Origin of the sequence: Ghiorsea bivora, from assembly GCF_000744415.1 — a bacterium.
GTDB classification, from domain to species: domain Bacteria; phylum Pseudomonadota; class Zetaproteobacteria; order Mariprofundales; family Mariprofundaceae; genus Ghiorsea; species Ghiorsea bivora.
Genome location: NZ_JQLW01000011.1, coordinates 57,672 through 114,208, shown reverse-complemented (window position 1 = coordinate 114,208; position 56,537 = coordinate 57,672). Strand labels below are relative to the sequence as shown.

Here is a 56,537-nt window from a genome sequence, read left to right as displayed (position 1 = left end):
GAACCTGTGGCAGACATTCGCGTGAAGTCCACCACCTTGCAGGGCATGAAGGTAAACCCACAAGATATTCCTGATGCCATTGATGAGTTCCCTGTATTGTTTGTGGCAGCAGCATTGTCAAAAGGTACCTTTGTGTTGGATGAAGCCGAAGAATTGCGAGTGAAAGAGTCCGATAGAATCGCAACTATGGTTGCAGCCTTGCAAGCTTGTGGAGCAGATATTGAAGAAAAAGAGGATGGCGCAGTTATTCATGGAAAACCAAACCTCAAAGGTGGGGTAACTGTAGATGCCCACGGTGACCATAGAATTGCCATGGCGATGGTTGTTGCGGCACAGAAAATGGACAAAGAAATTCGCATTGAAAATGCAGCTGCCATTGCGACATCATTTCCAAGTTTTGTTGATTTGGCACAAAATATTGGCATGAATGTGCGTTGGGATGATGTATGAGTAGATGGTTGGTGAATCAAGGTTTACAAATTGCTATTGATGGCCCTTCTGGTTCAGGTAAAGGTACGATTGCTGCACTGATCGGTGAGGAACTGGCTTTGCCAGTGTTGGATACAGGGCTTTTGTACCGCTATGTGGGTTGGCGTGCTGAAGAAGAATCGGTGTCGCTGGATGATGAAAATGCAGTGTTATCTATGCTTGATGCGGCGATAACTTCTATGGTTTGGAAGGCTGAAGGTATTTTCTTAAAAGAGGCAGATGCTGAAAAGGATTGCACTTCGCGGCTTCGTGATGAGAATGCAGGCGCCCGTGCATCCAAAGTCGCTGCTATGCCTCAAGTTCGGACAGCATTATTGGATGTGCAGCGAGATATTGCCAAGTTGGGTTGCGTGATGGATGGACGTGATATTGGCACGGTTGTTTTACCTGATGCGCAAGCAAAGTTTTATTTGACAGCATCCCAGCGTGAACGGGCAAGAAGACGTTGGAGCCAGCTTAAAGCCAAAGGTGAAGATGCTGACTTGGAGCGTATTGCAGCAGAGTTAAGAGCGCGTGATGAACGGGATACAGATAGGGATTGTGCACCATTGGAAAAAGCAATGGATGCCATTCATATTGATTCAACAACCATGGCAATGGATGATGTTGTTGATAGAATATTAAATGTTTTAGAACGAAGAAAGTTGATTAATAAAAAATGAGTGAGTTAAACATGAACACTGAAGCCAAACCTGATGATACTATTGAACAAAAAGTTCAACCAACTGAGCCAACAGAGGCCATTGCCAACGAAGAAGAATCGTTTGCAGCCCTTTTTGAAGCTTCGCTAGAAGAGCAACCCAAGCTTTCGCGTGGCGAATATGTGACGGGTGTTGTTGTAGCCATAGATGCTGAAGTGGTAACTGTTGACCTTAAAGGTAACAGCGAGGGTGTGATTAAGTTGGCAGAATTTGCTTCTATTGGTGAAGATGTGCCAAGTATTGGTGATGAAATATCGGCATTGATGGTTGGTAAGGGCCGCTTGGGTGTGGAATTATCTGTTTTACAAGCCAAACGTCGTAAGCTGATGGATGTTGTTGTTGCAGCCAAAGAAGCAGGCGAAACAATTTCGGGCAAAGTTGTAAAAGAAGTCAAAGGTGGTTTCCGCGTTGATTTGGGCGGTTTGGAAGCATTTTTACCACGCTCAGAGGCAGACACTGGTTTTGTAAATGCTGGTGAGTTGTTAAACCAAACATTTGATTTGGCGATTATCGAAGTGCAACACCGTCCTGAAAATGTGGTGGTTTCACGCAAGCAGCCTTTGGCAGAACAAGAAGCTGTACTTCGCGAAGCATTTTTTGCCAGCCATGAGTTGGGCAGTAAAGTTACAGGCACAGTGAAACGTTTAACAAATTTTGGTGCCTTTGTTGACCTTGGTGGCCTTGATGCACTTTTGCATGTTTCAGATATTGCTTGGAAACATATCAATAACCCTGCTGAAATGTTAAGTGTGGGTCAGAGTGTGACTGCCGAAATCATCAAGTTGGATGCTGATACAGCCAAAGTTTCTATTTCAACGAAAAACTTGATTGAAGATCCATGGAAAAAAGTGTCTGAAACTTACGAAAGTGGTATGCAAGTTACAGGTACTGTGCGCAAACTCATCAAAGCAGGCGCTATTGTTGAGCTAGAACCTGGTGTGGATGGTTTGATTCATCGTTCGGAAATGAGTTGGACGCGTAAAGATGTTGAGCCTGCAAAAGTATTGTCTGAAGGTGATGTGGTTGATGTTGCAGTGATTGACTTTGATGCAGAAGACAGACGCTTACGTTTAAGTTTAAAAGCAGTCAGTGACAACCCTTGGCAAGTGTGGATGGCAGAGCACCCTGCAGGTTCAAAAATCACGGGTAAAATAAAAAACATTTCAGAATTTGGTTTCTTTGTAGGTCTGACTGATGAGTTGGATGGTTTGGTACATATAGGCAATATTTCTTGGGATAAACAAGGTGATGAAGCCATTCAAGATTATCAAAAAGGTCAAGAAGTTGAATGTGCTGTGATTGGTGTTGATGTAGAACGTGGTCGCATTGCTTTAGGTATTAAGCAACTCACTGAAAATCCTTTTGATACATTTATCAATGGTTCAAAACGTGGTACGGCAGTGAATGGTAAAGTGGTTGAAGTTTTACCCAATGCTTATTTGGTAGAAGTTGCTGATGGTATCGTAGCGCGTTTGGCGCAACGTGAAATACCACGTGAGCAAGGCGCGTTGTCTGTTGGGGATGAAGTCGAAGCAAAAATTACAGATGTGGATCGTCGCCGCCAACGTGTGGAATTGTCTGTACGTCAATTATTGCGTGATGAAGAACGTGATTCGATTAAACATTATGCTAAACAAGTGCAACAAGAAAGTGCGCCATCGGCATTGGCACTTGAGCTTCAACGGAAGTTTTTGGACAAACAATAAGCCTGGCTTACTTGCGTTTTTTGATAGGGTCGTTTACTTTGACCCTATATCATTTTAAAGTGTATGGGTTTGAAGAGGGAGTAGAGCATGACAAAATCTGAACTTATTGATGCGGTATCAGCTGCAAATCAAGATATTACTCGGAAAGAAGCTGAAGTTGTGGTGAGTACTGTTTTTTCTGCGATTTCTGAGGAGTTATCGCGAGGAGGACGCGTTGAGTTGCGTGGTTTTGGTAGCTTTAGCATCAAAAATCGTGATTCTCGCACAGGTCGCAATCCTAAAACTGGAGAGTCTGTATTTGTGCCAGCGAAAGCAGTGCCACATTTCAAGCCAGGAAAAGAATTAAGGGAACGTGTTGATCATAAGTAGTTTGACTTTTCAAGAGGAAAGTTGAGATGAATTGGATTAATATTAGCGTCAGTATTGGGCTGGCGCTTTTTACAGTGACATTTGCCTTTGAAAATATGATGCCGGTGCATTTGTCATTCCTGAACTTCAAATCAGATGAAATGCCCTTGTTTTTACCCGTTGTGATGTCCTTTTTATTGGGTTTTGCCAGTGGTTTGCTAGCGCTTAGTTTTTCACGTCGTAAACATAAAAAAGAAATTAAATACCTTCGTAAAGAGAATGCTTTGTTGAATCAAGAAGTTGAGAATTTGCGCAATATCCCTTTGCAAGATGACTTATGAGCAGTTTTTTACTGATTATCATTGCAGTTGCAGGTTTGGTTGCAGCAGCCTTATTATGGAAAAAAAAAGATGACTTGGATTTTTCGGATCCAACTTTAGAACATGAGCTCGAAGATACGCGTGTCACGCCACTACTGCGTGGTATAAACTACTTACTATCAGATAAACCAGACCAAGCCCTACAAGAAATGGTGCAAGTTGCCAAAATTCGCTCGGAGTCGGCTGAAGTGTATATGGCATTGGGCGAAATGTTTCGTACCCAAGGTGAATATGGGCGGGCAGTACGCATCCATCAGAATTTATTGGCTAGACCCGAAGTTTCTTTAGAGTTTCAGTTTCAAGCTTATGTATCTCTTGGGCGAGACTTTCAAGCTGGTGGTTTATTGGATCGAGCATTGAAACATTATGCCAAAGCCTTGGCTATACAACCTGACCACCTTGAGTCACTTCATGCTTGTTTGCGTATTCGTGAGCAAAGTAATGAATGGGATGAGGCAGAATGGTTGGTGAGCCGTTTGGAGCAAGTTGAAAATCAATCATACCATGAACACCGAGCTTACCTCAAAGTTGAAATGGCGAATGATGCATTGGTAAAACATGATATTGTTTTGGCTGAAGCGTTATTGGATGAAGCACTTAAATTATCGATAGGCTGTTCTCATGCTCATTTATTACGCATTGAATTATTACAAAAAGACAATAATTTTGAGCAAGCGGTCAAACAAACAGAATCCTTTTTATCGGATGTTAAACAAGAGCATCACGTATTATTACCCAAAGTATTGTTACAAAATTTAACGTTTTACGAACAATATGCGAAACCATTTTTATTGAACTACTGGCAAACGAACAAAAACATGGAACTTGGTGTGGCTTGGGTTGAACAAATAGCCAAAGCCATCGATTTGCCAGTAGCTATATCGTTACAAAAAGAACTGAACCTATCGGATTTAAGCCTGCGTCATGAGTTGCGTCTGATGGCATTGCAAGATGGCTCAGACAATTTGCATAAACAAGCAAGAGAATGGCGCTTATTAAGTAAAATGTTTGCTTGTAAACAATGTGGTGTACAAGTGCATGATATGCGTTGGCATTGTCCGAAATGTCATCACTGGGGCACGATGGAACCATTGCAGGGTGCCTATGCCTTTGGAGAAGAACAGCATGCACAATAAAATTATGGTGGCATTGGATGTCACGAATAAAGCACAAGCACTGGCGATGCGTGAAACATTGGGTGAAAGTGTTGGTTGGTTAAAGGTTGGTTTACGTTTGTTTGTGGCTGAGGGTCCAGCATTGATTGCTGATTTGACGCAAACGCATAAAGTGTTTTTAGACCTTAAATTCCATGATATTCCAAACACTGTCGCACAAGCGATTGAAAGTGCAGGTGCTTTGGGTGTACAAATGGTGAATGTGCATGCAGGTGGTGGGAAACCCATGTTAGAAGCTGCGGCAAAGGCTGCCAAAGCTTTTCCTGATATGTTGCTTATCGCTGTAACCGTTTTAACCAGTGATACCATGCCCAAAGAACAGGCTTTAAAGGTTGCACTGGAGCGTGCTAAACTGGCGAAAGATGCAGGTTTGGATGGCGTGGTATGCAGCGTACATGAAGCAGCACAAATCAAGGAAGTATGTGGTGCTGAATTTATCACGGTCACGCCAGGTATTCGCTGGGGCAATCAATCTACCCAAGATCAACAACGGGTTGCAGACCCTAAAATGGCAGTAGAACACGGCTCTGATTATTTGGTGATTGGTCGCCCGATTTTGCAAGCTGAAAACCCTGCGGAAGCTGCAAATGAAGCGGTTAGGATGATGCAAGGTGCAAGTAAGGCATGAAGGTTGGGGTTTTATTGCTGGCTGCAGGTAGTGGTAAACGATTTGGAAGCGCAATCCCCAAACAATACCTTGAAGTTGCTGGAAAACCTCTAATTATTCACACCTTGGAAAGTTTGAATCAATCCAAACATATTGTTGTGGTACAGCCAGTGATTGGCGATAGAGATTTATGGTATCGCGATGCGGTTGCAGGGTATCAGTGGGGTTTTACTTTGCTCGAACCAGTTGTTGGTGGTGCAGAGCGCTCTATATCCATGCAGCGCGGTTTGGCTGCGTTACCCGATGATATTGATATGGTGGCTGTGCATGATGCTGCTCGCGCTTTACCTTCGCAAATGTTGTTAGATGATGTGTTTCAGGCAGCTGATCAACATGGTGCAGCTGTGCCTGGGTTGCCTGTACATGATACCATTAAACGTATTGATGCGGATGGAAAAGTATTGGAAACACCCGATAGAAATCGTTTGATGGCAGTGCAAACGCCGCAAGTAGCAAGGCGAACATGGTTTGAATCTGCCTTAGTCAAAGAAAAAGACAGGCTTCATTTACACACAGATGATGCATCAGTGCTGGAAGCGGCGGGTTTTGATGTTTATATCAGCCAAGGTGATGTGAACAATCGAAAAGTTACCACACCCCAAGATATGTTATGGTTGGAGAAACATTTGCAAGGAGTAGCACCGTGAATATACGTGTGGGGCAGGGTTTTGATGTGCATGCGTTTGCAGAAAATCGCAAACTTATGCTCGGTGGCGTGGATATTCCATATCATTTGGGGCTTGCAGGGCATTCGGATGCTGATGTATTGATTCATGCGTTATGTGATGCGCTGCTGGGTGCAGCTTGTTTGGGTGATATTGGACATCACTTTCCTGATACTGACCCAGCCTTGGAAGGTGTGGATAGCACACTTTTATTGGCTAAGGTTTTAGAAAGTATTGAAGCGTTGGGCTATCATATTGGTAATATTGATGTGACTGTGATTGCGCAAAAACCCAAATTGGCAACATATATTGAACCCATGCGTGTACGATTGGCAGAAGTATTAAAGTTAGATGTTACCGCTATCAATATCAAAGCTACAACCACCGAAAAATTAGGGTTTACGGGGCGAGGTGAAGGTATTGCTGCCCAAGCTGTGGTGTTGTTAAACAAATCATAAAAAAGTCTCCGTATAGAGACTTTTTTTATGACTTATGATGTTTTAAAATTCCAAATAGGCATGAACCCCTAATACTGATGTAGCATCAAATTTCTGGTATTCCGCAGCAACTTTTAGCCCAGGGTTCAGCTCATATTCTGCACCAAGACCCAATGTGATGCTTGTTGATGTTGATGATGTGTTTGTGGTGATGCCACCAGAAGTGACAGAGGCTGATGATGATGTGTATGTTAATCCTGCCAGCCCATATGCATTAAAATCTTCAAGCTCTATCCTTGCCTTGTATAACCCTGAAATTAAGAAGTCGATACCTTCTGAGCCCGTCGTTCCAACAGCTAGCCCTTGAATATCTGCATTTGTACCCGTTCCGATACGGACTTGTGCGGAGGATAAAATGTCACCTGCATAAATATCCAAATCTTTTTCAGCAATACCATAAAACAAAGAGGCATTGGATAAGTTTTTGGTGTTGTTAATACCTATACCTACACCAAACTGTAAATCACGGGTTAAATCTCCAATAGCATTGCCAATATCATCCACTGTGTCGGCATAAGATGGTGTGATATTGAGTAATAATGCAGCAGTAGAAGCCATAATTATTTTTTTCATTATATATCTCCTTATCATAGACGAGGTTATTTTATGTATCGGTGGTGCGAAGCACAAGTTTGGCTGTGTCAAAACAACTCATCTTAGCTTTAATGCCTGAAACACTTCATCGGCATGGAATGATGAGCGCACCAATGGTCCTGATGCCACCATACCAAAGCCTTTTTTCTCAGCGATATATTTTAAGTCATCAAACTCTTCGGGTGTCCAGTATTTCATCACGGGGTGATGTGCTTGGCTTGGGCGTAGATATTGACCGATGGTAAGAATATCGATGCCAGCTTCACGCATATCATCAAGTACTTGCAATACTTCATCTTTTTCCTCACCAAGCCCAACCATGATACCCGACTTGGTGACTACATTCGGGTCAATTTCTTTGGCACGTTGTAATAAACGCAAAGAAGTGAAATAACGCGCACCAGGGCGAATAGACCGATAAAGGCGAGGTACAGTTTCAAGGTTGTGGTTAAAGATATCAGGTTTGGAATCCATGATGGTATCTAAACATGAATCGAGTTTGCGCTGGAAATCAGGGGTTAGAATTTCAATGGTGACTTCAGGTTGCCGTGTTTTAAGCTCACGAATCACGGTGGCATAATGCCCAGCACCACCATCTTTGAGATCATCCCTATCCACGGATGTGATAACAACATGTTTTAAGCCGATTTTAGCCACGGCTTTGGCAAGATTGATGGCTTCATTGGGGTCAACTTCATCGGGTTTTCCTGTTGCGACATCACAAAATGCACATGTACGGGTACATACTTTGCCTAAAATCATAAATGTTGCTGAACCTTGTTTCCAACAGTCACCAATATTGGGGCAGGAAGCTTCTTCACATACGGTGTTAAGCTTCAAATCACGCATCATTTTCGTAATATTTTGATACTCTTTGGACATGGGTGCGCGAACCTTTAGCCACTTGGGTTTACCTGCCATAGGTTGTTCTTGTTGGGTTGTTGAACCTACAACTTGGATGGGGATAACTTTTCTACTCATACTTGTGTTGCTTCCTTTTGATTTTCTTCTGGGTTGATGTCAGGGCCTAATAATATGGCAATCCACTGAGTTTTGGGGTTGGCTTCACAGGCGAGTTTAACAATCATGGTTAGGGGTACAGATAAAAGCATGCCCACAGGACCTAAAATCCAGCCCCAAACCACCAGTGATAAAAAGACGACCAGTGTAGAAAGACCTACACCTTTGCCCATATAACGGGGTTCAATCACATTACCCATGATAACATTAACAATAATATAACCCAACGCTGTATATGCAGCGCTATCTAAACCCAATTGTACAGTTGCCAGCATCATGGCGGGCACTGCAGCAATAATCGAACCGATATTGGGTACAAAATTGAATAAAAATGCCATTAAACCCCATAATACAGGATAATCGACACCTAAAAAACTCAACCAAATGGTGATGAATATGCCCGTGGCAATACTTACCATGCTTTTAATGACCAAATAACGATGCACGGTTTTTAAAAATTGTTTAAATGCATCCGTTGAAGGGGCATGGCTATTCATAGCAGCCCACTTGTGAGGAAGTGCGACAGCTTCAAATAAAACGAATATCACGATAAGAAGTAATAAGAACACATTGGTCAGCGCATTGCCTAAGCCGCTTAACAAGCTGCCGACAAATTTCATCACAGCAGATGGGTCAAAGGATTCGAGTAGGTTGCCTGCGGGTATTTCTACACCTATTTTAGTGAGTAAGGCTATAAGTTGTGCTGTTTGCCCTTGTATGCGTTCTTGATAAAAGGGTAAGTTCCTTGAGAAATCTGCAATAGCTGAGCCTGCAAATAAAGATACCAATAAACCAATCAGAATTAACGAGCCCACCACGATAAATACGGCTATGGATACATTTACACCTTTGTTGAGTAAGAAATAAAGCGGTGGCAGGCAAATAATCGCAACAAATGCGGATAATAGTAAGGTCACCATTAAGGGTGCCGCCAGCTTTAACCCAACCACAATAATAATGAGGCAGGCTGTAATCAGCAGAATATGTTCGCCGCGGCTGACTGGGGTAGGTTGTGCCACTATTCGAAGTCCTTCAAACGAGGGTCATCCAATGCCAATTCATTTTCACCTGAGGCAAAAGATAGTTTGAGCCAAGGTGTGCATCCTTCACAGTCCATGCCAGCGCCTGCTGCCATAGCAGCTTCAATTGAGCCCAACTCTTTAAGTTCGGCAAAGGTTTTGTGCATACATTCGCAGCGGTTTACAATTTCATCACTCATAAAGCTGTTTCCTTGGTTGTTGGTTTATCTTTTTGGGCATACATACCACCCGATTGGGTAAACGGTAGCTTGAGCATCCACAAAAGGGAAGATGTGGGCGTATTGCCTTGGTATTGCTGTAAACCTATGGTCATTTTATCGTGTCCCAAGTCGGGCTGGGCATGGTAGCTGCCAAATATTTTATCCCAAATAGACAAGTTGAAGCCATAATTGCTATTGGTTTCATGTTTGAAAATCGAATGATGTACGCGGTGCATATCGGGTGTGACAAACAGTAAACGAATCAAACTATCCAAAGCTTTGGGCATACGAATATTACCATGGTTAAACATTGCCATGCCATTGAGAATCACTTCAAATAAAACCACGGCAGCTGCCGGCGCACCAAGGGTTATCACTGCAACAAATTTAATCAACATGGACAATATAATTTCAATGGGGTGAAAACGTAAACCTGTACTTACATCAATATCACGATCGGCATGATGCACTTGATGCAAGCGCCAGAACATGGGCACCACATGGAATAAACGATGTTGCCAATAGATAATCATATCCAAGATAATCACGGTAACAACTGTTGCTGCAAGCGGTGAGATATCGATGTTATTGAGCAGGCCATAACCATTGTTTTCTGCCCACAGTGCCACGCCAAACGCACCTGCTGGTAAGAGTAGTTTGACCACAACGGTATCCACAGCAATTAAACCAAAATTGTTGAGCCAACGTTTGAATTTACGCTGCTTTAATGGGCGTTTGTTTGCTATGAACTCCCACAGAATCACAAAGCTAATAATGCTGATAAAAGCATAAGTGCGTAGTTCTTGGTCAGTCATTCGTGTGTAAAACCTCTTCAATGATAACTTTTCTTAGCGCTTGCATGCCTTCATTTTTAAGGCTGGATGTTAATATCGGCTCAAGCATGCCACCCAAAGCATCAATCATTTCTTGTTTGCGTTTGCGTTTGGCATTGCCTTTGAGTTTATCTGATTTGGTTGCCACGGGCTGCCAACGAATGCCTGATTCATTGAGCCAATCAATGAGTTGTAAGTCGCTTTCTTTAGGGCCGTGCCTAAAGTCTAAAAGCACTAACACAAGCTGGGCGACCTTGGGGCTTTTGAGGTAGTTTTCAATTAAACCCGCCCATTTGTATTTTTCGACCTTAGAAGCGCGGGCATAACCATAACCCGGTAAATCTACGACCAAGATTTTTTCATCCACTTCAAACAGGTTTAAAAGGCGGGTGCAACCAGGGTTTTTAGAGGTTTTTACCAGACCTTTTCGCCCAAATAAGGTGTTTAATAATGAGGATTTACCTACGTTAGAGTGCCCTGCAACAGCCACTTGGGGTAAGTGGGTGTCAGGGAATTGTTTTGCATCAGCCACAGAGAGCTGAAAATTGGTGTTTTGCCAGTGTACAGAAGTAGTCATGCGGCATAAGCTGCATGGCTTAGCTACAATGTTCAAATTGTATTATCGACAAAGGTCGTTGGAAAGCCTATTGTTGCCCAAAATTTAGGCAAAGCCTTCTTTTTCATCATACTTTAGTAAGAGAGATTCATGACGTTACAAGTTCAACCCCAGTCAGCCCAAACTCAGCATACGCAAGCCAAACAGCTACAAGCCGTATTACCTGGCTTTAAGTTGGGAGATTTTGAGATAAACCCACCCATTGCTTTGGCACCCATGGCAGGCATCACCGATTTACCCTTTCGCCGCATTTGCAGGCGTTTTGGTATTGGGCTAACCGTCACTGAAATGATTGCTTCCCGCGCCGTAGAGCAGGGCAGAGAGCGCACCGAGCGCATGGCTGAGTTGGATAAAGATGAAAGCCCCGTTTCGATTCAAATTGCAGGCTCTGATTCTAAGTTTGTGGTCGATGCTGCCAAGTGGGCTGTGGATCACGGCGCAGATTTTGTGGACATCAATATGGGGTGTCCTGTAAAAAAAGTGGTCAAACAAGTGGCAGGTTCTGCCATGTTGCGCGATGAGGCTTTGGTGGCTCGTGTGATTGATGCGGTTGTCAAGGCTGTGGATATTCCCGTTACCCTAAAAATTCGTACAGGTTGGGATAATGAGAGCAAAAATGTAGAAAATATTGCACGTATTGCTGAAGATAATGGTATTCAAATGTTGACGGTGCATGGGCGCACAAGAGCGCAAATGTTTAATGGTAAAGCATCATGGGAAGATATAGGGTTGGCAAAAGCTGCGGTGTCGATTCCTGTGATTGGTAATGGTGATATTATTGATGGTGAATCAGCTTTAGAGATGATTCGTCAGAGTGGGTGCGATGGGGTGATGATTGGGCGCGCTGTGCAAGGTAATCCTTGGGTGCTGGCGGAAGTGCATGCCGCGATTATGGGCTTGCCCAAACCTGAAAAACCAAATGCCGAAGAAGTGTGGGCTGTGGTGCATGAACATATGTTGCATTTGGCAGATTTTCATGGTGTCAAACGCGCATCCAAGTTGGTGCGTAAACATGTGCCTTGGTATTCCAAAGGACACAGAGGTTCTGCTGAATTTCGTTCATCATTCCAAAAGATATTTGAATGGGAACAACAAATTGAGACAGCAAAAGCTTATTTTTTATCCAATATTCACGCTGAAGAAGCAACACATACGGTGAATGGCATTGCAGCCTGATGCTGAAGTGACAGTTCTTTTTTCAGACTTGCCTGTATCTTGTTTGCTGCTGGATAGGGAAGGCAATATTCTAAGTGCTAACTTATTGGCACAAGAGCACTTAAATGTTTCTGAAAAACGTATGTTGCATAAAAACTTGGCAACATTTATTGCGCCTGAAGATGAGTTGCAGCGTTTATTGACGCATGCTACCAATGCAGAGACGGTATCTTCGGATGCATTTTATACCGTGGCGGGTCATAAACCTTATACTTTATACTTTTCACAACAAGCTGATGGTTATATTTCCGTGGTGATGATTGCAGAAGGCAATAGGCTTGAAGCTGAAATGCAAAATCGGCGACATGAAGTGGCAGAAGCTGTCTCTCGCATTGCTTTGGAGCGGGCACATGAGATTAAAAACCCATTGGCAGCACTTCGCGGGGCAACCCAGCTATTGAGTGAGCAAGTCGAAGGTGATGCTTTAGAAATCGTGGAGCATATGCTTGCCGATGTGGATAGAATCAAAGAGCGGGTGGATAGTTTTTTACAAGTAGGGCCAAGAGCCAATGTAGAGATGACATTGGTTAATATTCATGTGTTGATTGATGAAGTGAGTAAAAGTGATGTGGCTGTGAAATTACAGCGTTCGTTTGACCCCAGTATTCCGCCGATTATGTGTCATGCGCGTAGATTTCGCCAAGCCATTGAAAATTTATGGAGCAATGCGGTAGAAGCAGGCTCTGATTTGGTGATTTGGGAAACACGCATTGAACATGGTGTGGTGCTTACAGGGCATAAAGGCACAGTGTTATCGATTAAAATTATCAGTAATGGTGCAGAAATCCCTGCGCATATTCGTGATAAAATGTTTGAGCCTTATGTTACAGGCAAAGCGCGGGGCAATGGTTTGGGTTTAAGCATTGTGCAGCAGGTGGTGCAGGAACACGGGGGTAAGGTTGTGGTGCAAAGTGAATTGATGCGCACTTCATTTACCATGTATCTGCCATTAAAAGTGGCTTAGGGAGATATGATGCAAAAGGCATTGATTGTAGATGATGATGACGGCATTCGCTGGGTATTGAGCAGGGTGCTCAAAGAGCAAGGTTTTGACGTGGTGGAAGCACCTGATTTGGCAACCGCACACCAAGCCATCGCTGAGCATACATTTGCCATTATCTTTTTGGATGTATTTTTGCCCGATGGTAATGGGATGCAGGTATTGGAATCGGGAGTGTTTGATGCACCAGTGATTATGCTAACAGCAGAAACGACTTTTGATCATGCCGTGGAAGCTTACCGTGCGGGTGCGATGGAGTATTTACCCAAACCTTTTGATTTGGATGAAGTGCGCGAGCTTATCGAGCGGGTTAAACCCAAAGCAAGTGTGAAAAAAAGAAGTAAAAAACAACATCAAGACGAAAATTCAGAGCAAATAACACAACATCAGCCCCAAGCCCATCAACCCATCCTAGGCAAAAGCCCTGCCATGCAGCAGTTGTTCCGCATGATTGGTCGGGTTGCCGCATCGGACATGACAGTACTCATCACAGGTGAGTCGGGTACAGGCAAAGAATTGGTAGCACAAGAGTTGCACAGGCAAAGCCCCAGAGCCAATCAAGCCTTTATTGCGATCAATACCGCAGCTATTCCTGCTGAATTATTGGAAGCTGAATTGTTTGGTCATGAAAAAGGCGCATTTACGGGTGCAGATAAAGCTAGAGCAGGGCATTTTGAAGAAGCCGATGGCGGCACATTGTTTCTCGATGAAATTGGTGATATGCCGCTGGCTTTGCAGGCGAAAATGTTGCGCGTATTGGAGACGGGTGAAGTGCAGCGGGTAGGCAGCACCAAAACCAAGCGGGTGAATGTGCGTTTATTGGCTGCCACGCATCAATTTTTGCAGGATAAAATTCAAAAAGGTCAGTTCCGTGAGGATTTGTATTACCGTTTAAATGTGATTCCCGTACACATCCCACCACTTCGCGAGCGTAGGGATGATATTCCAGAGCTTGCTGCGGCACTATTGGCATCAGCTGCGGAAGAATTACATATTACAGCACCGATTTTGATGGATGATGCCATTGGATTGTTACAACGCTTTGATTGGCAGGGCAATGTGCGTGAACTGAAAAATGTGATGCGTAGACTTGCCGTGTTGACCCCAGGTGCAAGCATCACCATGACTGATGTGGCATTGGCTTTGGGCAATGATGAAGGCAACAAAGCCGAGCCTGAAACATTGGCAGGGGCAGTGGAGCGTTGCATCAAACGTTATATGGATCAACTGGGTTATGAAGATGCCCAAGGTTTGCACAGGCATGTGTTGGAGCAGGTGGAGCCACCGTTGTTGCATCTTGCGTTGGAAAAGTCTGAGGGTAATCAATTAAGGGTTGCGGATATGTTGGGTTTAAACCGAAACACTGTGCGTAAAATGCTCAAACACTATGACATCGACCCAAGTTATTACAAACGCTAAACAAGGAACCGCAGAGGACGCAAAGTTTCGCAGAGTAAAACAATTTATTGAGCCATAGATGAACAGGATATACGCAGACTATTAAGATGTATTGCTTTCGTTCCTTTGCGAAACTTTGCGTCTTCTGCGGTTTAACGTATTAGTGAATAGCTATTGCGAAGAAGCCCAAAGCCTGCCACGATTAGCACATGACTATTCAATTATCCAACCGCCTTTCCAAAGTAAAACCATCTGCCACCTTAGCCATCACAGCCAAAGCCGCTGAGTTACGCGCATCGGGCAAGAATATTATCTCATTATCTGTGGGTGAGCCTGATTTTGAAACGCCGCAAGCAGCGCGTATTGCAGGCATCAAAGCCATTGAAGAAGGTTTTACCCGTTACACCGCAGTACCTGGTATTCCGGAGTTGCGCAAAGAAGTTGCAGCCAAGTTTAAGCGTGATAACAACCTCGATTATGCACCCGAACAAATCCTTGTCAGCACAGGCGGCAAGCAATGTATTTATAATCTACTCATGGCGCTCATCAACGCAGGCGATGAAGTAATTATCCCAGCGCCTTATTGGGTGAGTTATCCCGACATGGTGTTGCTTGCCGAAGGTGAGCCAGTGATTGTGGAATGTTTGGCTGATGCCGATTTTAAACTGACCGCTGCGCAGTTAGAAGCTGCGATTACACCAAAAACCAAAATGATGTTCCTCAATTCACCATCCAACCCAACAGGCATGGCATATTCAGCCGACGATTTGAAAGCCTTGGGTGAAGTGGTGCGTAAATACCCGAATATCGTGGTGGCAACCGATGATATGTATGAGAAAATCATGTTTGATGGCAAAACATTTGCCACATTCGCCGAAATAAATCCTGATTTGATTGACCGCACCATCACGCTTAACGGTGTGTCCAAAGCCTATTGTATGACAGGCTGGCGCATTGGTTTTTGTGCAGGACCATTGGAGCTGATTAAAGCCATGAGCAAGATTCAAGGGCAGTCCACGTCTAATCCATCATCGATTGCCCAAAAAGCAGCCCTTGCAGCTCTTCAAGGCCCAACAAACGAGCTTGATGAAATGGTGCGCACCTATGAAACCCGCCGCACTTGGTTGGTGAATGCCTTAAATGCAATTGATGGCATGGATTGCATCACGCCCGATGGTGCGTTTTATGTTTTTCCAACCATCACCGATTGGTTAGGCAAAACCACGCCAGAAGGCTTAGTACTCACAGATGATGTAGCGGTCTGCGAATGGTTGCTTGAAGCTGCAGGCGTAGCCCTTGTGCCTGGCACAGCATTTGGCTCACCTGGGCAAGTTCGCTTTTCTTATGCGGTTTCACAAGACACATTGGAAGATGCCGTGAGTCGAGTTGCCAAAGCTGCGAGTAGTTTAAAATAAGGATGTAAATAGGGGGGTAATACATGGCATCAAATACGTGTATTACCGAGCTGGGTGAGGAAAGAAAATGCTTACATATAATGAAGCACAAAGATTTTATGACTCGTTCGGAAAAAAGCAGAGTAAGCAGTTTTACGAAGAATCAGCAATGAACAATTTAATCGAGCTAGGCAAATTTGACGAAGCAAAAAATATTATAGAATTTGGTTGTGGAACTGGAAAGTTAGCATCTCGATTATTGAAAAATATTTTATCCCGAAAATGTTATTATCTAGGTGTTGATATTAGTCAAACAATGGTCGCTCTTTGTCAAAAAAATATTGAACAGTATTCTGATCGTGCAAAATGCTATAAAAATGAAGGAAAACCTATAATTAATATTACAGATCAGTCCGCAGATAGATTTATTTCTACCTATGTACTGGACTTACTTACTGAGGAAGACATAATAGTCTTACTAAACGAGGCTTACCGTATACTCTTACCAGGTGGTTACCTTTGTCTTGCTAGTTTGACTCATGGTACTTCTTTTGTTTCACACATTGTAGAGTTCATTTGGAGCAGCCTATATAAATTAAAACCATCCATTGTAGGTGGGTGCCGCCCAATAAAAATATCAGAATACTTGCAAAATGATAAATGGCATATTCTTCATGATTCTACTATTGTATCTTACGGTGTTCCATCAGAAGTCGTCATTGCAAGAAGGCTGCAACATTGAAGTCGTCTAACAATACGCTCGTTCGGATGTAAACTACGCTTCGTTTGCGCCGCACAATGTGGGTAATGATGCAATAAAGCGGTTAAATTACAACGAAGAACCAGTGTTTTCTATTAAAAGGTTAGCTTCTCTAAACAAGAAGATGTTTGGCAAGTGTCATGCAAAGGTGCTAAACTGGTATCATGATAGTGTTGTTGTAGCACAATGTTTGGAGGTTGTTATGTTTGTTATCACAGAATTTAAAAGGGTGGTGCTGCTTTGTCTAGTTATGATGTTGGTGGCTCCTGCGGCGCATGCAGCAAGCAAAGCGGAAATAAATGCCAAGGTAAAAGTTGCAATGACAGCATTTTATAAACAAGTGGCATCGGGACGAGAATTGAGCAAGAAAGCATACGGTATGTTGGTATTCCCAGAAGTATTCAAAGCTGGTTTTGGTATTGGTGGTGAGTATGGCGAAGGTGTTATGATGGAGCGTGGTAAAACTACAGGTTATTATAGTACAGCAGCTGCCTCTATAGGTTTTCAAATTGGTGCGCAAATAAAATCTCAAATTATTTTGTTTATGACGCGTGATGCTCTGAAAAAATTTAAATCAAGTGAAGGGTGGAAAGCAGGTGTAGATGGCAGTGTAGCTTTGGTAACGGTCGGGGTTGGTGGTAATATTGACAGCGATACATTGAAAGATCCTATTATAGGTTTTATCTTTTCTAATAAAGGTTTGATGTATAATCTTACATTCGAAGGCTCCAAAATATCAAAGATGAATAAATGACGGAAATAAGCTTTTATATGAGCTTGATTCAGTCCTTGAATTCCAGCTTGAAGGCAGAGGGAATCCAGATTAGCGCTCATGAAATAAAGCAGGTACTCACATTTCGAACGGTGTTTAAACACGCATGACAACCTGTAGTGTATCCTGCCTCCTAAGTAGGCTAGTATGATAGCTTACTTCTCAGTATGAAGCATAGGATGACAGGTGTGCTCGACATGACAAAAAAATACTGCAAAACTTCGGCTATGAATAAAGAACAACCTGAAATTGAAGTATGTTTTGGCCCTGAATGTGGTGATAAGGGCAGCCCTGCGCTTGCTAAAGAGTTAGAAGCATTGGGATATACCATTGTGATGGGGGATTGCCGCAGTCAGTGTGCCAATGCGCCGTTGGTGTTGGTGGCAAATCAAGGCGTGGTGACTTCCACCTGCGCTAAAGTGCTCGCTAAAATCAAAGCAGTTCAAGAAGTAGAGTAACCTTTTTGTCATGCCGACCAGCGTAACACAGGCAGGCTTCGCACTGGAGGTATCTTAGATGTCTCGGCAGGGGGTATCGCTATTCACCCATCGCTTGACATGATATGCTTCGTACGGAGTGATGAAACTTAATCTTTTTTGAAATAACGAACGGAAGCTAACCCTTTAAAATCAGCATCTTGTGTCCAAAGTTCGGCGTGTTGAATAAAGGCGGTTGCAAGAATTAAGCTATCTGCCATGGCTAGCTTATGTGTTTGCCCAAGTTTAGCGGCATACATGGCGATATTTTCATCAATAGGGATGACAGGGAACTGTTGCAATACACCTGCGGCGGATAAAGCGGACTCTTCACTGGTTGCACGCATCACGACTTTAAACACTTCATGCAAAACAATGGCAGGGACAATCACTTCCTCATGATTTTCAATCAGAGGAGCATAAGTCTCGGCATTTTTGCCATCTGAAAAATATTCAAGCCAACATGATGAATCGAGAATAATCATATGATACGGTCTGATTTATCCCGAATGTTATCCATATCAATAGCACAGCCTTTAAGCATACCACGCAATTTCTTGGCAGGTTTGACAGGCACAAGTTGAATATGCTCACCATAAGGCATAGCCATCATTTTCTGCCCCGCTTTAATGTGCAGTTGTTCACGAACACTTTTAGGTATTACCACTTGAAATTTGGGTGAGACTGTAACTGTTTGCATAACGAAACCTCTATCGATGACTATTTCGTAATACTTTATATCTTTCTCTGCACTGAATCAAGTTTTTGGTAGGCTAGATGAGGATAAGACAAACAAGCTGCCTTATTTTTTATGTGTAACTTGGCTAAACTCAGTAGGTATAACTGTGTTGGGAGGTGTGTAATGAAAGCCTTATTGTATCTTGCGACGACATTGCTATTTATATCCGCAGCTTGGGCTCATGTGCCCAAATGTTCTGCTTTTGGTGCGTATACTGATTTGATTCAGACCATTGCGCGTCCCAGTGATACAGCCGATTATGGGGAATATTGTAACTATGGTTACTATGAGGGTGGTTATTGGTGTGGTCAGGCTGCAGCAGTGGGTTATTAGGTTTATAATTATCCAATTTGGCATATTTATCGCAGTAAAGTTGAAGTGAAACAACAGAAACAAGTCGCAGTGGCGGAACCTACCACGACACAAGCAAAAGATGAGCAAGTAAAAAATAAGAAAAAGCAAAATGATTCAGACGATAGTGATAGCTGGGCGGTGTATCTCAAAGGTAAACATTTGTTGTATATGAAAACGACGGCTTGTGTGCGCAATAAATGACATTTTTGGCTGTGTAGCAATCAACACATTATCGTTTACAAGGTGGTGCAGGGTTTGCTGCGGCATCGCAAGGTACAAGCAGTAGGTAGTGGTGGGTGGAACAAGAACAAACATTGGTATTGCGCTATGGCAATGGTGATGTGGAGCAACATGATTTATCGTATAATAATGGTACGCTTTATTTGAATGGGCGACGTTATTTAGTGGTGGATAATGATGTTTGTGATTAAGGCTGAAGCTGGGTTTTGACCACAAAACGATAGGGTAGCAGCGCATCTTCTTTGGCATAAGCCACGCCGATTCGGGGTGTGGCTTCAATACAGGCATCGGGCACATCAATGGATTTATCTTCTAACCAAACCTGCTCACCTTGTAAAGATTGGGCATTGATGCTTTGGTTGATACCCATCGCTTGAGATAATTTTCCAGGACCATTGAGTAGTTGTTGGTGATATTGCCGTGCACCGCGCCTTTGTAACATGGTATCCAAACCAGCATAAGGTTGAATAGCGCGAATCAAAACAGCATGTGGAATGTCTTTTTGGTTGGTGACGACGTTGAATAAGTGGTGCATACCATAACAAAGGTATACATAGCTTATGCCACCTTGTTGAAACATGGTTTCAGTGCGCGCGGTACGGCGGTTACCATAAGCATGTGATGCTCTATCTGTGATGCCTGCATAAGCTTCGGTTTCGGTGATGATGCCAGCACATATCACACCATGAATATGGGTGTATAATACTTTTCCTAATAAATCTTTTGCGACGTGTACGACATCTTGTTGCAAATAAAAATCCAAGGGTAGCTTCATTGGGCTAGGAGTCTGTCAGACTTATGGAATTGTGGCGAGAAACATCGATATTCTTTGATTTTTTGCATGGGTTTGAGGCGAGTAGCAGGGCTATTCAACGAAAGTACAGGTGAAAAAGCATGAATATTCGATTTTTCGCAGTAGATTATCATAAGCCCGTCAGACTCCTAGTGTGGTATTTTAGCTGAAATAGTGCAACACCCTGAAAAGTTAAGCAATTTTAACATTTTTATGATTGACCAAAAGTGTAAAAAACATCACATTGTCAGCATGAAGTTTATTGAATCATTTATCCATAAAGAATCATCCAGCGGCATTTTATTGATTGTTGCTACAATTTTAGCGCTTATTTTTAGCAATACTTTATTGGCTCCTTATTATGAGGCTTTTTTACATATTCCTGTTTCGATTCAACTTGGCTCATTATCTTTGGATAAATCACTTCATCATTGGGTGAATGATGGTTTGATGGCGATTTTCTTCTTTTTGATTGGTTTAGAAGTCAAACGAGAAGTGTTGGAAGGTCATTTGTCATCGGTTAGTCAGGTCACATTACCTATCGTGGCGGCAATCGGTGGTATGGCTGTGCCAGCGTTGATTTATCTTTATTTTAATGCTGACAACCCTCTTGCGGCCAATGGCTGGGCAATTCCAACAGCCACTGATATTGCGTTTGCTTTGGGTATACTTTCCTTACTTGGCAAACGCGTACCCTTATCTCTCAAAGTCTTTTTGATGGCATTGGCGATTATTGATGATTTGGGTGCGATTGTGATTATTGCATTGTTTTATACGGTTGATTTGTCCACGCTATCAATTTCAGTGGCTTCTGTGGCACTTGCTATACTTATTGTGATGAATCGTATGGGTGTGGTTCGCAAGTCTGCTTACTTTATCGTGGGGCTTGTTTTGTGGGTAAGTGTGCTTAAATCAGGTGTTCATGCCACGCTGGCTGGCGTTGCTTTAGCGTTTACCATTCCATTGTACGCTAAGGACGAGTTGGGTAAAAAGTTTTCACCATTAAAAACCCTAGAGCATGATCTGCATTATTGGGTTGCTTTCTTTATCTTGCCTATCTTTGCATTTACCAATGCAGGGGTGAACATTACCGAAATATCACTGGATCAAATGTCAGGGAGTGTACCGCTTGGTATTATGTTGGGCTTGTTTTTGGGTAAACAATTGGGTGTATTTGGTTTGAGTTGGCTGGCGATTAAGCTTGGTTTTGCAAAAATGCCAGTGGATAGCAATTGGTTGCAATTGTATGGGGTGTCGGTACTCACGGGCATTGGTTTTACCATGAGTTTGTTCATTACTTCTCTAGCATTTTCTTCTGCAGACCTGTTCCAATACACCGATAAACTTGCGATTTTAGTAGGGTCGTTTAGTGCAGGTATTTTGGGTTATCTATTGCTGCGAATAGGCAAAAAGAACAGTGTCAGCTAAACAAAGCTGTCCACAATGTGGGATGTTGGCAGGGGTTGTGTCAGCACAAACCATTCAACATCAATTAAAACAACCTTGGCAATGGTTGAAGGCGGATAAACCCCATTTCTTTTGTGTTTCTCCTGCGTGTCAGGTCATTTATTTTGATGCCACGGGCGAGGTGATTGAGGGGCATGCTTTGCGGCAAGCGGTTGGAATCAAAAGCACGGATGATTCCGCGCTGATTTGTTATTGTTTTGATGTATCGCGAGCTGATGCCAAGGCGAACCCTGATGCCAAAGCATATGTGATGGCGCAAACCAAACAAAAGTTATGTGCATGTCGTATCCGCAACCCATCAGGGCAATGCTGCCTTAAAGACTTTGCAATGTTAGAAGGTGTATCATGAATCATAGTTTAACGGTTGGTATTGAATTTTATTTTAAGGGCGAGTCCTTTTCGTCTTCTGTGACGATTGACTTGGACGAGCATTTTCAAGCGGGTAGGGATGTGAGTCACATCTATGATATGTTGGCAAAAGAAATAGGGCTGGATGAATATCGCCATGAATATGATGTGATGGTGATGCAGGATTTAATATGTAAATCGGCAGAAGGTATTGCTGAGAAATATGTGGAAAATGGGCAGGTGGACTGGCAGGGGTTGGCAGAAGCTTGGCAAAAAGAAGCAGACTTGATGGTGCTGCAGCCCATTGCCAACAAATTCTTTAATGTTGAATCTTTGGCAGACGAACCCAAGCTTGCAGCCGCCTTGCTTGAGGCTTATCGAGTTGGACAAGATAAGTCATTGCACTTAGCGAAAAGAAATATGGATTGGAATGAGGTGTTTTGATGGCTGAATTAAAATGTTTATTGTGGGATGTGGATGGCACATTGGCAGATACAGAACGAGACGGACACCGTGTTGCCTTTAATATGGCGTTTGAAGAAGCGGGTTTGGAACGCCGTTGGAGCGTGGATACCTATGGTGAGTTGCTGAAAGTGACAGGTGGTAAAGAGCGTATCCGCTTTGATATTCAGCGGGGTGACATGCCTGATATGCCTGATGAAAAAATTGCAGAGCTTCATGCGCGTAAAACCATTCATTATCAAACCTTGATTGCAGATGGTTTGATTCCTTTGCGTGCGGGCGTGCTTCGTTTGTTGGAAGAAGCTTATGCCGCAGGTATCACACTTGGCGTTTCGACCACCACCACACCATCAGCCTTGGATGCCTTGATTGAGCATTCATTGGGTAAAGAATGGTTTGATAGATTTGCTGTGCTTGCAGCAGGCGATATTGTGCCGAACAAAAAACCAGCGTCCGATATTTACGATTATGCGCTTGAACAATTGGGTATGGTGGCTGAAAATACGGTTGCTTTGGAAGATTCGGGCAATGGTTGGTTGTCTGCGCGGGATGCAGGGCTTAAATGTGTGGTGACGATTAACGATTACACGGCGAACCAAGATTTTACAGGTGCAGATTTGGTGGTGTCTGAGTTTGGTGAAGCAGACCGCCCAGCCGTGGATGTGTTAATTAATAAACACAATCTCGATAACTTACATCATGTGACTTTAGACCATCTTAGAAAAATATGCGAAGCTTAACTGTCCAGTTCACCACCGATTTAACCGATAGCTGTATTCAAAGTTTTCAGCTTAACAAAAAGTAAGCTTCAAACTTTAGCTTTGCTCTCGATTAAATCTGCGGCCAACTGAATCAGTTATCAATGAACTTATAAAACAAAAAACTTCGTGTTCTTCGTGAGCTTCGTGGTGCAAAGGAATTAAAATATGCAATTATTTGATACACACTGTCATATCGATTTCCCTCATTTTGATGAGGATAGGGATGAAATGTTTGCACGTATGGCAGAGAATGGTGTGTCAAAAATTGTTGCGGTGGCAGTAGAAATTGAGCAAACGCCGCGTTTGATTGATTTGGTGGAGTTCAGAGACAATGTATGGTTTTCGGTGGGTGTGCATCCCAACCATGAAGTAGAGCAAGAGCCAAGTGTTGAAGAACTGGTTGAACTATCCAAACATGAGAAATGTGTCGCCATTGGTGAGACAGGCATGGATTTCTTTAGAGATGCCTTGCCTGCCGATATTCAAGAAACTCGCTTTAGAACACACCTCAAAGCCGCACATATCGTAAACAAACCTGTGATTGTGCATATGCGTGATGCGGATGAGGCAACACTTCGCATTCTTAACGATGAAGATGTGGTGGGATGCGGTGGTATTATGCATTGCTTTTCTTCGAGCTGGGATGCGGCAAGTGCCGCTTTGGATATGGGTATGTCGATTTCATTTTCGGGCAATGTCACCTTTAAAAATAATCAGGCTTTAAGAGATGTGGCAGCCAAAGTGCCCGAAGATATGTTTTTGATTGAAACTGACTCGCCCTATTTAGCGCCTGTACCCAAGCGCGGTAAGCGCAATGAACCAACTTATGTGCGGCATGTGGCTGAATGTTTAGCTGAGGTGCGTGGTGTATCGGTGGAGCATATCGCTGAAGTATCCACTGCCAATGCCCTCAAACGCTTTAATCTTTAATTTACCACGAAGTGTATGAAGAACACGAAGTTTATCATTCGTCATTCCCGCAAAGGCGGGAATCCACTGTTTGAGAATACACGAGTAACTGTATGATGCTGCTCTGTGTTGTATGGATTCCGCATCAAGCTTGTCCTCAACTGGATTGGGGATGCGGAATGACGATAAGGTTGAGTTTCTTGAATGATAAATGAGTATATCCAATGATTTATTTTGAGAATGTCACGCTGAGGCGTGGTAGAAAAGTCTTATTCCAAGATTTCAGTCTAACCATTCACCCCAAAGATAAAATTGGGATTACAGGTGCCAATGGCACAGGTAAATCATCGCTGTTTGGTTTGATTCTTGGCAAGCTTGAAGAAGATAAAGGTGAGTTTCGCACCAAATCTAAGCTAACCATCTCGCATGTTGCACAAGAAACGCCTGCTTTGGATATGGCGGCTGTGGATTATGTGTTGCAGGGAGATGTTGAGCTTTGTGTTTTAGAAAAGCAGATTGAAGAGGCTGAAACCCAACAAAATGGGTTAGCGATAAGTAAGCTGCATGAACGTATGGATGCGATTGGTGGCTATCAGGCGCGAGCAAGGGCAGGACAGCTGCTTAATGGGCTTGGTTTTACGACTGAACAGGAAAGTCATGCTGTGCAAAGCTTTTCTGGCGGTTGGCGCATGCGGCTTAACCTTGCCCAAGCTTTGATGTGTCGCTCAGATGTTCTGTTGTTGGATGAGCCGACCAACCATTTGGATTTGGAAGCGGTATTGTGGCTAGAGAAGTGGCTTAAAAGTTATCAGGGTGCATTGCTGTTGATTTCGCATGATAGAGAGTTTTTAGACAGCACGATTTCAACCATTGCGCATATCGAACAAAGTAAAATCACCATGTATGCAGGCAATTATACCGCTTTTGAATTGCGCAGGGCAGAGCAGCTTGCGTTGCAGCAATCTTCGTTTGAAAAGCAGCAGCGTGAAATTGCGCACATGGAAAGTTTTATCACCCGCTTCAAAGCCAAAGCGACCAAAGCCAAACAAGCGCAAAGCCGCATCAAAGCTTTGGAGCGTATGGAAAAAATCGCACCTGCGCATGTGGATTCACCATTCTCATTTGAATTTCAAGATACAGGTTTTATGCCCAATCCTTTGCTGCAATTGCAAAAAGTAAGCTTTGCTTATACGGATGAAAATATCTTGGAAGATATATCCATTAGCTTATTGCCCAATGATAGGATTGGTTTGCTTGGGCCGAATGGGGCGGGTAAATCCACATTGATTAAGCTGCTTGCAGGCGAGAGCCAACCCAAAGTGGGCAAGGTGATACCGTCCAAAGGTTTGAATATTGGTTATTTTGCGCAACATCAATTGGAACAACTGGATAGCCATGCTTCACCTGTACAACACTTGTTTGAACTCAACCCTGATTTGTCGGAAAAGGAAGCGCGGTTGTTTTTAGGTGGATTTGATTTTCATGGGGATATGGCTTTGGAATCCATAGTTTCATTTTCTGGCGGTGAAAAAGCACGTTTGGTGCTTGCGATGCTGGTGTATCAACAACCCAATTTGTTGCTCATGGATGAGCCGACCAACCATTTGGACTTGGATATGCGCCATGCGCTTACCCTTGCGCTGCAAAGCTTTGAGGGGGCAATGGTATTGGTGTCACATGATAGACATTTGTTAAGAACGGTGTGTGATGATTTGTGGTTGGTTGCTCAGCAAAACGTTGAACCATTCAAGGGTGATTTGGATGATTATGCCGACTGGTTGAATGAACAACGCTTGGCACAGCAGTCAGAAGGTCAGCCAAGTAAAACAGGAGAACACACCCAAGCAGCACGCAAAGCCAAGCGCAAAAACGATGCAGAGCGCAGAAAGGCGTTGCAGCCCAAGCGCAATCAGCTTAAAAAGCTAGAGCAACGTCTAGAAAAGCTGCATAGCAAAGAAACAGAGCTTAATGAGGCATTAGCCGATAGTGCACTTTATGAAGCCAGTGAAAAAGATAGACTATTAAGGCTCACCACAGAACATAATACAGTGAAACAAGAGCTGGATGAAGTGGAAGAAGCTTGGATGGAACTGAGCGAGGAGCTTGAAAGTGATGAATAGTATTGCCGTAGCTCTTGTTCATGCACCTGTTTTGAATAAAGCAGGGGAGAGTTCGGCTACGTCTGTGTCATCCATTGATGTGCATGATTTTGCGCGGACGTGTGGGTTTTATGATGTTTCACCTGTGTATATTGTGCACCCAGCAGAAGGTATGCAGCAGTTTGTGAAGGATATTCAAGGGCATTGGACAACAAGTAAACGAGGCGACCTTAATCAGGGTAGGCGTGATGTGCTCTCACAAATTAAGGTGGTATCCACCATGGATGAGGTGTTGCAAGATGCCGATTACCAGCTTTGGTATACTTCGGCAGAGCCTCCGCAGCAAAGCAAGCTGGTTGCACCGCAAGTTTTGCGGGAAAAAGCAGGGAATCACTTGCTTGTTTTTGGTACGGGGCATGGTTTGGACGTTAAAAATATGCCAGATGAAAATGGGTGGTTGTATTCTATTGAAGGTATCGGTAAGGTGCGCCACCTTTCTGTGAGAGCGGCTTTAGCAATTTACCTTGATAGGCTGTTCCGATGATTTTGGAGGATAAGCAAAATGCGTGCTTTAGATGATGTAACAAAAGACCAAATTCGTAGTGATATTCCAGATTTCCGTGAAGGCGATACTGTTCGCGTAAACGTTCGTGTGGTTGATTTTAAAGACCTTAAAGGCGGCAAAGTTGAGAAGCGTGAGCGTATCCAGGCTTATGAAGGCATCGTGATTGCGCGCCATAACAAAGGCATTTCAAGTAGTTTTACAGTTCGTAAAATTTCTAGCAACGTTGGTGTTGAGCGTGTATTCCCCTTGCACTCACCTATGCTTGAAAGCATCGAAGTGAAACGTCACGGTCGTGTTCGTCGTGCGAAACTTTACTATCTACGTGAACTGCGTGGTAAAGCGGCTCGTATTCGTGAGCGTCGTTTTAACTAATTTTTTTCTAAGCTTGAAAACAGCTTCATAATGATTTCTAATAAGGGCTCCTTTTGTGAGCCCTTATTTTATTTAAAGGATTTGTTTTTAACAGTTTGTTAATACATAAGTTTTAGAATTTTTGGTTTTGAGAAACCAACGGAGTATTCAATTTCATGACAACACGCGAAGATTTTTTTAAAGCAGATTTAGATGATGATATTGTGGTGCAAGCCATTAAAGATGAGTTGGGCCGTCAACAACATACATTAGAGCTTATTGCCAGTGAAAACATTGTATCCAAAGCGGTGATGCAAGCGCAAGGCTCAGTGATGACCAACAAGTATGCAGAAGGTTACCCTTCGCGTCGTTATTATGGTGGTTGTGAGTATGTGGATAAAGTAGAAGCTTTGGCTCAGGCACGTGCAAAAGAAATCTTCGGAGTAAAACATGCCAATGTGCAACCCCATTCAGGCTCACAAGCGAATATGGCTGTGTATATGGCTGTGCTTAACCCTGGTGATACCATCATGGGTATGGACTTATCACACGGCGGGCATTTGACCCATGGCTCACCTGTAAACTTCTCAGGTCGTTTATATAATGTTGTTGCTTATGGTGTGGAAGAAGGCACTGAGCTGATTGATTATGATGTGATGCAAAAATTAGCTGAAATTCATAAACCAAAAATGATTATTGGCGGTGCATCGGCATACGAACGTGAAATTGATTTTAAACGTATGCGTGAAATTGCCGATTCGGTTGGTGCGATTCTTTTTGTAGATATGGCGCATTATGCAGGTTTGATTGCAGCGGGCGTTTATCCATCGCCTGTTGGTCATGCGCATGTGATTACAACCACCACACATAAAACATTACGTGGCCCTCGCGGCGGCATGATTTTAACCGATGACGATGATTTAGCGAAAAAACTAAACTCACGTATTTTTCCAGGTATCCAAGGTGGCCCATTGATGCATGTGATTGCTGCCAAAGCAGTGGCATTTGGTGAAGCTTTGGGTACACAATTTAAAGCAGACCAAAAACAAGTGATTGCCAATGCTAGAGCTTTAGCCAAAACATTGGTGGCTGGTGGTTTGCGTGTGGTTTCAGGCGGTACAGATTGCCACATGTTCCGTGTTGATGTGCGCAACCAAGGTATTACAGGTAAAATTGCTGAAGAAGCTTTGGAAGCTGCAGGCATTACAACCAATAAAAATACCATTCCGTTTGACCCTGAGTCACCATTTGTTACTTCAGGCATTCGCCTTGGTGCATCCGTGATTACAGCGCGTGGCATGAAGGAAGCTGAAGCTGAATTGATTGGCACTATGATTCTTAAAGTATTGGCTTCACCTGAAGATGCTGCGGTGCACGCCGAAGTATTTAATGAAGTGAAAGCTTTGACTGATCGCTTCCCAATTTACGAAGACTGATTGATGCATTGCCCATTTTGTGCACACGATGATACGCGGGTCATAGACTCACGTGTGGTTGAAGATGGTTCGGCGGTTCGCCGCCGCCGTCATTGTGACCAATGTGGCAAACGTTTTTCCAGCTATGAACGTGCCGAACTGCGTTTACCCTTGGTCATTAAGAAAGATGGGACACGGGTTGCTTTTAATATTGAGAAAGTACGTGATGGTATGCAAAAATCATTGGAGAAACGCCCTGTTTCAGCAGATGATTTGGAAAAATCAGTACATAGTGTGCTCAAATCTGTGCAAGAAACCAATGAAAATGAGATTTCAGCAGAAATTATTGGTGATTTTGTGATGGAACAATTGCGCAAACTTGATGGCGTGGCTTATGTTCGTTTTTCATCGGTATACCGTGAGTTTAAAGATGTGGATGAGTTTTTAACGGCAGTACGTGCTGCTATTGGTACACAAAAATAGAGACAGCAAGATTTACAGCATAAAAAAGGGAGCCTCAATGGGCTCCCTTTTTATTGATATATTTATAACTGTTTTACGAAATATTAATCGATACGTGTTTTTTCAGCTTGTTCTTGTTCAGTTTTGCAGTCGATGCAAAGTGTAGTCACAGGGCGTGCTTGTAAACGTTTGACGCTGATATCACCACCGCAAGCATCACAAATACCAAAGTCACCTTCGCGTAAACGATAAAGTGTTTCTTCAATTTTATGGATGAGTTTCAGTTCGCGGCTTTTGATACGAATATCAAAGCTTAAGTCTGTTTCAGCAGAGGCTTGGTCGGCAGGGTCTGGAAAAGCAGTGGTTTCTTGTTCATGCATTTGGTGCATGGTGTCATTTTGTGACTCTTCAAGCTCTTCTTTCCACGCAGTTAGTTGCGCTTCAAATGCGGCAAGTTCTTTTTTTGTTAAAGCCATGCTAGTCCCCTTTGAACTATATTTTGATGCTTTTTGTTTGCTTTTTTAACCATGTTTCTGATATGACTGTGATGCAAAGCGCGACGCATTGTAGCGATGCTGTCATAAAATACAATTTTAGCGTTTTAAAGAAAGAAAAGCTGTGATAAAGGTCTCAGCTGAGTATGCTTTTAAGAGCTTTTATCAATGTTTCACAGGCTTGTGGTGTGCCAATACTGATACGTAGGTACATATTGATTCTTGTAGCTTCAAAATGACGGACAATAATACCTTGTTCGCGTAATGACTGAGCAATGGTTTTGGCTTTATGATGTGGGTGTGTGGCAAAAATAAAATTGGCTTGTGAGGGTAAAATATCAAAGCCCAGCTTTTGCATATCGCTATACAATACGTCTCGGCTTGTGATGATACGCTGACAAGTTTCAGTAAAATATGTTTTGTCATCCATGGCTGCTGCTGCACCCAAGGTGGCGAGTTTATCCAATGGGTATGAATTGAAACTATCTTTGACACGAACCAAACCTTGTATCAAATCAGGATGACCCATGGCGAAACCTACACGTAAACCAGCGAGCGCGCGTGATTTTGACAGGGTTTGTACCACCAATAGGTTGGGGTATTGGTGGATAAGAGAAACTGCCGATTCACCACCAAAATCAATATAAGCTTCATCAATGACAACAACACTGTTGGGGTTGTTTTGTAATAAAGTTTCAATCGTGTTTAAACCTAAACCTATACCTGTAGGCGCATTGGGGTTAGGGAAAATAATGGCACCATTTTCTTGGTTGTAATCATCAATATTGATACAAAAATCATTATCCAATGGGATGGTTTTATAATTGATGTCATACAGACCGCAATACACAGGGTAAAAACTGTAAGTAATATCAGGGAACAATAAGGGTTTATCGTGTTTTAAGAGGGCTTGAAACGTATGGGCAAGCACTTCATCCGAACCATTGCCAACAAATACTTGGGCGGTGTCTAAATCATAATAATTAGCAATGCTTTGTTTGAGTATATCACTATTGGGGTCAGGGTATAATTTTAGGTCTGCATTGGTTGCAGTTTGGATAGCAGCCAAGGCTTTGGGTGAGGGTGGGTATGGGTTTTCATTGGTATTGAGTTTGATGAGATTGGAGACCTTGGGTTGTTCACCAGGAATGTACGGCTTTAATTGGTGAACGGATTCGCTCCAAAACTGACTCATATCAGGTGCTCCTGAGGAATAAAGTGGTGTTTGCTTGGGAAGCTCCGAATAAATCTGGATGAAGCAGGTTGTGGTTCAGGGCATTCAAAATCTAGGCGTGAATTGCATGGAATAGCCTAAACTATCGCTTAAATTCACAACGCAGAGTTTGAGTGCTTTGGACACAAGATGCGAGTTCATGACTTGTTTAGAACTTCCCTTGCAAGACAGCACGGTAAACATAAGCAAGGTTTGGTTCAAGTAAGATTTGTTGGTTACAGTACATAAGTTGCATAAGTTGTTGGTATTGTTAACTTGCGTTCTGATAATGAGAGAGGATTTGGGTTAGGGATGAATAGATTGGCGAGTGCGCCACTGCAACAAAGTTATGATAGACCACGTAAACGTATGGTTGATGAACAGATTATTGCACGCGGTGTGCAGTCGCCACGGGTGATTGCAGCGATGCTACAAGTTCAACGTCATCTTTTTGCGGGTGAGGCATTGCGGCTGCATGCCTATAAGGATAAATCTTTGCCTATTGGTGAAGGGCAAACGATTTCTCAGCCTTATATGGTCGCTAAAATGACAGAATTGCTAGATTTAAAAGGGCATGAACGTGTGCTGGAGATTGGTACAGGCTGCGGTTACCAAACGGCAGTATTATCTTGCCTCTGTAAACGTGTGTATAGCATTGAGCGCATTAAATCATTGCATGAGCTGGCAAAAAGGAATTTGCGTAAAGCAAGACATAGCAATGTGATGTTACGTTGTGGTGATGGTTTATTGGGTTGGGAAGATTATGCGCCTTTTGATGCCATTATTGTAACCGCAGGTGGTTTTGCTTCTGACTTGTGGCTGGAGCAATTGGCTGAAGGTGGAGTGTTATTAATGCCAGAAGGTATTGGAAAGTCACATCGTTTGGTACGTAGGTATAAGCAAGAGGGTAAGGTGGAAGAAGAATATTTTGATGATTGTACATTTGTACCATTGCTCTCGGGTGTAAGTTGATGCAAGAGCATACAAGAAAACTATCTTGGTTGCGCCGCTTATATCATTGGACATTGTCGTGGGCTGACCATCCATCTGCCAAATATGCATTGTTTTTGATTGCACTGATTGAATCCAGTGTGTTTCCCATTCCCCCTGATATTTTGTTGATTGCTCTAGCTTTGGGGCAACCAAAATCTGCATTAAGATTTGCTGCCATTACTACGGCAGGTTCAACACTGGGTGCAGCGGTTGGTTATGGCATTGGTTTTCTCTTGTGGGCGAGTGTAGGACAACCGATTATTGAATTTTACGGGCTTACTTCACAGTATCTCAAAGCAGAAGATTGGTTTGCGATGTATGGTGTGGCAATTGTTTTGATTGCTGGTTTTTCGCCCATTCCATTTAAGGTGATTACCATTGCTGCAGGCGCATTTGGGATTGCTTTTATTCCCTTTATTTTAGCTGCATTGGCAGCGCGCGGCGCAAGATTTTTCCTTGAAGCTGCTATTCTACGTTGGGGTGGCGACAGATTAAGAAACTTTGTTGAAAAACATTTCGAACTGATGACAATTCTTATTACACTTTTGGTTGTGGCAGGTTTTGTTGTCATTTGGGCCATGGGTTAACCATTTTGGCTCAACGGCATATCTTATTGCTTGTGTGTATGAGCATATTGATATTTGGTTGTTCACGTTATAATTATTACCCACGCGGCATTCAACATGAAGACAACAAAAGAGTTGCTGCAAGCAATCGCACTGCTTATATCGTAAAGTATGGTGATACACTATACAGTATAGGGCGGAAATTAGGCATTGATTTTCATCGTCTGGCGAAGATGAATGATATTCGTAGACCTTATACTATTTTTGTTGGACAACGTTTATATACCAATGGTTCAGTGGCGAAGAAACACACGAAGCAGGTGAATAAACTTTCCGTTAAAACGAGTAAAGCCAAGGCGAAAATCAAACATGAAACAACGCATAAAACATATCCCAAAGCCAGTTATAGTCGAATTAAACTGCAGTGGCCTGTAAAAGGTCGTTTAAGTGGTAAGTTTGGTCCGAGAAAAAATCGTATGCATGATGGTATTGATCTTGCAGCCAAGGCAGGCACACATGTGTTTGCGGCAGCTGCAGGTAAGGTAGTGTATGCAGACTCTAGGCTTTCGGGTTATGGGAATTTGATTATCATTCGCCACAGCTCAGATATGTTTACTGCGTACGCGCATAATCAAAAGAATTTGGTGGTGGCTGGGCAGCAGGTTAAAGCTGGGCAACATATTGCCAATGTTGGTGCTACTGGAAGGGCAACGGGTGCACATTTGCATTTTGAAGTGCGTCGTGGTGAAACTGCTGTGGACCCTTTGGCATATTTACCAAGAAAATAAAACTTAAAACCTTGAAACTTGGGTGAAGAATACCTATGAAGTGGATAATACATTTATATTGATTCGTTTAGGAGACTGCGTTGAGCAAGAAGAAGAAAAAAACCGTTGATGAAGTAGAGCAAGAAGCCGTGCAAGCCTCTGCGGATGAGCAGAGTGAGTTGGACGAGCAGCTTGAAGCTGAAGTGGCTCAGGAAGAGCAGGAACAAGAGGTCGACCCTTTAGAAGCTGCGCAACAAGAAATCGCAGAATTAAAAGATAAATTATTGCGTCAGCATGCCGAAATGGAAAATCTGCGCAAACGTACACAACGTGAAGTAGCCGATGCGCGTAAGTTTGCAGTTGAGAAATTTGCTGTGGCATTGTTGGATGTCGTGGACAACTTAGAGCGTGCTGTTGAAACTGAAGAAGGCAATGAAAAGGCTGTACGCGAAGGTGTAGCTTTGACCTTGGATTCTTGGCATAAGGTTGCGAGTAAGTTTGAACTTGAGCGTATTGATGCTGTTGGGCAAACATTTGACCCGCATTATCATGAAGCATTATCGAAAATGCCATCGGATGAAGATGCAGACACTGTAATTGCACAACATGTGGCTGGTTATACCTTAAATGGTCGTTTGATTCGCCCTGCTAAGGTATTGGTTTCAAGCGGTAAAACATAATATCACCCAGCAACCAAAAATCTTGGTGAGCGCATGCCTGCTGGGTGAGGCTGTGCGTTATGATGGTGGTGACTGTGCTCATCACCTGAATAAAAAGTCTGCCATGCTGTTGCAACAGTGGCAGCAAGAAGGTTTGTTATTGCCGTTGTGTCCTGAAGTGTTAGGTGGTTTGCCTGTGCCAAGGCCTGCAGCAGAAATTGTTGGTGATAAGGTTGTTACCCAAGCAGGTGAAGATGTTAGCCAAGCTTTTTGTATTGGTGCAGAAAAAGCGTTGGCTTTGTGCCAGCAATACCAAATTCAATATGCTATATTGAAGCAGGGTAGCCCATCATGTGGTAACAGTTTGGTGAATGATGGTACGTTTTCAAAAACAAAAGTGCGAGGTCAAGGTATAACTGCACGTTTGTTAACAGCGCACCAAATTCAAGTGTTTAATGAAATAGAGCTATCACAACTACAAGTATTGTTATAAACATATGTAACTTTGCATGTTAGGTGGTGGTGTTAAACAGTTTGTGCAAGCAGCTGCCGCAGTGTGGGTTCTACATCTTCAACTTTCCAAGGTTTTTTATGCATGCTGATATTGGGCTCTGCTAAAACTTGAGTGGATATGAGTTCTTTATCATAACCAGTTAAAAATAAGATGGGAAAATTGGGTGTGATATGTCGTATTTTTTTCGCTGTATCCACACCACCCATTCTTGGCATCATTACATCCAACACGGCTGCCGAAAAACTGTTTGGATCTTGCTGGAAAAGATTGAGTGCATCCTCACCATTAAATGCTGCCTGCACCCGGTAACCTAATGATTCAATGATTTCGATACCAATTTCATGAACTATTTCATCATCATCGGCAAAGAGAATAAGTGGTTTATCACTTTCATTCTCATCGTTGTTTATTTTAGGGTCAGAGGCAAGGGGTAAATAAATTTTGAATGTGCTGCCTTGGCCAAGTTTGCTTTCAACATCAATAACCCCATGATGGCTTTGAATAGCCCCGTAAGTCATGGCTAATCCCATGCCGGTGCCTTCATGCATGCTTTTGGTGGTGAAAAAAGGATCAAAGATTTCTGCTCTATGAGCATCATCGATGCCACAGCCGTTGTCGGATACGCTTAATACGGCATATTTTTGCTGTTCATCTAAATTAAGGTTTTTCGCTTCATTGGCACCGGGAGTGTATGTTTTGAGGTTGATGCTGATGATGGGTTCGTTTTGATTGGCAACTGCGTCTTTAGCATTGGTTACAAGGTTAAGTAAAACTTGTTGAATTTGGGTGGTGTTGCCCATAATGGAAATATGTTTGGCAACCTTCCATTGTAATTCTATGCCTTTGGGTATCAGGGTATGTACCAGTTCCTTGGTTTCATGTACCAATTCAGACATGGAGATAAACTCATTGTTGCTGCTGTCTTTTCTTGCATAGGTGAGCAATTGAGAGACCAAGGATGCGGCTCTATCGGTTAATCTTTCGAGTTTACTTAGGCGTTCGCAAGCATTAGGCAAGTGGTTCACTTCATGTTTAAGCATGTATAAAGAGCCGCTAACTGCGGCGAGGTAATTGTTAAAATCATGCGCAATGCCGCCAGCTAAAGTACCAATAGTTTCAAGCTTTTGTGATTGCATGGCATTTTTTTCAGCGCGCCTTCGTTCACGCATATCTTCATAGATAATGATATAATAAGCTGTTTTTTCAGCACCCGGTACATGCACGGGGGCGCATGAGACTTTAAGGTCTAATACTTCGCCATTTTTATGTTGATGTAAGAATTCACCCTTGTAAGGTAAACCTTGCTCCAAAACCTGCCAAACGGTGTCTTGATAGGAAGGTTGTTCTGGTGTTGTTTGACACTCTAACTTGGTTAAATGCTGGCTGATTAACTCACTTTCAGCATAACCAAACAATTGGTCCATTTTGCGATTGCTAAATTCAATCACACCATAAGCATCAGTGATGGCAATAGGTTCACCCGCTTGCTGTAATGCTTGGGATAAGCGGTATAAACGTTGTTCAGCTAGAATGCGCTCGGTAATATCATAAGCCACTGCATAAATCGCTTCAGGTACACCATCAATTTGTACGGGCACAAAGGTCATAAAGACATAAATTATGCTACCATCACCACTGATTAAACGTAAATGCTGACTTTCTGCATGACCTGCTTTGGCAGAGAGGAAACTGGCATACGCATCCTCTTTAATATCGGGGTCGATAAAAGTATCCAAGTTTTTTCCAACCAAGTAGTCGCTACCATACCCTGTTAATAAAATGCATGCGGGGTTAATATTGGTGATCATACCTTGGGTATCCAGAGAAAATACGGCATTGGGGTTGCGTTCAAACAGTGCTCTGTGGTGTCTGCTGCTGGTCATGAGGTCATGTTCCATATCGCGCATTACAGAGCGCATAAATTCCACATATTTACCTTCCATGCTATGAGCAACATCACTGATGGTTAATAAACCAGCAAACTCACCTTGGTCACCAACAACAATGAGGTGGCGGGTGTGGTTGGATTTCATCACCACCGAAGCTTCAGGTACAAATGCTTTGCGATTGATGGTGTTGGGTGCAATCATCATATCCCGAACACGAAATTGACTGAGATCTTTGCCTTCTTGGCATAACCTTGTAATGCCCCGAGAGGATAATAAACCTACAGGTTTACCATCTTCTAAAGCAATTAAAGCATGGTTATGTTTTGCCATGAGCTGAGCAGCTTCAACGATGGGCGTGTCAGGCGTAACGGTTGCGTGTATGGGTTGAATAATTTCAGCCACGGTTTGCAAATCTGTAAAATGTTCTACGCCTAAGTTTGCAATAAAACAGGACATGGTGACAACACCGGCTAAAAAACCATGTTCGTCTTCAACCACAAGATGGCGCATTTTGCGTGTAATCAATTCATCATAAGCATAAAAGGCATTGGCATCAATAGGCACTGAAAATACAGGAGATGTCATGTGCTCAGCAGCAGTTTGGCTCTGTAAGTCAATGCCTGAAGCGGCAAAATTGACCATATTACCTTCAGAAAGAACGCCTATGGCTCGGTTGTTTTCAGCAATAATAATAAAACCAATACGTTTCTCAGCCATGATATAGGCGACCTGGTTTAATGGTGTGTTTGGTGGAATAGATAGTGCAGGGGAAATCATGATATCGCGAATAAGCATAATCCTCTCCTTGTGTTTCACACAGTATTAAGAAATATTAATATTTAACAATACATTTATATAAGGTTTACACAAGCACACAAGAAGTATGCCAAATTTAGCTGTTTCACTTTGTTTCTGAGGTAAGTCTTTACTGTGGTTTAGGGTACAAATACATCGAAAATAAATTGTGAGTCTAGGCTACCAAGATGTATGGTGTTGTTGCCTGAATGTAGCTTGATTTCTTTTTGTGTTTGTTGTTCAATTTTTTCACCATTGACCCAAGTGCCTAAACGTGAGCTGGTATCAACCACATATACATCACCAGCGTGTTGCTCAATTTGGCAGTGCTGACGTGAAATGACATAGGGTGCGATATCATGAATTTCAACATGCGCACGTGTACTTTCTTTGGAAAACCAAGAGCGTTTACTTTGCTGTTTAGACCAACGGCCAATCACAAACGGACTATCATCGACGACCAGCGCACTCATGTCATACAAGGCATGTTTAGCAGGTTCAGTTAAACCTTTGAGCATGATGGTGTCGGGTTGACTATCTTGGTGTTGGGTGATGGATGCTAGCTGGTTTTCCAAATCAACAACGCGTTTATTCATAGCTCGCATACGCTGGAAAAGGATTTCCATTACATTTTGTACGCTTTTGATATCAGTTTGTAACAAATCAAAAAACTGTATTTTGCTTAAAACACATACTTTTAAATCACCCAAGGCGATCACATTGGCAGAACATGGTAAGTCATCCACCAAACTCATTTCACCAAACACTTGTCCATCACTAAGTTCAGCAAGAAGGATTTCTGAACCATCTTGTGAAGTCCGAGTGACCTTGGCATGTCCTTTTTGAATAATATATACGCCATCACCTGTTTTGCCTTCTTGTAGCAAAATGGTGCCGTCAGTCACGGTACGTATATTTTTCCCATGTTCAAACATAAGCCCTCCAAACGTGTAGAATGTTGATTATAAACAGTATGTTGCAGAAAGTATATGTGTTGAATAGGTTTTGTTATTTAGGTGATGTAAATAGGGAAAAAGGATAAGTTGCAGGTATCACTTGCTTGAAGGGTTTGCTTTTATAGTCTGCGTTGTATGAAAAATATGAAACTGTTCTTCCATGCACAATTATCAGCCTTGTGCTTGCCATTGACCTTGGGTTTGATGTTTGCCTTATTGTTTCCTAACTCTTTGTTTGCAGAAAGTTATACACGTGATGACTTGATAGCTTATATGATTAAAGAAACCAATTTGTCCAAGACTTATGTGGAAGAACATTTGCGTGAAGCAAAGTTTGATGCTGATTTAATCCGTAAGATGAACACACCTTATGAATCAAGACCTTATGCAGATTACCGCCCTTTGTTTGTGAATGCACGTTTAAAAAAGAAATCAGAAGCATTTTTAGCCAAACATCATGATATTTTTGTCGAAGCACAAGCCAAGTATGGCGTTGCACCTGAAATCATTACAGCAATTTTGGGGATTGAAACACGGTTTGGTGAAAACTGGGGTAGAGATAGGGTGTTGGATGCATTATTCACTTTGGCAACAGGGTATGAGCGCAGAGCAAAGTTTTTCCGTAAAGAACTCAAAGCATTTTTGATATTGTGTGAAGAAGAAGGATTGAATCCTATGGATGTCCAAGGTTCATATGCGGGTGCATTTGGGGTGACGCAATTGATGCCAACTTCATTTTTGGAATATGCAGTGGATGGTAATGGTGATGGTAAACGTGATGTTTGGCATACACCCAAAGATATTATTTTTAGTGTGGCTTATTATTTTAGCCGTTACAGTTGGGATGATGATAAAATGGTGGCACATTGGGTATACAACTTGCCTAAGAATGCTTTTATCAAGCAAGCAATGAAAGATGAAACAGGTAAATATCGCAAGATGAAAGCATTTGAAGAAGCCGGTATTCAAAAACCTAAGGGTTGGTCTTCGGATGAAGAAGTTGCTTTGATTGAACGTGAAACCAAAGATGGTGTTCGCCCTTTATTGGTGAATCGTAATTTTTATGCGATTACCCGTTGGAATCGCTCGTGGAATTATGCTTTAGCAACCACAGAGCTTGCATTTATGTTGGGCAATAAGAAGTGTGATATAGGCAAGTGAAAATAAACTTTTATATTGTTGTTATTGCCTTGTTTGTGTTAAGTGCATGTGCGCCTATGCGTTATGCGAATCAGTCGCAGTCTGCTTCCAATGCACCATCTTCTTATGCTTCCCTAGGTTCAGGCGGAAGTGTGAAACATGGGAAACCTTATCAGGTTGCAGGAAAGTGGTATTACCCTTTGGATAGCAATGCACAATACAGTCAAGTCGGTATTGCTTCATGGTATGGTAAGAAATTTCATGGCAGAAAAACAGCCAATGGTGAGACCTATAATATGTATGCTATGACAGCAGCACATACAACTTTACCTATGCCTTCATTGGTATTGGTAACCAATTTGGATAATGGTAAATCTGTCAAAGTGAGGGTCAATGATAGAGGGCCTTTTGTGAAAGGAAGGTTGATTGATTTATCCTATGCTGCGGCAAAAGCACTGGGTTATGCCAAGCAAGGTACAGCACGGGTACGTGTTCAAACTTTAAATGCAGCAGAACACAGTGTGAGTAAACAGCAGGTAAACAGACAGCATGTGCTGAAACCACAGCTTGTAAAACCAATACAACAATCAGCTATCCAACATGAGCCTAAGATGGCCTATGTTCAGGTGGGTGCATTTGCAGAACATGACAATGCGCTTGGTGTTGTGGGTAAGTTGCAAACACACTTGGATGCGAATCACCCGCCGTTAAAAGTGGTGAATATTGGGCATGTTTATCGTGTTCGTGTGGGGCCTTTTGATTTGGATGAAGATGCTGAACACACATTAAGTTTGATTCAAAACAAAGGTTATTCGGCTGCGATGATTATTCATGGTGATGCTGTTGAATAAGGTGCTTGCTGCATTTGGTTCATCGCGGATTGTCCAAGGTGATGCACGTTTTGTGGATGTGGAATTGTTGTCTGAAAAAATAGGGCAAGCAGGTTGGCATGGTTTGGTGGGTGGTCATCAAGGCATGATGGCTGCTTTTTCTCAGGGTATTACAGCAGGTTCTGGACATGTGACAGGCATTACTTTGGAAGTGTTTCCTACACCGCCTCAGAATAGTTTAAGTGAAGAGAAACGCGCTTCAGATTTTTTTGAGCGTATGCAAATGTTGATTGAGCAACCTGCAGCATATTTGGTATTGCCTGGCGGTTTGGGTACATTGGCAGAATTTGCCATGACTTGGGATTTGTTGGCGATTAAAATTTTAGAGCCTCGCCCTTTGCTGGTTTATGGTGCTTGTTGGGAGCCGTTAATTGATATGATGCAACAACAGTTGGTGATGAGTGTGGATAGTGGTTTTCAGTGTCTTCAATATTGCGAAACACATGAAGACGTGCTTGCGGCTTTGGCGGATTAAGCATGGCATTTGAAGACATTAAATTACAGATACCCAATGAACAAGGTGGTCAACGCTTAGATACGGCATTGGCAGCATGTTCAAGCTTTTCAAGACGGCGTATTCAACGTGCGATTGATGAAGGTGGCGTGTATGTGAATAAAAAACGTTGTCGTAAAGCAGGGCGCATTGTGCAAGGTGGTGAAAAAGTTCGCATTGTGACTTTGGATGATGAAGTGCTGACACCTTTTTCGGAAGATCAAATTGTATGGCGCGAACAATCGTGGGTATTGGTGCACAAAAAAGCAGGGCAATATGCACAAGAAGCCTTGCATCGCAGTAAAGGTACGTTGGTGTATGAGTTGGCAATGTTTTTAAAGTTGCCTCCTGTGGAGACTAAACAGCTGCGTCCTGTACACCGCTTGGATAAAGGCACATCAGGTTTGATGATGTTTTGTTATGACCCCAAAGCATTGCAGCATTTGCAGCATCATTGGCATCAAGCCGTAGAAAAAGAGTATATGGCAGTGGTATCACCTGTACCAGACTGGACAGAAATACTTATTGAAGCACCGTTGTCAGCCAAAGCTGATAGGTGGGGGCGTTATGCCGTGGTTGAGCAAGGGAAGCTAAGTAAAACGGAAGCTTTTGTTGTGGAAACACGCGGGGATAAAGCTTTAATACGTTTGGTTCCCCATACAGGACGCACCCACCAGCTTCGGGTACATTTGGCGCATTTGGGTCATCCGATTCTTGGTGATGCACGTTATGGTGGCAAAAAACATGCACGGTTGATGCTTCATGCTAAAGTTTTGAAAATTAAAGGTTATGCTATGCGTTCTAAACAACCACAGTTGGAATGGTGTGTGGATTCAGAAGGAGATTGGGAATGGTAAGGTTATTATGTTTTATTGGGATATTGGTATTCACCCAGCAGGCTGGGGCGGCGAATATTACATGGCCATCAGAACCAGAGCTTAAAGCCAAATCTTGGGTGTTGCTGGATGCACGCTCTGGACAAGTGTTGGCGAAACATGAAGAAAACCTACGTTTAGCACCAGCAAGTATGACCAAAATGATGACGTTATATTTGGCATTTGAGGCGATTAAGTCGGGCAATGTAGATTTGGATGAGCGGGTGAATGTTAGCACTAAAGCATGGAAGGTTGGTGGTAGCACCATGTTTTTAGAGCCGCGTATGCATCCAACCATTCGTGAAATTATTCATGGCATAGCCACATTTTCGGGTAATGATGCGGCGATTGTGATTGCAGAGCATATTTCAGGGTCTGAAAGTGCCTTTGTAGGGCTGATGAATGGTAAAGCCAAAGCCTTGGGTATGACCAATACGCATTTTAGTAATCCCACAGGTTTCCCCGATGAAAATCATTTTAGTACTGCTATGGACATGGCGAAATTGGCTGTCGCATTGTGGCGCGATTTTCCTAAGTTTTTTGAAATATTTTCTGAAAGAAGTTATACATTTGATGGGCGCACGCAATGGAATCGCAATCGTTTGTTGTGGACAATGCCAGAAGCCAGAGGTTTGAAAACGGGGCACACAGAAGAAGCAGGGTATTGTTTAACTGCTGCAGCAGAAAAAGGAAATATGCGTTTGGTATCGTCTGTGTTTGGTACGGATTCTAAAACAGCGCGCCAAAAACAATCGCAAGTATTGTTGCGTTATGGTATGGGGCAGTTTGTGACCTTGCGGCCTAAAGAAAAAGATATTCGCCGTAAAATTGAAGTTTTTGAAGGTACACAAGAGTTTGTTTGGCTTAAACCTGCCAAACCAGTGTGGATTACAGTGCCTCAAGGTAGTGAAAGGTATTTGGGTTTTGCCTTGCATTATACATCGCCACAACTTGCGCCGATTCAACAAGGTGAGCAGCTAGGTAGTATTCAAGCTACATTACGTATTGCTGATGAAGATATTACTTTGCAGTCCATTCCGATGTTGGCTGAGCAAACTGTAGAGCGTGCATCATGGTTTGGTCGAAAATGGGATACTTTAAGACTTTGGTGGCGTGCACAGTAGTTGTATCACGGCGTTAAGCAGCAAGCCTCGCTTCTGCTTCGGCAATGATATTCTCTTGATGTTCGGCATGGGCAATATGAAATAAAAATGCCCAAAGACTATGTTCATGATCAAAGTAAACCTTGTTGCCTCGGAAGGTAACGGTGACACCATAGGTTTGATTGGTGACAGCAAAAGTACCAATATTTAAGAAGTGGTCTGCGATACGCTTAGCACGGAATGGGTTCATGTGTAGCCTCCTGTTGTCACTTGTTTTATCTATCGCAAGTGACATCGTATGCTTTAACTACAGGTACAGGTTGGTCTAGCTTAGATTGCTTGCATGTGATTCGTCGCACGAATGGTTGGTGAGTTTACTCTCGCAAAACTACAGCTTTCTTTCTATGCTTTTGCATATCTTTAAGTTTGAGGTGAAAATAATATGAGCAAACCACTGGTTGCCTATGTGAACAATAGTTTTGTGCCGCTGGAAAAAGCGATGATACATGTTGAAGACCGTGGGTTTCAGTTTGCTGATGGTGTGTATGAAGTGGTGGCATGTTATGCTGGCACTTACCTTGATTTAAAACCACATTTGGCGCGTTTGCAGCGCTCATGTGCGGCAATTGCAATTGATTTTCCCAAATCCATGGCTGAATTGGAAGTTTTGGTGCAGCAAGCTTATGAAAAAAATCCCTTTGATGATGCCATGGTGTATATTCAAGTAACACGCGGTGTCGCACCACGCAATCATGTGGTGAATCAACCCATCACACCTACCTTGGTCATTACCGTTCGTGAACTGCCTAAACCCAGCGATGCCAAAGTGAAGACGGGTGTGCAAGGCATTACATTACAAGATATTCGTTGGAAACATTGTGAAATTAAGTCGATTGCATTACTTGCCAGCGTGATGGGTAAACAAGAAGCAGTGCGAGCTGGTGTGGATGAAGCCTTTTGGTTGGATGCGCAAGGGCATGTTTTAGAAGGCTGTGCTACCAATATTTTTGCCGTGATTGATGGTGTGCTGGTGACGCATCCCTTGGATAACCAAGTGTTGGGAGGCATTACACGAAACATGGCAATTGAAGTGGCAAAAGATGCAGGTATTGTAGTGCAAGAGCGGGCATGGAAGCTGGATGAAACGGGTTTAAGTGAATGTTTAATGAGTAGCACAACCAATGCAGTTTTGCCTGTGTGTCGTATGAATCAACAAGTCATTGGTGATGGCAAACCTGGTGAGATCGGGCTTAAAATCAGGCAGTTGATGTTGGCAAAAATTGATGCTTTGCGTGCTGCTTAGATGATGGAAAAACTAATGTTTAAAGGTGTGCTGTTGGATTTGGATGGTACGCTTATTGATGCTTTTACACCCATTATTCGTGCGATGCGTGAAACACTGCAACATTTCTCGCTTCCTGCGATGAGTGATGCTGCCATTCGCAGGCATACAGGGCGTGGTGATTGTAGTATGACGGCATTGTTTGGTGATAAAAAAGAGCAAGCAGCGCAGCATTTTATCCAAGTACATGACCAAACTTATTTGAATGATATTCAAATGATGCAAGGCGCCGAAGTTTTGATGCAGTGGTTACAAGATAAAAACATTCCTATGGCCGTGGTAACCAGCAAAGGTCAATATCGTGCAGAAGCGCAGTTGGAGAAGTTGGGATGGCTGTCTTACTTTTCTTGTATTATTGGTAAGTTAGAAGGTAGGGCATCCAAACCAGATCCAGAACCATTGCTGTTGGCTTGTGAGCAAATGAGCTTAGATATTCAAGATATTATCATGGTTGGTGATGGTGAAGCAGATATGAAAGCAGCATGTCGTGCAGGGTGTTTGGCAATAGGTTTAACACATTCTTTTTCAGAAGATGAACTGGTGCAAGCTGGTGCTAATCATTGCTTTGCTTCATTGGACGATGTTCTGCGCTGGATGAAAGGTGAGGTAACATGACACAGAAAGATACACTGATTCGTTTTTTATTGCCTGAAGCACGAGCTAGGGGTGCGATTATTCGCGGTAAACATATCATTGCTGAGGCAAATGCTATTCACGGCTTGCAAGGCGAACCTGCCTTATTGTTTGGACAAACATTATTGGCTTCTATCATGTTGTTAAGCATCAGTAAGGGTGGGGTACGGCAGGTATTGCAGTTGGATGCAAGCGATGAGAATACGCCTATTAAACGTATGCAAGCTGAGTCCAAGAGTGGTGCCGTGCGTGGTTATGTGCAATGGCGTGATGGGGCGCATCCAACAGTAGAAGGCGAAGGTATTACGGCGTTGATGGGTGAAAATATTTTGCTTTCTACGGTGCGTGATTTGGGTGTGGGGCAACCGTATGTTTCCACAGTGCAGCATGATTCTGCTTGGCTTGCCGATCATATGTTGGAATATTTGCGGCAGTCTGTGCAAGTGCAGGCAGATATGCTGTTGGTTGGTGATTTAGCGATGATGGTTGAAGCCATGCCCGGTTGTGATGATACGCATTGGTTTAAAGCTGTGGAAGCCATGGCGAAAGTAAGCAATCAAGCTTTGGAACATGGCGAACCAGAGGATATTTTGAAGGTATTTGCTGATTTAGGCTGTCAAATCGTTGGGCAAGATGTTTATCATTATGCATGTTCATGTTCCAAAGAGAGCATGAAACAAGCATTGGCAGGCATTGCAGAAGAAGACCTTCATGAACTTGCAGATGAGGCGGGTGATGTAACACTGTCGTGCCAATATTGTAATAATCATGTTAAAGTAAACATAGGAACGGATGAAGACACATGCGATTGAGCCAAGAATTTAGAGACCAATATATTCAACATGAAATGCGAACCCATGGGCGAAAAAATGGCTTTGTGACCACGGGGCAAGAGGCACGATTGCTCAAATGGTTGCCCGTGATTGGTTTGCCCAAGGGTAAAACATTGGCTATGGCAGGCATTCCTCCAGAGTCTCCCATTGTGATGGAAATTGGTTTTGGTAATGGTGACTTTCTTGTCCATTTGGCATCCAAACATCCTGATTGGGCATTGCTTGGTGTGGAAATTTATTTACCCGGTGTGGCAAAAGCTGTGGGACGTTTGGAAGACGCGGGTTTTATTGAACGCACACGCATCACACAGTTGCCTGCGCAATTTGTATTGGAAAACCAAGTGGATGAAAACCAACTGCATGGTGTGTTTATCAACCATCCAGACCCATGGCCTAAACCACGTCATCATAAACGAAGGATTATTCAAAAAGACTTTGCTAATCTGTTGGTAACACGTGTGAAAAGTGGTGGTTTCATCAAATTAGCAACCGATAAACCCGATTTGGCAGAGTGGATGCAAGATGTTTTGGATCATACCGAAGGTTTGACCAATGTGGCGGGCAAAGGTGGTTTTATTGAACGTGATGAGGATAGACCCCACACCAAATTTGAGCAGCGTGGTCTCAAAGAAGGGCGTATCAGCCAGTTTTTACATTATGTGAAGAAGTAATGCTGGTCACGGATGCTTGCTTGCGAGAAAGTAAATATCTTTCTATGCTAGTGCTAGTTATACTTTAAATGGAAGTAGGGAGATGGTAGATGGATATTTCTGAACTGTTGGCGTTTTCGGTAAAAAATGGAGCTTCAGATTTGCATATCTCCGCAGGTGAAGCGCCGATGATTCGTATCAATGGTGATATGACTAAAATTAAGATGCCAGCTCTAGAAGATAGGCAAGTGCAAGCCATGGTTTATGATATTATGAACGATGAGCAAAGAAAAAACTTTGAAGAACACTTGGATTTGGATTTTTCATTTGCCCTTGGTGATATTGCTCGTTTTCGTGTGAACTGCTTTTGGCAAAACCGAGGCATGTCTGCTGTTTTTCGTACCATTCCTACAGAAGTTCTTACCTTAGAGCAACTCAATGCTCCTGAACTTTTTAAAGAGTTAGCCATGGCACCACGTGGTATTTGTTTGGTGACGGGGCCTACAGGTTCGGGTAAATCAACCACACTTGCTGCTATGTTGGATTATCGCAATCAAATGGAAAAAGGGCATATTTTAACAGTAGAAGATCCAATTGAATTTGTGCATCAAACAAAGAACAGTCTCATTTCTCAGCGTGAAGTGGGTGCGCACACCAAATCATTTGCATCAGCATTGAAAGGTGCGCTACGTGAAGACCCTGACGTGATTCTTGTAGGTGAAATGCGGGATTTGGAAACCATTAGTCTTGCACTATCTGCGGCTGAAACAGGGCATATGGTGTTTGGTACATTGCATACCTCATCAGCACCTAAAACCATAGACCGTATTATTGATGTGTTCCCAGCTGCAGAAAAAGATATGGTACGTTCCATGCTTTCAGAGTCACTTAAAGCTGTGATTTCACAAACACTGATGAAAACATCCGATGGTAAAGGACGCGTAGCCGCTCATGAAATTATGCTAGGCACGCCTGCTGTGCGAAACTTGATTCGTGAAAATAAATTGGCACAAATTGTGTCGGTGATGCAAACAGGGCAACGTGAAGGCATGCAAACTTTAGATATGTGCCTGCAAAACTTGGTGAAACAACGCAAAATTACACAAGATACAGCCATGGAAAAAGCACAAAACAAAAAACTATTTGGTGGGTAATTATACATGAGCGCACGAATCCCAGATCAAAAAACCTCAATTAAACAGCTATTAAGCATCATGGTTAAACAAGATGCCTCAGATGTGTATATTACATCTGGTATGCCGCCTTCATACCGCATTAATTCCAAGGTTGTTCCTTTAAAACAAACACCATTAAGTGCAGTGCAGACAGAACAGCTTGCCAATTCGGTGATGTCCGAGAAACAACGGGCTGAATTTTCTGAGACCATGGAAATGAACTTGGCGATAGCTTATGAAGGTATGGGAAGGTTTCGGGTGAATATCTTCCGGCAGCGTGGCGATGTGGGTATGGTGATTCGTAAAATTACAACAGATGTGCCAACCATTGAACAACTGGGTTTACCCGATATATTCAAAGACATTATTATGAGCAAACGTGGTCTCGTGTTGATGGTGGGTGCCACCAGCTCTGGTAAATCAACTTCGCTTGCAGCCATGATTGACCATAGGAACCGTAATGCCGCAGGGCATATTATTACGATTGAAGACCCGATTGAATTTGTACATCAGCACCGTAAATCAGTGGTGACACAGCGCGAAGTAGGTACCGATACTTTAGATTTTAAATATGCTTTAAAAAACACATTGCGCCAAGCACCAGACCTTATTTTGGTGGGTGAAATTCGGGATAGGGATACCATGGAACATGCGTTAACGTTTGCTGAAACGGGGCATGTGTGCGTGGCAACCTTGCATGCGAACAATTCCAACCAAGCATTGGAGCGTATTCGCAATTTTTTCCCTGAAGAAATGCATACCCAAGTACAATTAAACCTTGCGATGAATATGAAAGCGATTTTATCACAGCGTTTGGTGCGTACAGTAGATGGTGGGAGAACGGTTGCTATTGAAACGTTAATCAATACAGCACGTGTTGCAGATCAAATTGGTAACTGGGATATTATAGGCATTAAAGATACCATGGAAGCGGGTGCAAACTATGGCATGAACACCTTTGACCAAGCACTGCTTAAGTTGTGGAAAGATGGACGAATCACTGAAGATGAAGCATTAAGAAATGCTGATGCTGCCAATGATTTACGCTTGAAAATGAAAATGAATCGACTAGAGGCTTCGGATGATGAAGCTAGCCCTATTGATCAGCTTACAGGTAGTGATAGTGGACTGTCGATTTAATGTTGCTGAGGGCTAGAAATAAGTATGAGTGATTGGCATGTGATTGATGATTTACTCTTGGCATCCAATAAACATGGTGCATCCGATTTAATTATTCGTACAAACGATAGAGTGCGCATGCGTATCAATGGAGCGGTGGTGACGATTTCACCTGACCAAGTGCCTGTGCAAAACCGTGATCAAGTGAAATCTATGGTATTACATATGTTGCGGGATCATCATATTCCCATTGATGTTGAAGAGCATAAAAGTTTAGATTTCCATTATTCATTGGAAAATGTAGCGCACTTTCGTGTACACATGATGAAAACCAATGGTAACTTCGGTTTGGTTGCGCGTATTATTCCAACTAAAATCCCAACATTTGATCAGTTACACCTACCACCTGTGATTCGCGAAATATCAGATAATCGCAATGGTTTGGTCATTATTGCTGGAGCAACAGGCTCGGGTAAAAGTACAACCATGGCAACCATGTTGCAGCATATTATTACGCATAGACCCGTTCATGTGATTACCATCGAAGATCCGATGGAATTTCGTTATAGCACAGCGCAAAAGGGTACGGTTTGTCAACGCCAGTTGGGTGAAGATGTTTCAACCTATGCTGAAGGTTTGTCCGATGCGTTACGTGAAGCACCAGATGTTATTGTTGCAGGTGAGGCAAGGGATAGAGAAGTGATTCAGTTGGCATTACAAGCTTCAGAAACGGGCCATTTGGTGATGGCAACTGTACATGCAACCACGGCAGTCGGTACAATTCAACGCTTGATGTCCGCTTTTGGTTTGGATGAACAGGATGCGATTCGTGAGCGTATAGGGCACAACTTAAAAGCCATTATTGTACAAAAATTATTACCAACTGCGGATGGTAAAAGCCGTATGGCAGCATTAGAAATACTGATTTGTAATTCGGTCGTTCGTCACTTTATTTTAGAAAATCGTTTTTCTGATATACCCAAAGCGATGGAAGAAGGTACAACGATTTATGGCAGCCAGTCTTTTGATCAGCATTTGGAACAACTGGTGCATAAAAATTTGGTGGATTATGAAGAGGCGCTTGCCAATGCTGTCAAACAAGAAGATTTTGTAATGCGTATGGGGCGAGATTCCCAATTTTAGAGAGGTTATAGATTGAATGCCAAGTTTTGATATTGTATGTGACTGTGATATGCAGGAAATGGATAATGCTGTAAACCAAGTGAAAAAAGAAATTACCACGCGTTATGACTTTAAGCATAGTAAAGCGAGCATAGAGCTGGCTGATGGTGTTATTAAACTCACTGGTGATGATGTGAACAACTTGAATACAGTATGTGAAATACTGCGGGCAAAAATGGTTAGGCGAAAGCTGGATGCCAAGTCATTGGAATATGGTGAGCCTGAGAATGCATCAGGTGATACCAAGCGCCAAACCCTAACCATTAAACAAGGTATCGATAAAGAGCTTGCTAAAAAAATTGTTAAACTGATTAAACAAGAAAAAATGAAAGTACAAGCTGCAATCCAAGGTGAACATGTGCGTGTGACGGGCAAAAAGCGGGATGATTTGCAAGCTGCCATGGCATTGGTTCGGCAAATGGAAGTAGACCGCCCATTACATTTCACCAACTTTAGAGATTAATTCTATGTCCAAACAAGCACCTCTCAGGGCTGTTGCACTGATGGGAGCCACAGGAACAGGTAAATCTGCATTGGCGCTAGCCTTGGCAGAGCCAAGGGATATATGCCTGATTTCGTGTGACTCCATGCAAGTTTATCAAGGTTTAGATATTGGCACATCCAAACCATTGCCAAGTGAGCAAGCCAAAGTTCGGCATGCGCTGATTGATTGTACCGATGTATCGGCTATTTGGAATGCGCAAATTTGGGCAGATGCAGCATTGAAAATTATTGCTCAAGAAAACCTCAATGGAAAGGTGCCCATTATAGTGGGTGGTACAGGTATGTATCTCAAAGCTTTATTGCAAGGTTTTGCTGAAGTGCCGGCGGAGAAAGAAGGGGTGCGCGCGCATTTTGAGCAAATACAGCAAGAGCAGGGCACAGCTTATTTATATCAGCAACTTCAAGTTGTGGATGCGGCACTGGCTTCGCGTTTAGAACCGCAAGATAGCCAGCGTATTATTCGTGGTTTATCAGTATTTGAAAGCACAGGCATACCTTTGTCGGTGTGGCATGACAAACAAGCCAAATCAGAACAGCAGGCGAAGGATAATATACATTGCCCTGTGTTTGTTCTGGAGCGTCCACGCGAGGAATTAAGGGCGCGTATTGCCAAGCGGTTTATGCAAATGATGGATGTGGGTTGGTTGGAAGAAACCAAGTGGTTACAGTCTCTTGGTTTGCCTGATACACACCCTGTGATGCGTGCTGTGGGTTATCGGCAGCTGTTGGATCACTTGCAAGGTGACGATAGTTTAGATGCGGCGATTGAAAAGGGTATTACAGCCACAAGGCGTTATGCAAAGCGGCAAGGTACTTGGTTTCGGAACCAAACCAAAACTGCATTTAGAGGGCAAACAAGCGAAGTTGAGCAGGCAATGAAGAGTGCTTTAGGGAGATACTGATTTATTGGCATCCTGCCAAAAATTTGGGCAAGAAAGGAAAAGCGAGGTTTTCCTTTCTCTTACAAATCAAACGCTTACACTATTGATTTGCCAGCCCGTCCATGGGCTGCACGGAAGCACTGAATAAATCAGCGCTTCCTTAGAGGAACATTTGTCTACTTTGTGATTTGAATGGTTTTCAGTTTTCCTTTGTATACTCGCTGAATCGCAAATGATTTTTGGCTTACCCCACTGGCATCATAATGGTAGTTACCACTGATTGCAGGGAATTCGTTGGTGTTGTTTAATTCATGAATAGCTGCTTCACCTTTAACACCCAAACGCGTACCCAAAACAGCAATGCTCATCGCAGTGTCATAAGCCAAAGCAAAAAGGGGTGAGATGTGTTGGTTATCTGCCCAAATGCTTCGGTATTGGTTTTGTACATCTAGGATAGCTTGGTTGGGTTGTGGTAAGCTGATAAACGGTGTTGAAAATTCCGCACCACTCAAATAACGACCTTTGTCATCCAATAAATGCCCATCATCCCAACGGTGGCTACCATAGAGTTGAATACGCGTAATATCAGAGTATGCCATTTGTCCTGCAAGCACGGCTATTTTTTTGCCTGAAGCAGCGATATAAATAGCATCCATATTCAGCGGCATTTTGATATCGACTTCAAGGGTTGGGCTAAATAAATAAAGGTCTTCTTCTAAACTTGCTAAGAGTTCTTCATCATCAGTGCGTTCACGCATAGCAACAAAAGCAGGTCTGTAATCACGCACACCTTCTTTTAAGGCAAACATGTCGATGACTTCACCACCATGATCCATGAATGTTTGTGCAAATGCTGCGGCTTCTTCCGTGCTACTGTTGTTATCATCATAAATCACGACCATACGCTGCTTGCCTTGTTGCAATGCATAATGCGCCATAAAGTCAGCTTGTACTGTTTTTGCCAAGCTATGTATAAACAGTGCACCAGATTCACTGGCCAATTCAACTTGGTTAGATAAAGAAATTACGGGAATATTGTTGACCAAGTAGGGGGCGATGGTGCTGGTATTTTGGCTGAGTAGTGGGCCTATAATCCATTGCGCACCTTGGGCTAAGAGGTGGTAGTATGCACTAATCACTTTATCGGATTCACCTGCTGTATCTTGGATGCGTAAAATAATATTGTTTTCAAATTCAGGTTTACTCATGGCAAGGCGAATACCCTGCAGTGCTTGTTGCCCATATACCGCATACTTGCCAGTTAATGGCAGCATCACACCCACAACACTCACTTCACCTTCACTTTCAGCCCAATGTTTAACAATAGAAGCAGCCTCACTGTCAGGCAGGTCTACTTCAAGAATTTTAGCAATCACGCGTACGGCATGATAATCACCAACCATTAATCGTTCACGGGCAACATAACGATAAAAATCAGCTTGTTCTGCTTGAATGGGGTTATCTGAGCGGCGAATTTGTAAGACGCGTGATAATGATGCGTATTTTGCAGCCTGTTGCAGCCAAAGTTCCTTGTGTTCAGTGTCATGTAGGGATAGCGCAAGCAACCATTGAATACTGGATTCTTCGGATACGCTGCTTAATAGGGGTTGCCCAAGTTCAATGATATCATTTAAGGTATCAGGGTCGATATTGCTTTGTCTTAAAGCTGCAGTGAGCTCATCCATAGTGGCTTCATGGTTATCCAATATATCCCAATGTTGTGCCAGTAATAGGTGAAGTTTTACTGCGTCGGGATGGTGAGCCCATTGTTGTAGGATAGACTCACTGATGGCAAATGCGTCGGGTTGTTCAAATTCAAATAACAGTGTTGCATAGGCTATGGCAGCTTGCCCTTGACTAAATTTGGGTATATTTGGGTCTTGGCTAAGTAAATACAAGGCATCCAAAGAAGTGGTTTCAGGGTTTTCTAGGCGTGCTTGTTCGACCAATTGTTCAATAATCGTTTGCATTTCCTCAATTTTTGCTTGCTGTGCATCTTGTATATCTTGTTTTTCAGCTTGTGTTTGGGTGGCTTGTTGGTCAAGGTGCAATGTTGCTCTCTTGCCACCACCACAGCTTGTCAGCATGGTTGCGCTTATTAAGATTGCTGTCATTAAGGTAAACGGGTAAGTTAATTTCAACATGGATACGCAAACTAAACATAAAGAGCAGCGTGGTAAACTTTTCATTGTTGCTACGCCCATCGGCAATTTGCAAGACATGACTTTTCGCGCTGTAGATACGTTGAAGCATGTGGATGTTATTGCTTGTGAAGATACACGAACCAGCCGTAAACTGTTGGATTTTTATGGTATTGGCACCCAATTGATACCCTGCCATGACCACAATGAAAATAAAGCTTCCCGACAGATTATGGGGTTGTTGCTTGAAGGAAAAGATGTGGCACTTATTTCCGATGCAGGCACACCGTTGATTAATGACCCTGGTTACCATGTGGTGCACTTGTTGCGTAAGCATGCTTTTGATGTGGTAACGATTCCAGGTGCATCCAGTCCGATTGCGGCACTGGCAGCTTCGGGGTTGCCGACTGATATTTTTACCTATTTGGGTTTTTTGCCTCGCAAAGGCAAGGCAAGGTCTGTTTTATTAGAACGCATACAACAAGCCAAGGATACACAAGTCTTTTTAGAGTCGCCCAAGCGTATCCTTAAAACATTGCAAGCCTTACAGTGCTTGGCGGGTATGGATGATAGACCATGCGTGGTTGGGCGTGAACTCACCAAAATGTATGAAGAATTTATTCATGGCACTTTGCAAGAAGTGGTAACGCATTTTGAAGCACATGATGGGCGTGGTGAAATGGTGGTGATGATTGGCGCGGGAGCACAGGTCGAAGCTGATGATGCCATGATTCAGCAAGCTTTGGATGTTGTTTTGGCGCGTGGTTTATCGGCATCGGCATCAGCCAAACAAGTTGCCAAAGATTTGCATATATCACGCTCGCGAGTTTATGCTTTGATTCACCCCAAAGCTGAAGAAAAGTGAGCACGGTTAAAGGAAAAGTTGCTGAAGATGCGGCAGCCAAGTTTTTAATCAAGAAAGGTTATGTGATTTTGGATAGAAACCGCAGGCTGGGGCGTGGTGAATTGGATATTGTGGCTTCATCGGCGGATATACTGGCTTTTGTTGAGGTTAAAGGGCATCAACAACGCACATCAAGTATTGAAGCTATGCATCAGGATAAACAGCAGCGTATGGTGTCTGCTGCACAAACATGGTTGGGGCAACATCCTAAATTTGGCAATTATCAGTGTCGCTTTGATTTGATTGTTGTTCTACCTTCAAATATCAAACTTTTACCACCCAAGATTGAGCATATTAAAGATATTATTCGTCTTTAGCTTCTAAACTTGCGACTTCTTTGAGTGTTTTGCTTAAACTTGTTATTTGTTCAGCAGATAATTGCTTACCATGATCTTGGATGAAAAACACATCCACAATACGCTCACCAAAACTTGAAATAGATGCACCATTAATGATGAAACCCGCACGGGTAATTTCATAGCTCAGTGCAGCGAGCAACCCTGCTCTATCCGCAGCGGTCACTTCAATGGCTGTTTGACTAAAAGAAGCAAGGGGTAGGGTACGCACTCGCACAGGTACACGTTCCATCAATACATTGCTGCGAATATTGGTTTGTTTGGGTGCTTCAAGCGGCGCATCATTTTGTAACATGGCAGTAATACGTGATTGTAAACGTTCTAAGTCTTGGGGTTCAACCAGAGGTTGCTTGTCTTTGTTTTGAATATGAAAAACATCCAAGATTTTATGGTTGCCCAATGCAAATGCATGGGCGGCAACCACATTAATTTGACCAGCTGCAATCACAGAGGCTAATTTGACAAACAAAGCAGGACGTTCATTGGCTGCAATCATCACCATGGTGTCGCAGCGGTCGTGGTCAATAAAGTGACCAACTGCAAAATCTACGCTGTTGTCCATAAAACCTGAGTCGGCTAATAATTCTGAAATCGGTACCAGTTGATAAGGCGGAAAGTGGGCAATAAAGCGGTTGGGTAATTGTTTGAGCACGGATTCAATCAAATTGGGTTGTTTGGATATTTGAAGGGTGCTGCGGATGCGTGCTTGTTGTTGTTCTTCTAATACTTCTGGGTTAATCATTTCGCCCATCAAGGCATGGCGAGTGGCGTGATATAGTTGGCTCAACAATGAACCTTTCCAATCATTCCACACATTAGGACCTACAGCTGCAATATCAGCAACGGTTAAGCAGAGCAGGCAATTTAAACGCTCCATATTGCCCACTTTATCGGCAAAGGTTTGAATCACTTCAGGGTCAGATAAATCAAAGCGTTGTGAGGTGACGGCCATGGTTAAATGTTTGCTTACCAACCATGCAACAAGATTGGTTGCATCTTCTGTTAAACCAATGGATGAACAGAACTCGCGGGCTAATATTTCACCGTTTTCTGAGTGGTCACCAGCCATACCCTTGGCAATATCATGGAAAAGCAGGGCAAGATAGAGCAATTCAGGGCGCTTTAAGCGGTGAAACACCTCTTGGGCAAGCGGAAGGCGAAGTTCACGGTCGCCATGTATCATATTTCGGGCTTCACCAATGGCATGCAGGGTATGCTCATCCACAGTATAGGCGTGGTATTGGTTGAATTGCCCTAAGCCGACCACTTTATAAAAAGCAGGCACAAAACCACCCAAAACACCTGTATCTTTCATTTCTTTAAGCGCCCAAGCCACATTACGTGGATGTTTTAAAATACGCATAAATAAACGATGTGCTTCGGGGTTGGCACGAAAATCATCATTCATCAAATGCCGTTCATCTTCACGGATTTGACGTAATGCAGCATTGCTAAGGTGGCGATGGTCTTCTTGACCAACATTAAAAATGCGTAAGAGATTAAGAGGGTTATCTTTAAATACTCGCTCGTGACGAATGCCAACTTTATTACCTGTAAGCGTGAAATCGTCATCAATATTGCGGGTGAAAGCAAAGAAGGACTCATGTATATGTTCGTCAATATCTTGTAGTATAAGTGTGGAAACCCGCGCAATTCTGCCCGCTTGGCTGAAGTAGTCTTTCATTAAACCATCCACTGCGGGCAGATGTTCTATGGGCTGATAACCCATGCTTTCAGCAAGCACAGCTTGTTGCTCAAAAGATAATCTGTCGTTAGGACGTTTGGTTTGTAAGTGTAAACCAACGCGGCAACGCCATAGGAAGTCTTGCGCCATCAATAAATCATGCATTTCACGTTGTGAGATATGACCATCAGCGACCAGTGCATCAAGACTGTTCTTTTCAAACCAAGCTTTGGCAATCCAAAACACCGACTGCACATCGCGCAAGCCACCTTTGCATTCCTTGATATCAGGCTCCATTAAAAATGCGGAATCACCGGTGCGGTTATGCCTTAATCGGTGTTCTTGAAGTTTGGCTTCCACAAACTTTTTGCGTTGTTTTTTAAAGAAAAGTGCTGTTTGGTCTGATAATTCATCAAAAAGTGATAGTTTTCCGCATAAAAGGCGAATTTCTTGGGCTGTGGTTGCAGAGTTCCAGTCTTCTTTGATGTGGCTGATGGTTTCTTTAACGGAGCGCACAGCATGACCAATTTTGGCGCTCATATCCCACATCACATACAAAAAATCTTGAATATCATCATTCATTTGTTGGTTTCTTTCTTCAGGCATAATAAACCAAAAGTCCCAATCCGATTGTGGTGCAAGTTCACCGCGCCCATAACCACCAACAGCAACAAAGGCAATGTGTTGGCTAGTTTCTGGCGCAATTTCTTGCCAGATATGTACAAGTATTTCATCCACACCATCACACATCAAATGCATCAAATCCACACCACTTGCCTTAGCCTTAAATGCAGCTTCAACATCTTGGTATAGTTGTTTTAAATGTGTTTTTCCGTAGTCGATAAGTGCCTGATTGTTTTGGGTTTGCTGATTTG

66 protein-coding genes (2 of these 66 cut by a window edge) are annotated in these 56,537 nt (G+C 43.0%); 50 read left to right on the top strand and 16 right to left on the bottom strand.

Annotated features, from left to right (window positions below):
* The 9 genes from aroA to ispF form a co-directional block, all read left to right on the top strand.
* Positions 1-450, top strand: partial view of a 3-phosphoshikimate 1-carboxyvinyltransferase gene (aroA, locus tag DM09_RS09855; RefSeq protein WP_051938379.1) — the final stretch only. 891 nt of this gene lie to the left of the window's left edge; the window shows 450 of its 1,341 coding nt (coding positions 892-1,341); the start codon falls outside the window, past its left edge; it ends in the stop codon at positions 448-450.
* Positions 447-1,151, top strand: a complete 705-nt coding sequence (gene cmk / locus DM09_RS09850) for a (d)CMP kinase (protein ID WP_038250536.1) — start codon at positions 447-449, stop codon at positions 1,149-1,151. Before aroA ends, cmk begins: the two co-directional genes overlap by 4 nt.
* 11 nt (positions 1,152-1,162) lie before the next feature.
* Positions 1,163-2,896 carry a S1 RNA-binding domain-containing protein gene (locus DM09_RS09845; RefSeq protein ID WP_051938384.1) on the top strand — a complete coding sequence of 578 codons (1,734 nt, stop codon included), beginning with the start codon at positions 1,163-1,165 and terminating at the stop codon, positions 2,894-2,896.
* Between the two features lie 87 nt (positions 2,897-2,983).
* A complete protein-coding gene (locus DM09_RS09840) occupies positions 2,984-3,265 on the top strand; it encodes an integration host factor subunit beta (RefSeq protein WP_038250533.1) in 282 nt (93 codons plus the stop codon).
* 26 nt (positions 3,266-3,291) lie between these two features.
* The gene (locus DM09_RS09835) at positions 3,292-3,585 is read left to right on the top strand and encodes a LapA family protein (RefSeq protein ID WP_038250532.1); all 294 of its coding nucleotides are present in this window, start codon (positions 3,292-3,294) and stop codon (positions 3,583-3,585) included.
* Positions 3,582-4,760 (top strand): hypothetical protein, encoded by a 1,179-nt coding sequence (locus DM09_RS09830; RefSeq protein ID WP_051938378.1) that lies wholly within the window; start codon positions 3,582-3,584, stop codon positions 4,758-4,760. Before DM09_RS09835 ends, DM09_RS09830 begins: the two co-directional genes overlap by 4 nt.
* Positions 4,750-5,427 (top strand): orotidine-5'-phosphate decarboxylase, encoded by a 678-nt coding sequence (gene pyrF / locus DM09_RS09825; RefSeq protein WP_198401668.1) that lies wholly within the window; start codon positions 4,750-4,752, stop codon positions 5,425-5,427. Before DM09_RS09830 ends, pyrF begins: the two co-directional genes overlap by 11 nt.
* The gene (ispD, locus tag DM09_RS09820; RefSeq protein WP_038250530.1) at positions 5,424-6,113 is read left to right on the top strand and encodes a 2-C-methyl-D-erythritol 4-phosphate cytidylyltransferase; all 690 of its coding nucleotides are present in this window, start codon (positions 5,424-5,426) and stop codon (positions 6,111-6,113) included. Before pyrF ends, ispD begins: the two co-directional genes overlap by 4 nt.
* Before the next feature lie 2 nt (positions 6,114-6,115).
* On the top strand, positions 6,116-6,589 hold the full coding sequence (gene ispF, locus DM09_RS09815) for a 2-C-methyl-D-erythritol 2,4-cyclodiphosphate synthase (RefSeq protein ID WP_038250665.1): 474 nt from the start codon (positions 6,116-6,118) through the stop codon (positions 6,587-6,589).
* A 42-nt stretch (positions 6,590-6,631) separates the two neighbouring features.
* Here the strand turns inward: ispF and DM09_RS09810 are convergent, their stop codons facing one another.
* The 6 genes from DM09_RS09810 to yihA all read right to left on the bottom strand — a co-directional run bounded on the left by DM09_RS09810 (position 6,632) and on the right by yihA (position 10,892).
* The gene (locus DM09_RS09810) at positions 6,632-7,201 is read right to left on the bottom strand and encodes an outer membrane beta-barrel protein (RefSeq protein WP_038250527.1); all 570 of its coding nucleotides are present in this window, start codon (positions 7,199-7,201) and stop codon (positions 6,632-6,634) included.
* 78 nt (positions 7,202-7,279) lie between these two features.
* On the bottom strand, positions 7,280-8,203 hold the full coding sequence (gene lipA / locus DM09_RS09805) for a lipoyl synthase (protein ID WP_038250523.1): 924 nt from the start codon (positions 8,201-8,203) through the stop codon (positions 7,280-7,282).
* A complete protein-coding gene (locus DM09_RS09800) occupies positions 8,200-9,261 on the bottom strand; it encodes an AI-2E family transporter (protein ID WP_038250520.1) in 1,062 nt (353 codons plus the stop codon). The genes lipA and DM09_RS09800 overlap by 4 nt, the downstream gene beginning before the upstream one ends.
* Positions 9,261-9,461 (bottom strand): hypothetical protein, encoded by a 201-nt coding sequence (locus DM09_RS09795; RefSeq protein WP_038250518.1) that lies wholly within the window; start codon positions 9,459-9,461, stop codon positions 9,261-9,263. The genes DM09_RS09800 and DM09_RS09795 overlap by 1 nt, the downstream gene beginning before the upstream one ends.
* Positions 9,458-10,297 carry a sterol desaturase family protein gene (locus DM09_RS09790; protein WP_051938376.1) on the bottom strand — a complete coding sequence of 280 codons (840 nt, stop codon included), beginning with the start codon at positions 10,295-10,297 and terminating at the stop codon, positions 9,458-9,460. Before DM09_RS09790 ends, DM09_RS09795 begins: the two co-directional genes overlap by 4 nt.
* Positions 10,290-10,892 (bottom strand): ribosome biogenesis GTP-binding protein YihA/YsxC, encoded by a 603-nt coding sequence (gene yihA / locus DM09_RS09785; protein WP_038250516.1) that lies wholly within the window; start codon positions 10,890-10,892, stop codon positions 10,290-10,292. Before yihA ends, DM09_RS09790 begins: the two co-directional genes overlap by 8 nt.
* 129 nt (positions 10,893-11,021) lie before the next feature.
* Between yihA and dusB the strand changes: the two genes are divergently transcribed.
* From dusB to DM09_RS09750, 7 genes are all read left to right on the top strand, one after another.
* Entirely contained in the window at positions 11,022-12,107 is a 1,086-nt protein-coding gene (gene dusB / locus DM09_RS09780; RefSeq protein ID WP_081881184.1) for a tRNA dihydrouridine synthase DusB, read from the top strand.
* Positions 12,091-13,110 (top strand): two-component system sensor histidine kinase NtrB, encoded by a 1,020-nt coding sequence (locus tag DM09_RS09775; protein WP_038250514.1) that lies wholly within the window; start codon positions 12,091-12,093, stop codon positions 13,108-13,110. The genes dusB and DM09_RS09775 overlap by 17 nt, the downstream gene beginning before the upstream one ends.
* Positions 13,111-13,119: 9 nt before the next feature.
* Complete coding sequence (locus tag DM09_RS09770) at positions 13,120-14,565, top strand: sigma-54-dependent transcriptional regulator (protein ID WP_038250511.1); 1,446 nt, start codon at positions 13,120-13,122, stop codon at positions 14,563-14,565.
* Positions 14,566-14,753: 188 nt separating this feature from the next.
* A complete protein-coding gene (locus tag DM09_RS09765; RefSeq protein ID WP_038250508.1) occupies positions 14,754-15,959 on the top strand; it encodes a pyridoxal phosphate-dependent aminotransferase in 1,206 nt (401 codons plus the stop codon).
* A gap of 67 nt (positions 15,960-16,026) precedes the next feature.
* Positions 16,027-16,680, top strand: a complete 654-nt coding sequence (locus DM09_RS09760) for a class I SAM-dependent methyltransferase (protein ID WP_038250506.1) — start codon at positions 16,027-16,029, stop codon at positions 16,678-16,680.
* Between the two features lie 58 nt (positions 16,681-16,738).
* On the top strand, positions 16,739-17,452 hold the full coding sequence (locus DM09_RS09755) for a BPSL1445 family SYLF domain-containing lipoprotein (protein ID WP_318024170.1): 714 nt from the start codon (positions 16,739-16,741) through the stop codon (positions 17,450-17,452).
* Positions 17,453-17,667: 215 nt separating this feature from the next.
* Positions 17,668-17,928: a (2Fe-2S) ferredoxin domain-containing protein gene (locus DM09_RS09750; RefSeq protein WP_232507809.1), complete on the top strand. Its 261-nt coding sequence runs from the start codon at positions 17,668-17,670 to the stop codon at positions 17,926-17,928.
* Between the two features lie 128 nt (positions 17,929-18,056).
* On the opposite strand, the gene DM09_RS09745 is transcribed toward DM09_RS09750, so the two are convergent.
* Together DM09_RS09745 and DM09_RS09740 are read right to left on the bottom strand one after the other, a co-directional pair.
* Positions 18,057-18,431, bottom strand: coding sequence for a type II toxin-antitoxin system VapC family toxin (locus DM09_RS09745; protein WP_038250503.1), 375 nt, complete (start codon positions 18,429-18,431; stop codon positions 18,057-18,059).
* The gene (locus DM09_RS09740; protein WP_038250501.1) at positions 18,428-18,646 is read right to left on the bottom strand and encodes an AbrB/MazE/SpoVT family DNA-binding domain-containing protein; all 219 of its coding nucleotides are present in this window, start codon (positions 18,644-18,646) and stop codon (positions 18,428-18,430) included. The genes DM09_RS09745 and DM09_RS09740 overlap by 4 nt, the downstream gene beginning before the upstream one ends.
* 162 nt (positions 18,647-18,808) lie before the next feature.
* Between DM09_RS09740 and DM09_RS09735 the strand changes: the two genes are divergently transcribed.
* From DM09_RS09735 to DM09_RS11810, 3 genes are all read left to right on the top strand, one after another.
* Positions 18,809-19,018 (top strand): hypothetical protein, encoded by a 210-nt coding sequence (locus DM09_RS09735; RefSeq protein WP_038250499.1) that lies wholly within the window; start codon positions 18,809-18,811, stop codon positions 19,016-19,018.
* 45 nt (positions 19,019-19,063) lie between these two features.
* Positions 19,064-19,240 (top strand): hypothetical protein, encoded by a 177-nt coding sequence (locus tag DM09_RS11625; RefSeq protein WP_157753692.1) that lies wholly within the window; start codon positions 19,064-19,066, stop codon positions 19,238-19,240.
* Between the two features lie 95 nt (positions 19,241-19,335).
* Positions 19,336-19,470 (top strand): hypothetical protein, encoded by a 135-nt coding sequence (locus tag DM09_RS11810; protein WP_269764234.1) that lies wholly within the window; start codon positions 19,336-19,338, stop codon positions 19,468-19,470.
* Here the strand turns inward: DM09_RS11810 and DM09_RS09730 are convergent.
* Complete coding sequence (locus tag DM09_RS09730; protein WP_318024169.1) at positions 19,467-20,042, bottom strand: DNA-3-methyladenine glycosylase; 576 nt, start codon at positions 20,040-20,042, stop codon at positions 19,467-19,469. The genes DM09_RS11810 and DM09_RS09730 overlap by 4 nt on opposite strands.
* A 282-nt stretch (positions 20,043-20,324) precedes the next feature.
* Between DM09_RS09730 and nhaA the strand changes: the two genes are divergently transcribed.
* The 10 genes from nhaA to nrdR all read left to right on the top strand — a co-directional run bounded on the left by nhaA (position 20,325) and on the right by nrdR (position 28,932).
* Entirely contained in the window at positions 20,325-21,500 is a 1,176-nt protein-coding gene (nhaA, locus tag DM09_RS09725) for a Na+/H+ antiporter NhaA (RefSeq protein ID WP_038250651.1), read from the top strand.
* Entirely contained in the window at positions 21,490-21,888 is a 399-nt protein-coding gene (locus tag DM09_RS09720; RefSeq protein WP_157753691.1) for a putative iron-sulfur cluster-binding metallochaperone, read from the top strand. The genes nhaA and DM09_RS09720 overlap by 11 nt, the downstream gene beginning before the upstream one ends.
* Positions 21,885-22,331: a hypothetical protein gene (locus DM09_RS09715; RefSeq protein WP_038250495.1), complete on the top strand. Its 447-nt coding sequence runs from the start codon at positions 21,885-21,887 to the stop codon at positions 22,329-22,331. The genes DM09_RS09720 and DM09_RS09715 overlap by 4 nt, the downstream gene beginning before the upstream one ends.
* Positions 22,331-23,089, top strand: coding sequence for an HAD-IA family hydrolase (locus DM09_RS09710; protein ID WP_038250493.1), 759 nt, complete (start codon positions 22,331-22,333; stop codon positions 23,087-23,089). Before DM09_RS09715 ends, DM09_RS09710 begins: the two co-directional genes overlap by 1 nt.
* Before the next feature lie 186 nt (positions 23,090-23,275).
* Positions 23,276-24,040 carry a TatD family hydrolase gene (locus DM09_RS09705; RefSeq protein WP_038250491.1) on the top strand — a complete coding sequence of 255 codons (765 nt, stop codon included), beginning with the start codon at positions 23,276-23,278 and terminating at the stop codon, positions 24,038-24,040.
* Between the two features lie 203 nt (positions 24,041-24,243).
* Positions 24,244-26,139 carry an ATP-binding cassette domain-containing protein gene (locus DM09_RS09700; RefSeq protein ID WP_038250489.1) on the top strand — a complete coding sequence of 632 codons (1,896 nt, stop codon included), beginning with the start codon at positions 24,244-24,246 and terminating at the stop codon, positions 26,137-26,139.
* Entirely contained in the window at positions 26,132-26,662 is a 531-nt protein-coding gene (locus DM09_RS09695; RefSeq protein WP_038250486.1) for an RNA methyltransferase, read from the top strand. The genes DM09_RS09700 and DM09_RS09695 overlap by 8 nt, the downstream gene beginning before the upstream one ends.
* Before the next feature lie 18 nt (positions 26,663-26,680).
* The gene (gene rplS / locus DM09_RS09690; RefSeq protein ID WP_038250484.1) at positions 26,681-27,055 is read left to right on the top strand and encodes a 50S ribosomal protein L19; all 375 of its coding nucleotides are present in this window, start codon (positions 26,681-26,683) and stop codon (positions 27,053-27,055) included.
* Between the two features lie 155 nt (positions 27,056-27,210).
* On the top strand, positions 27,211-28,470 hold the full coding sequence (glyA, locus tag DM09_RS09685; RefSeq protein ID WP_038250482.1) for a serine hydroxymethyltransferase: 1,260 nt from the start codon (positions 27,211-27,213) through the stop codon (positions 28,468-28,470).
* 3 nt (positions 28,471-28,473) lie between these two features.
* Positions 28,474-28,932, top strand: a complete 459-nt coding sequence (gene nrdR, locus DM09_RS09680; RefSeq protein ID WP_038250480.1) for a transcriptional regulator NrdR — start codon at positions 28,474-28,476, stop codon at positions 28,930-28,932.
* An 83-nt stretch (positions 28,933-29,015) separates the two neighbouring features.
* Here the strand turns inward: nrdR and dksA are convergent, their stop codons facing one another.
* Positions 29,016-29,387 carry an RNA polymerase-binding protein DksA gene (gene dksA, locus DM09_RS09675; RefSeq protein ID WP_038250478.1) on the bottom strand — a complete coding sequence of 124 codons (372 nt, stop codon included), beginning with the start codon at positions 29,385-29,387 and terminating at the stop codon, positions 29,016-29,018.
* A 154-nt stretch (positions 29,388-29,541) separates the two neighbouring features.
* Complete coding sequence (gene hisC / locus DM09_RS09670) at positions 29,542-30,600, bottom strand: histidinol-phosphate transaminase (protein WP_038250476.1); 1,059 nt, start codon at positions 30,598-30,600, stop codon at positions 29,542-29,544.
* A 330-nt stretch (positions 30,601-30,930) separates the two neighbouring features.
* On the opposite strand from hisC, the gene DM09_RS09665 reads away from it, so the two are divergent.
* The 5 genes from DM09_RS09665 (at position 30,931) to DM09_RS09645 (ending at position 34,096) form a co-directional block, all read left to right on the top strand.
* Positions 30,931-31,590, top strand: coding sequence for a protein-L-isoaspartate(D-aspartate) O-methyltransferase (locus DM09_RS09665; protein ID WP_038250473.1), 660 nt, complete (start codon positions 30,931-30,933; stop codon positions 31,588-31,590).
* Complete coding sequence (locus DM09_RS09660; RefSeq protein ID WP_038250471.1) at positions 31,590-32,198, top strand: YqaA family protein; 609 nt, start codon at positions 31,590-31,592, stop codon at positions 32,196-32,198. Before DM09_RS09665 ends, DM09_RS09660 begins: the two co-directional genes overlap by 1 nt.
* A gap of 38 nt (positions 32,199-32,236) precedes the next feature.
* The gene (locus tag DM09_RS09655) at positions 32,237-32,965 is read left to right on the top strand and encodes a M23 family metallopeptidase (protein ID WP_051938383.1); all 729 of its coding nucleotides are present in this window, start codon (positions 32,237-32,239) and stop codon (positions 32,963-32,965) included.
* Positions 32,966-33,045: 80 nt separating this feature from the next.
* Positions 33,046-33,624 carry a nucleotide exchange factor GrpE gene (gene grpE, locus DM09_RS09650; protein WP_038250469.1) on the top strand — a complete coding sequence of 193 codons (579 nt, stop codon included), beginning with the start codon at positions 33,046-33,048 and terminating at the stop codon, positions 33,622-33,624.
* Between the two features lies 1 nt (position 33,625).
* Entirely contained in the window at positions 33,626-34,096 is a 471-nt protein-coding gene (locus DM09_RS09645) for a DUF523 domain-containing protein (RefSeq protein ID WP_038250466.1), read from the top strand.
* A gap of 32 nt (positions 34,097-34,128) precedes the next feature.
* Here the strand turns inward: DM09_RS09645 and DM09_RS09640 are convergent, their stop codons facing one another.
* Together DM09_RS09640 and DM09_RS11210 are read right to left on the bottom strand one after the other, a co-directional pair.
* Positions 34,129-36,801 (bottom strand): CBS domain-containing protein, encoded by a 2,673-nt coding sequence (locus DM09_RS09640; RefSeq protein WP_038250464.1) that lies wholly within the window; start codon positions 36,799-36,801, stop codon positions 34,129-34,131.
* 140 nt (positions 36,802-36,941) lie between these two features.
* Positions 36,942-37,736, bottom strand: coding sequence for a cyclic nucleotide-binding domain-containing protein (locus tag DM09_RS11210; RefSeq protein ID WP_051938374.1), 795 nt, complete (start codon positions 37,734-37,736; stop codon positions 36,942-36,944).
* 156 nt (positions 37,737-37,892) lie between these two features.
* Here DM09_RS11210 and DM09_RS09630 point away from each other — a divergent pair, with 156 nt between their 5' ends.
* Genes DM09_RS09630 through DM09_RS09610 form a run of 5 tightly spaced genes read left to right on the top strand, consistent with a single transcriptional unit; the run spans position 37,893 to position 42,279 of the window.
* Positions 37,893-38,918: a lytic murein transglycosylase gene (locus tag DM09_RS09630; RefSeq protein WP_038250462.1), complete on the top strand. Its 1,026-nt coding sequence runs from the start codon at positions 37,893-37,895 to the stop codon at positions 38,916-38,918.
* Complete coding sequence (locus DM09_RS09625; protein WP_051938373.1) at positions 38,915-39,748, top strand: septal ring lytic transglycosylase RlpA family protein; 834 nt, start codon at positions 38,915-38,917, stop codon at positions 39,746-39,748. The genes DM09_RS09630 and DM09_RS09625 overlap by 4 nt, the downstream gene beginning before the upstream one ends.
* 1 nt (position 39,749) lies before the next feature.
* Complete coding sequence (locus DM09_RS09620) at positions 39,750-40,262, top strand: LOG family protein (RefSeq protein ID WP_232507812.1); 513 nt, start codon at positions 39,750-39,752, stop codon at positions 40,260-40,262.
* Between the two features lie 2 nt (positions 40,263-40,264).
* Positions 40,265-41,137, top strand: coding sequence for an RluA family pseudouridine synthase (locus DM09_RS09615; RefSeq protein WP_038250458.1), 873 nt, complete (start codon positions 40,265-40,267; stop codon positions 41,135-41,137).
* Entirely contained in the window at positions 41,131-42,279 is a 1,149-nt protein-coding gene (locus DM09_RS09610; protein WP_038250456.1) for a D-alanyl-D-alanine carboxypeptidase family protein, read from the top strand. Before DM09_RS09615 ends, DM09_RS09610 begins: the two co-directional genes overlap by 7 nt.
* A gap of 13 nt (positions 42,280-42,292) precedes the next feature.
* Here the strand turns inward: DM09_RS09610 and DM09_RS09605 are convergent, their stop codons facing one another.
* Positions 42,293-42,508: a hypothetical protein gene (locus DM09_RS09605; protein ID WP_038250453.1), complete on the bottom strand. Its 216-nt coding sequence runs from the start codon at positions 42,506-42,508 to the stop codon at positions 42,293-42,295.
* Between the two features lie 192 nt (positions 42,509-42,700).
* Between DM09_RS09605 and DM09_RS09600 the strand changes: the two genes are divergently transcribed.
* From DM09_RS09600 to miaA, 9 genes are all read left to right on the top strand, one after another.
* Positions 42,701-43,561: an aminotransferase class IV gene (locus DM09_RS09600; RefSeq protein WP_038250449.1), complete on the top strand. Its 861-nt coding sequence runs from the start codon at positions 42,701-42,703 to the stop codon at positions 43,559-43,561.
* Positions 43,562-44,215 (top strand): HAD family hydrolase, encoded by a 654-nt coding sequence (locus tag DM09_RS09595; RefSeq protein WP_232507808.1) that lies wholly within the window; start codon positions 43,562-43,564, stop codon positions 44,213-44,215.
* Positions 44,212-45,045 (top strand): Hsp33 family molecular chaperone HslO, encoded by an 834-nt coding sequence (gene hslO, locus DM09_RS09590; RefSeq protein WP_038250448.1) that lies wholly within the window; start codon positions 44,212-44,214, stop codon positions 45,043-45,045. The genes DM09_RS09595 and hslO overlap by 4 nt, the downstream gene beginning before the upstream one ends.
* The gene (trmB, locus tag DM09_RS09585; RefSeq protein ID WP_038250447.1) at positions 45,036-45,737 is read left to right on the top strand and encodes a tRNA (guanosine(46)-N7)-methyltransferase TrmB; all 702 of its coding nucleotides are present in this window, start codon (positions 45,036-45,038) and stop codon (positions 45,735-45,737) included. Before hslO ends, trmB begins: the two co-directional genes overlap by 10 nt.
* Positions 45,738-45,826: 89 nt before the next feature.
* Positions 45,827-46,870 carry a type IV pilus twitching motility protein PilT gene (locus DM09_RS09580; protein WP_038250446.1) on the top strand — a complete coding sequence of 348 codons (1,044 nt, stop codon included), beginning with the start codon at positions 45,827-45,829 and terminating at the stop codon, positions 46,868-46,870.
* A 6-nt stretch (positions 46,871-46,876) separates the two neighbouring features.
* A complete protein-coding gene (locus tag DM09_RS09575) occupies positions 46,877-48,031 on the top strand; it encodes a PilT/PilU family type 4a pilus ATPase (protein WP_038250445.1) in 1,155 nt (384 codons plus the stop codon).
* Between the two features lie 24 nt (positions 48,032-48,055).
* Entirely contained in the window at positions 48,056-49,153 is a 1,098-nt protein-coding gene (locus DM09_RS09570) for a type IV pilus twitching motility protein PilT (protein WP_038250443.1), read from the top strand.
* 16 nt (positions 49,154-49,169) lie between these two features.
* The gene (locus DM09_RS09565) at positions 49,170-49,655 is read left to right on the top strand and encodes a YajQ family cyclic di-GMP-binding protein (protein WP_038250441.1); all 486 of its coding nucleotides are present in this window, start codon (positions 49,170-49,172) and stop codon (positions 49,653-49,655) included.
* A gap of 4 nt (positions 49,656-49,659) precedes the next feature.
* Positions 49,660-50,598, top strand: coding sequence for a tRNA (adenosine(37)-N6)-dimethylallyltransferase MiaA (gene miaA, locus DM09_RS09560; RefSeq protein ID WP_038250439.1), 939 nt, complete (start codon positions 49,660-49,662; stop codon positions 50,596-50,598).
* Positions 50,599-50,753: 155 nt separating this feature from the next.
* On the opposite strand, the gene DM09_RS09555 is transcribed toward miaA, so the two are convergent.
* Entirely contained in the window at positions 50,754-52,721 is a 1,968-nt protein-coding gene (locus DM09_RS09555) for a penicillin-binding protein activator (protein ID WP_051938372.1), read from the bottom strand.
* Here DM09_RS09555 and rsmI point away from each other — a divergent pair.
* Both rsmI and DM09_RS09545 read left to right on the top strand, forming a co-directional pair.
* Positions 52,720-53,583, top strand: coding sequence for a 16S rRNA (cytidine(1402)-2'-O)-methyltransferase (gene rsmI / locus DM09_RS09550; RefSeq protein ID WP_038250437.1), 864 nt, complete (start codon positions 52,720-52,722; stop codon positions 53,581-53,583). The two genes, DM09_RS09555 and rsmI, sit on opposite strands and share 2 nt — an antisense overlap.
* Positions 53,580-53,939: a YraN family protein gene (locus DM09_RS09545; RefSeq protein WP_038250434.1), complete on the top strand. Its 360-nt coding sequence runs from the start codon at positions 53,580-53,582 to the stop codon at positions 53,937-53,939. Before rsmI ends, DM09_RS09545 begins: the two co-directional genes overlap by 4 nt.
* On the opposite strand, the gene glnD is transcribed toward DM09_RS09545, so the two are convergent.
* Positions 53,926-56,537: the 3' portion of a [protein-PII] uridylyltransferase gene (glnD, locus tag DM09_RS09540; protein WP_051938371.1), read on the bottom strand. The gene runs 7 nt beyond the window's last position; only the last 2,612 of its 2,619 coding nucleotides appear in the window; the start codon falls outside the window, past its right edge; it ends in the stop codon at positions 53,926-53,928. The genes DM09_RS09545 and glnD overlap by 14 nt on opposite strands.

Coding starts and splice junctions, on each gene's coding strand:
- cmk (WP_038250536.1), top strand. CDS start 447: ATGAGTAGATGGTTGGTGAATCAAGGTTTACAAATTGCTATTGATGGC.
- DM09_RS09845 (WP_051938384.1), top strand. CDS start 1,163: ATGAACACTGAAGCCAAACCTGATGATACTATTGAACAAAAAGTTCAA.
- DM09_RS09840 (WP_038250533.1), top strand. CDS start 2,984: ATGACAAAATCTGAACTTATTGATGCGGTATCAGCTGCAAATCAAGAT.
- DM09_RS09835 (WP_038250532.1), top strand. CDS start 3,292: ATGAATTGGATTAATATTAGCGTCAGTATTGGGCTGGCGCTTTTTACA.
- DM09_RS09830 (WP_051938378.1), top strand. CDS start 3,582: ATGAGCAGTTTTTTACTGATTATCATTGCAGTTGCAGGTTTGGTTGCA.
- pyrF (WP_198401668.1), top strand. CDS start 4,750: ATGCACAATAAAATTATGGTGGCATTGGATGTCACGAATAAAGCACAA.
- ispD (WP_038250530.1), top strand. CDS start 5,424: ATGAAGGTTGGGGTTTTATTGCTGGCTGCAGGTAGTGGTAAACGATTT.
- DM09_RS09810 (WP_038250527.1), bottom strand. CDS start 7,201: ATGAAAAAAATAATTATGGCTTCTACTGCTGCATTATTACTCAATATC.
- lipA (WP_038250523.1), bottom strand. CDS start 8,203: ATGAGTAGAAAAGTTATCCCCATCCAAGTTGTAGGTTCAACAACCCAA.
- DM09_RS09795 (WP_038250518.1), bottom strand. CDS start 9,461: ATGAGTGATGAAATTGTAAACCGCTGCGAATGTATGCACAAAACCTTT.
- DM09_RS09790 (WP_051938376.1), bottom strand. CDS start 10,297: ATGACTGACCAAGAACTACGCACTTATGCTTTTATCAGCATTATTAGC.
- yihA (WP_038250516.1), bottom strand. CDS start 10,892: ATGACTACTTCTGTACACTGGCAAAACACCAATTTTCAGCTCTCTGTG.
- dusB (WP_081881184.1), top strand. CDS start 11,022: ATGACGTTACAAGTTCAACCCCAGTCAGCCCAAACTCAGCATACGCAA.
- DM09_RS09775 (WP_038250514.1), top strand. CDS start 12,091: ATGGCATTGCAGCCTGATGCTGAAGTGACAGTTCTTTTTTCAGACTTG.
- DM09_RS09770 (WP_038250511.1), top strand. CDS start 13,120: ATGCAAAAGGCATTGATTGTAGATGATGATGACGGCATTCGCTGGGTA.
- DM09_RS09765 (WP_038250508.1), top strand. CDS start 14,754: ATGACTATTCAATTATCCAACCGCCTTTCCAAAGTAAAACCATCTGCC.
- DM09_RS09760 (WP_038250506.1), top strand. CDS start 16,027: ATGCTTACATATAATGAAGCACAAAGATTTTATGACTCGTTCGGAAAA.
- DM09_RS09750 (WP_232507809.1), top strand. CDS start 17,668: ATGACAAAAAAATACTGCAAAACTTCGGCTATGAATAAAGAACAACCT.
- DM09_RS09745 (WP_038250503.1), bottom strand. CDS start 18,431: ATGATTATTCTCGATTCATCATGTTGGCTTGAATATTTTTCAGATGGC.
- DM09_RS09740 (WP_038250501.1), bottom strand. CDS start 18,646: ATGCAAACAGTTACAGTCTCACCCAAATTTCAAGTGGTAATACCTAAA.
- DM09_RS09735 (WP_038250499.1), top strand. CDS start 18,809: ATGAAAGCCTTATTGTATCTTGCGACGACATTGCTATTTATATCCGCA.
- nhaA (WP_038250651.1), top strand. CDS start 20,325: ATGAAGTTTATTGAATCATTTATCCATAAAGAATCATCCAGCGGCATT.
- DM09_RS09715 (WP_038250495.1), top strand. CDS start 21,885: ATGAATCATAGTTTAACGGTTGGTATTGAATTTTATTTTAAGGGCGAG.
- DM09_RS09710 (WP_038250493.1), top strand. CDS start 22,331: ATGGCTGAATTAAAATGTTTATTGTGGGATGTGGATGGCACATTGGCA.
- DM09_RS09705 (WP_038250491.1), top strand. CDS start 23,276: ATGCAATTATTTGATACACACTGTCATATCGATTTCCCTCATTTTGAT.
- DM09_RS09700 (WP_038250489.1), top strand. CDS start 24,244: ATGATTTATTTTGAGAATGTCACGCTGAGGCGTGGTAGAAAAGTCTTA.
- DM09_RS09695 (WP_038250486.1), top strand. CDS start 26,132: ATGAATAGTATTGCCGTAGCTCTTGTTCATGCACCTGTTTTGAATAAA.
- rplS (WP_038250484.1), top strand. CDS start 26,681: ATGCGTGCTTTAGATGATGTAACAAAAGACCAAATTCGTAGTGATATT.
- glyA (WP_038250482.1), top strand. CDS start 27,211: ATGACAACACGCGAAGATTTTTTTAAAGCAGATTTAGATGATGATATT.
- nrdR (WP_038250480.1), top strand. CDS start 28,474: ATGCATTGCCCATTTTGTGCACACGATGATACGCGGGTCATAGACTCA.
- dksA (WP_038250478.1), bottom strand. CDS start 29,387: ATGGCTTTAACAAAAAAAGAACTTGCCGCATTTGAAGCGCAACTAACT.
- hisC (WP_038250476.1), bottom strand. CDS start 30,600: ATGAGTCAGTTTTGGAGCGAATCCGTTCACCAATTAAAGCCGTACATT.
- DM09_RS09665 (WP_038250473.1), top strand. CDS start 30,931: ATGAATAGATTGGCGAGTGCGCCACTGCAACAAAGTTATGATAGACCA.
- DM09_RS09660 (WP_038250471.1), top strand. CDS start 31,590: ATGCAAGAGCATACAAGAAAACTATCTTGGTTGCGCCGCTTATATCAT.
- DM09_RS09655 (WP_051938383.1), top strand. CDS start 32,237: ATGAGCATATTGATATTTGGTTGTTCACGTTATAATTATTACCCACGC.
- DM09_RS09640 (WP_038250464.1), bottom strand. CDS start 36,801: ATGCTTATTCGCGATATCATGATTTCCCCTGCACTATCTATTCCACCA.
- DM09_RS11210 (WP_051938374.1), bottom strand. CDS start 37,736: ATGTTTGAACATGGGAAAAATATACGTACCGTGACTGACGGCACCATT.
- DM09_RS09630 (WP_038250462.1), top strand. CDS start 37,893: ATGAAAAATATGAAACTGTTCTTCCATGCACAATTATCAGCCTTGTGC.
- DM09_RS09615 (WP_038250458.1), top strand. CDS start 40,265: ATGGCATTTGAAGACATTAAATTACAGATACCCAATGAACAAGGTGGT.
- DM09_RS09610 (WP_038250456.1), top strand. CDS start 41,131: ATGGTAAGGTTATTATGTTTTATTGGGATATTGGTATTCACCCAGCAG.
- DM09_RS09605 (WP_038250453.1), bottom strand. CDS start 42,508: ATGAACCCATTCCGTGCTAAGCGTATCGCAGACCACTTCTTAAATATT.
- DM09_RS09600 (WP_038250449.1), top strand. CDS start 42,701: ATGAGCAAACCACTGGTTGCCTATGTGAACAATAGTTTTGTGCCGCTG.
- DM09_RS09595 (WP_232507808.1), top strand. CDS start 43,562: ATGATGGAAAAACTAATGTTTAAAGGTGTGCTGTTGGATTTGGATGGT.
- hslO (WP_038250448.1), top strand. CDS start 44,212: ATGACACAGAAAGATACACTGATTCGTTTTTTATTGCCTGAAGCACGA.
- trmB (WP_038250447.1), top strand. CDS start 45,036: ATGCGATTGAGCCAAGAATTTAGAGACCAATATATTCAACATGAAATG.
- DM09_RS09580 (WP_038250446.1), top strand. CDS start 45,827: ATGGATATTTCTGAACTGTTGGCGTTTTCGGTAAAAAATGGAGCTTCA.
- DM09_RS09575 (WP_038250445.1), top strand. CDS start 46,877: ATGAGCGCACGAATCCCAGATCAAAAAACCTCAATTAAACAGCTATTA.
- DM09_RS09570 (WP_038250443.1), top strand. CDS start 48,056: ATGAGTGATTGGCATGTGATTGATGATTTACTCTTGGCATCCAATAAA.
- DM09_RS09565 (WP_038250441.1), top strand. CDS start 49,170: ATGCCAAGTTTTGATATTGTATGTGACTGTGATATGCAGGAAATGGAT.
- miaA (WP_038250439.1), top strand. CDS start 49,660: ATGTCCAAACAAGCACCTCTCAGGGCTGTTGCACTGATGGGAGCCACA.
- rsmI (WP_038250437.1), top strand. CDS start 52,720: ATGGATACGCAAACTAAACATAAAGAGCAGCGTGGTAAACTTTTCATT.
- DM09_RS09555 (WP_051938372.1), bottom strand. CDS start 52,721: ATGTTGAAATTAACTTACCCGTTTACCTTAATGACAGCAATCTTAATA.